The 57,430-nt window shown below is 61.5% G+C and carries 49 protein-coding genes (2 of these 49 only partly in view); 31 read left to right on the top strand and 18 right to left on the bottom strand.

Features of this window, described 5'->3' with window-relative positions; genetic code table 11:
- Positions 1-369, bottom strand: partial view of an exodeoxyribonuclease VII large subunit gene (gene xseA, locus NPS47_RS07960; RefSeq protein WP_274294435.1) — the 5' portion only. Its footprint begins 1,011 nt before the window's first position; 369 of the gene's 1,380 nt are visible here — the first part of the coding sequence; it begins with the start codon at positions 367-369; its stop codon lies beyond the left edge, outside the window.
- 87 nt (positions 370-456) lie between these two features.
- Positions 457-1,365 (bottom strand): LysR family transcriptional regulator, encoded by a 909-nt coding sequence (locus NPS47_RS07955; protein ID WP_274294434.1) that lies wholly within the window; start codon positions 1,363-1,365, stop codon positions 457-459.
- A 101-nt stretch (positions 1,366-1,466) separates the two neighbouring features.
- Here NPS47_RS07955 and NPS47_RS07950 point away from each other — a divergent pair, with 101 nt between their 5' ends.
- The 5 genes from NPS47_RS07950 (at position 1,467) to NPS47_RS07930 (ending at position 6,593) form a co-directional block, all read left to right on the top strand.
- Positions 1,467-2,249, top strand: a complete 783-nt coding sequence (locus tag NPS47_RS07950; protein WP_274294433.1) for a sulfite exporter TauE/SafE family protein — start codon at positions 1,467-1,469, stop codon at positions 2,247-2,249.
- An 18-nt stretch (positions 2,250-2,267) separates the two neighbouring features.
- The gene (locus tag NPS47_RS07945) at positions 2,268-2,825 is read left to right on the top strand and encodes a sugar ABC transporter ATPase (RefSeq protein ID WP_274294432.1); all 558 of its coding nucleotides are present in this window, start codon (positions 2,268-2,270) and stop codon (positions 2,823-2,825) included.
- 86 nt (positions 2,826-2,911) lie between these two features.
- A complete protein-coding gene (gene guaB, locus NPS47_RS07940) occupies positions 2,912-4,381 on the top strand; it encodes an IMP dehydrogenase (protein WP_274294431.1) in 1,470 nt (489 codons plus the stop codon).
- A gap of 79 nt (positions 4,382-4,460) precedes the next feature.
- Positions 4,461-6,038, top strand: coding sequence for a glutamine-hydrolyzing GMP synthase (gene guaA, locus NPS47_RS07935; RefSeq protein WP_274294430.1), 1,578 nt, complete (start codon positions 4,461-4,463; stop codon positions 6,036-6,038).
- 192 nt (positions 6,039-6,230) lie between these two features.
- Positions 6,231-6,593, top strand: a complete 363-nt coding sequence (locus tag NPS47_RS07930; RefSeq protein WP_274294429.1) for a YcgJ family protein — start codon at positions 6,231-6,233, stop codon at positions 6,591-6,593.
- 57 nt (positions 6,594-6,650) lie between these two features.
- Here NPS47_RS07930 and NPS47_RS07925 read toward each other — a convergent pair whose 3' ends face one another.
- From NPS47_RS07925 to NPS47_RS07915, 3 genes are all read right to left on the bottom strand, one after another.
- Entirely contained in the window at positions 6,651-7,136 is a 486-nt protein-coding gene (locus tag NPS47_RS07925) for an ester cyclase (RefSeq protein ID WP_274294428.1), read from the bottom strand.
- 69 nt (positions 7,137-7,205) lie between these two features.
- Positions 7,206-7,931, bottom strand: coding sequence for a cache domain-containing protein (locus tag NPS47_RS07920; RefSeq protein WP_274294427.1), 726 nt, complete (start codon positions 7,929-7,931; stop codon positions 7,206-7,208).
- Complete coding sequence (locus NPS47_RS07915; RefSeq protein WP_274294426.1) at positions 7,928-8,683, bottom strand: FadR/GntR family transcriptional regulator; 756 nt, start codon at positions 8,681-8,683, stop codon at positions 7,928-7,930. The genes NPS47_RS07920 and NPS47_RS07915 overlap by 4 nt, the downstream gene beginning before the upstream one ends.
- A gap of 243 nt (positions 8,684-8,926) precedes the next feature.
- Between NPS47_RS07915 and NPS47_RS07910 the strand changes: the two genes are divergently transcribed.
- From NPS47_RS07910 to tadA, 4 genes are all read left to right on the top strand, one after another.
- Positions 8,927-10,420, top strand: coding sequence for an aldehyde dehydrogenase (locus tag NPS47_RS07910; RefSeq protein ID WP_274294425.1), 1,494 nt, complete (start codon positions 8,927-8,929; stop codon positions 10,418-10,420).
- 55 nt (positions 10,421-10,475) lie between these two features.
- On the top strand, positions 10,476-11,981 hold the full coding sequence (locus NPS47_RS07905) for an APC family permease (RefSeq protein WP_274294424.1): 1,506 nt from the start codon (positions 10,476-10,478) through the stop codon (positions 11,979-11,981).
- A gap of 159 nt (positions 11,982-12,140) precedes the next feature.
- On the top strand, positions 12,141-13,520 hold the full coding sequence (locus NPS47_RS07900; protein ID WP_274294423.1) for a multicopper oxidase family protein: 1,380 nt from the start codon (positions 12,141-12,143) through the stop codon (positions 13,518-13,520).
- Complete coding sequence (tadA, locus tag NPS47_RS07895; protein ID WP_274294422.1) at positions 13,520-14,002, top strand: tRNA adenosine(34) deaminase TadA; 483 nt, start codon at positions 13,520-13,522, stop codon at positions 14,000-14,002. Before NPS47_RS07900 ends, tadA begins: the two co-directional genes overlap by 1 nt.
- Positions 14,003-14,126: 124 nt before the next feature.
- On the opposite strand, the gene mltF is transcribed toward tadA, so the two are convergent.
- On the bottom strand, positions 14,127-15,587 hold the full coding sequence (gene mltF / locus NPS47_RS07890; RefSeq protein ID WP_274294421.1) for a membrane-bound lytic murein transglycosylase MltF: 1,461 nt from the start codon (positions 15,585-15,587) through the stop codon (positions 14,127-14,129).
- A 246-nt stretch (positions 15,588-15,833) separates the two neighbouring features.
- On the opposite strand from mltF, the gene purL reads away from it, so the two are divergent.
- Together purL and NPS47_RS07880 are read left to right on the top strand one after the other, a co-directional pair.
- Positions 15,834-19,733: a phosphoribosylformylglycinamidine synthase gene (gene purL / locus NPS47_RS07885; RefSeq protein ID WP_274294420.1), complete on the top strand. Its 3,900-nt coding sequence runs from the start codon at positions 15,834-15,836 to the stop codon at positions 19,731-19,733.
- Positions 19,734-19,735: 2 nt separating this feature from the next.
- Positions 19,736-20,047, top strand: coding sequence for a YqfO family protein (locus NPS47_RS07880; protein WP_274294419.1), 312 nt, complete (start codon positions 19,736-19,738; stop codon positions 20,045-20,047).
- 99 nt (positions 20,048-20,146) lie between these two features.
- Here the strand turns inward: NPS47_RS07880 and NPS47_RS07875 are convergent, their stop codons facing one another.
- From NPS47_RS07875 to NPS47_RS07860, 4 genes are all read right to left on the bottom strand, one after another.
- Positions 20,147-24,706 (bottom strand): hemagglutinin repeat-containing protein, encoded by a 4,560-nt coding sequence (locus NPS47_RS07875; RefSeq protein WP_337993416.1) that lies wholly within the window; start codon positions 24,704-24,706, stop codon positions 20,147-20,149.
- Positions 24,707-24,733: 27 nt separating this feature from the next.
- Complete coding sequence (locus NPS47_RS07870; protein ID WP_274294418.1) at positions 24,734-26,449, bottom strand: ShlB/FhaC/HecB family hemolysin secretion/activation protein; 1,716 nt, start codon at positions 26,447-26,449, stop codon at positions 24,734-24,736.
- Positions 26,450-26,628: 179 nt separating this feature from the next.
- A complete protein-coding gene (locus NPS47_RS07865; RefSeq protein WP_274294417.1) occupies positions 26,629-27,186 on the bottom strand; it encodes a L,D-transpeptidase family protein in 558 nt (185 codons plus the stop codon).
- A gap of 19 nt (positions 27,187-27,205) precedes the next feature.
- Entirely contained in the window at positions 27,206-27,760 is a 555-nt protein-coding gene (locus NPS47_RS07860; RefSeq protein ID WP_274294416.1) for an NUDIX hydrolase, read from the bottom strand.
- 133 nt (positions 27,761-27,893) lie between these two features.
- Here NPS47_RS07860 and NPS47_RS07855 point away from each other — a divergent pair, with 133 nt between their 5' ends.
- The 5 genes from NPS47_RS07855 (at position 27,894) to purT (ending at position 31,082) form a co-directional block, all read left to right on the top strand.
- Positions 27,894-28,493, top strand: coding sequence for a CoA pyrophosphatase (locus NPS47_RS07855; protein WP_157193865.1), 600 nt, complete (start codon positions 27,894-27,896; stop codon positions 28,491-28,493).
- Between the two features lie 43 nt (positions 28,494-28,536).
- Positions 28,537-29,061: a gamma carbonic anhydrase family protein gene (locus tag NPS47_RS07850; protein WP_274294415.1), complete on the top strand. Its 525-nt coding sequence runs from the start codon at positions 28,537-28,539 to the stop codon at positions 29,059-29,061.
- Positions 29,061-29,273, top strand: coding sequence for a DUF1289 domain-containing protein (locus tag NPS47_RS07845; protein ID WP_274294414.1), 213 nt, complete (start codon positions 29,061-29,063; stop codon positions 29,271-29,273). Before NPS47_RS07850 ends, NPS47_RS07845 begins: the two co-directional genes overlap by 1 nt.
- A 63-nt stretch (positions 29,274-29,336) precedes the next feature.
- Positions 29,337-29,804 (top strand): VUT family protein, encoded by a 468-nt coding sequence (locus tag NPS47_RS07840; RefSeq protein ID WP_274294413.1) that lies wholly within the window; start codon positions 29,337-29,339, stop codon positions 29,802-29,804.
- Between the two features lie 96 nt (positions 29,805-29,900).
- A complete protein-coding gene (gene purT / locus NPS47_RS07835; RefSeq protein ID WP_274294412.1) occupies positions 29,901-31,082 on the top strand; it encodes a formate-dependent phosphoribosylglycinamide formyltransferase in 1,182 nt (393 codons plus the stop codon).
- 105 nt (positions 31,083-31,187) lie between these two features.
- Here purT and NPS47_RS07830 read toward each other — a convergent pair whose 3' ends face one another.
- The 3 genes from NPS47_RS07830 to NPS47_RS07820 form a co-directional block, all read right to left on the bottom strand.
- Positions 31,188-32,492 (bottom strand): MFS transporter, encoded by a 1,305-nt coding sequence (locus NPS47_RS07830; protein ID WP_274294411.1) that lies wholly within the window; start codon positions 32,490-32,492, stop codon positions 31,188-31,190.
- Between the two features lie 277 nt (positions 32,493-32,769).
- Complete coding sequence (locus NPS47_RS07825) at positions 32,770-33,981, bottom strand: transporter associated domain-containing protein (RefSeq protein ID WP_274294410.1); 1,212 nt, start codon at positions 33,979-33,981, stop codon at positions 32,770-32,772.
- Between the two features lie 12 nt (positions 33,982-33,993).
- A complete protein-coding gene (locus tag NPS47_RS07820) occupies positions 33,994-34,806 on the bottom strand; it encodes a cytochrome C assembly family protein (RefSeq protein ID WP_425313481.1) in 813 nt (270 codons plus the stop codon).
- 196 nt (positions 34,807-35,002) lie between these two features.
- Between NPS47_RS07820 and ffh the strand changes: the two genes are divergently transcribed.
- The 6 genes from ffh to NPS47_RS07790 all read left to right on the top strand — a co-directional run bounded on the left by ffh (position 35,003) and on the right by NPS47_RS07790 (position 39,060).
- Positions 35,003-36,379 (top strand): signal recognition particle protein, encoded by a 1,377-nt coding sequence (gene ffh / locus NPS47_RS07815; RefSeq protein WP_274294408.1) that lies wholly within the window; start codon positions 35,003-35,005, stop codon positions 36,377-36,379.
- Between the two features lie 235 nt (positions 36,380-36,614).
- Positions 36,615-36,866, top strand: a complete 252-nt coding sequence (gene rpsP, locus NPS47_RS07810; RefSeq protein ID WP_038614163.1) for a 30S ribosomal protein S16 — start codon at positions 36,615-36,617, stop codon at positions 36,864-36,866.
- Positions 36,867-36,871: 5 nt separating this feature from the next.
- Positions 36,872-37,408, top strand: a complete 537-nt coding sequence (gene rimM / locus NPS47_RS07805) for a ribosome maturation factor RimM (RefSeq protein WP_038614161.1) — start codon at positions 36,872-36,874, stop codon at positions 37,406-37,408.
- A gap of 3 nt (positions 37,409-37,411) precedes the next feature.
- Positions 37,412-38,164: a tRNA (guanosine(37)-N1)-methyltransferase TrmD gene (gene trmD, locus NPS47_RS07800; protein WP_274294407.1), complete on the top strand. Its 753-nt coding sequence runs from the start codon at positions 37,412-37,414 to the stop codon at positions 38,162-38,164.
- 42 nt (positions 38,165-38,206) lie between these two features.
- Positions 38,207-38,557 carry a 50S ribosomal protein L19 gene (rplS, locus tag NPS47_RS07795; protein ID WP_010220244.1) on the top strand — a complete coding sequence of 117 codons (351 nt, stop codon included), beginning with the start codon at positions 38,207-38,209 and terminating at the stop codon, positions 38,555-38,557.
- A gap of 95 nt (positions 38,558-38,652) precedes the next feature.
- Positions 38,653-39,060 (top strand): acyl-CoA thioesterase, encoded by a 408-nt coding sequence (locus tag NPS47_RS07790; RefSeq protein WP_010220243.1) that lies wholly within the window; start codon positions 38,653-38,655, stop codon positions 39,058-39,060.
- 70 nt (positions 39,061-39,130) lie between these two features.
- Here the strand turns inward: NPS47_RS07790 and NPS47_RS07785 are convergent, their stop codons facing one another.
- Positions 39,131-40,933: a cation:proton antiporter gene (locus NPS47_RS07785; protein ID WP_274294406.1), complete on the bottom strand. Its 1,803-nt coding sequence runs from the start codon at positions 40,931-40,933 to the stop codon at positions 39,131-39,133.
- A gap of 76 nt (positions 40,934-41,009) precedes the next feature.
- On the opposite strand from NPS47_RS07785, the gene xerD reads away from it, so the two are divergent.
- The 6 genes from xerD (at position 41,010) to NPS47_RS07755 (ending at position 50,605) form a co-directional block, all read left to right on the top strand.
- Positions 41,010-41,906 carry a site-specific tyrosine recombinase XerD gene (gene xerD, locus NPS47_RS07780; RefSeq protein WP_274294405.1) on the top strand — a complete coding sequence of 299 codons (897 nt, stop codon included), beginning with the start codon at positions 41,010-41,012 and terminating at the stop codon, positions 41,904-41,906.
- A gap of 145 nt (positions 41,907-42,051) precedes the next feature.
- Positions 42,052-42,786 (top strand): bifunctional protein-disulfide isomerase/oxidoreductase DsbC, encoded by a 735-nt coding sequence (dsbC, locus tag NPS47_RS07775; RefSeq protein ID WP_274294404.1) that lies wholly within the window; start codon positions 42,052-42,054, stop codon positions 42,784-42,786.
- Positions 42,787-42,866: 80 nt separating this feature from the next.
- Positions 42,867-44,171: a homoserine dehydrogenase gene (locus NPS47_RS07770; RefSeq protein ID WP_274294403.1), complete on the top strand. Its 1,305-nt coding sequence runs from the start codon at positions 42,867-42,869 to the stop codon at positions 44,169-44,171.
- A 27-nt stretch (positions 44,172-44,198) separates the two neighbouring features.
- A complete protein-coding gene (thrC, locus tag NPS47_RS07765) occupies positions 44,199-45,608 on the top strand; it encodes a threonine synthase (protein WP_157193841.1) in 1,410 nt (469 codons plus the stop codon).
- A gap of 88 nt (positions 45,609-45,696) precedes the next feature.
- Complete coding sequence (locus NPS47_RS07760; protein ID WP_274294402.1) at positions 45,697-49,299, top strand: ATP-binding protein; 3,603 nt, start codon at positions 45,697-45,699, stop codon at positions 49,297-49,299.
- An 85-nt stretch (positions 49,300-49,384) separates the two neighbouring features.
- Complete coding sequence (locus tag NPS47_RS07755; protein ID WP_274294401.1) at positions 49,385-50,605, top strand: EAL domain-containing response regulator; 1,221 nt, start codon at positions 49,385-49,387, stop codon at positions 50,603-50,605.
- 8 nt (positions 50,606-50,613) lie between these two features.
- On the opposite strand, the gene NPS47_RS07750 is transcribed toward NPS47_RS07755, so the two are convergent.
- The 3 genes from NPS47_RS07750 to NPS47_RS07740 are packed head-to-tail and all read right to left on the bottom strand — an operon-like array spanning position 50,614 to position 53,454.
- Positions 50,614-51,276, bottom strand: a complete 663-nt coding sequence (locus tag NPS47_RS07750; RefSeq protein WP_274294400.1) for a response regulator transcription factor — start codon at positions 51,274-51,276, stop codon at positions 50,614-50,616.
- A 43-nt stretch (positions 51,277-51,319) separates the two neighbouring features.
- Positions 51,320-52,207, bottom strand: coding sequence for a TIGR02285 family protein (locus NPS47_RS07745; protein WP_274294399.1), 888 nt, complete (start codon positions 52,205-52,207; stop codon positions 51,320-51,322).
- Positions 52,208-52,254: 47 nt separating this feature from the next.
- Complete coding sequence (locus tag NPS47_RS07740) at positions 52,255-53,454, bottom strand: CaiB/BaiF CoA transferase family protein (protein WP_274294398.1); 1,200 nt, start codon at positions 53,452-53,454, stop codon at positions 52,255-52,257.
- Between the two features lie 130 nt (positions 53,455-53,584).
- Here NPS47_RS07740 and NPS47_RS07735 point away from each other — a divergent pair, with 130 nt between their 5' ends.
- From NPS47_RS07735 to NPS47_RS07725, 3 genes are all read left to right on the top strand, one after another.
- A complete protein-coding gene (locus NPS47_RS07735; protein WP_274294397.1) occupies positions 53,585-54,127 on the top strand; it encodes a YaeQ family protein in 543 nt (180 codons plus the stop codon).
- Between the two features lie 4 nt (positions 54,128-54,131).
- Entirely contained in the window at positions 54,132-55,841 is a 1,710-nt protein-coding gene (recJ, locus tag NPS47_RS07730) for a single-stranded-DNA-specific exonuclease RecJ (protein ID WP_274294396.1), read from the top strand.
- A gap of 117 nt (positions 55,842-55,958) precedes the next feature.
- A complete protein-coding gene (locus tag NPS47_RS07725) occupies positions 55,959-57,065 on the top strand; it encodes an NADH:flavin oxidoreductase/NADH oxidase (RefSeq protein WP_274294395.1) in 1,107 nt (368 codons plus the stop codon).
- Positions 57,066-57,137: 72 nt separating this feature from the next.
- Here the strand turns inward: NPS47_RS07725 and NPS47_RS07720 are convergent, their stop codons facing one another.
- A protein-coding gene (locus tag NPS47_RS07720; protein WP_274294394.1) for an NAD(P)-binding protein crosses the window boundary here: on the bottom strand, positions 57,138-57,430 show its 3' end. It continues 1,570 nt past the right edge of the window; the window shows 293 of its 1,863 coding nt (coding positions 1,571-1,863); the start codon falls outside the window, past its right edge; it ends in the stop codon at positions 57,138-57,140.

Raw genomic sequence — 57,430 nt, 5'->3', positions numbered from 1 at the left:
GAGCGCTTCGAATGCCAGGCGCAGGGCGCCATCGCCGGCAGGTTCGACGGTATCGAGGATCAGTTGATAGTCGCCACGGCCTTCGAACAGCGAGACCTTGCCGCGCACCTTGACCGCCAGGCCATCGCGCAGGGCCTGGCGAACGCGCACGGCGTTCTGCCGGAACAGTGCGCAACGCACCTGGGCGCCGCTGTCCTTGAGGGTGAAATAGACATGACCGGAAGCCGGGCGGGCGAGGTTGGATATCTCGCCTTCGACCCAGACATTGCGGAACACGTCTTCAAGCAGCACCCGGGCGCGGCCGTTGAGCTGGCTGACGGTCAGGACTTCGCGGTCCAGGCCGAGTCTTTCGAAAGGGTCTTTGATCATGGGGCAGCATCATAAAGGATTGTGGTGTCGGGGTGGCAGTGGGGTGGTGCGTGTTCAATCGCGGGGCAAGCCCGCTCCCACAGGTTCTCACTTGGTGGGAGCGGGCTTGCCCCGCGATGAGGCCATATGAACGACAAACTGCTGAACCAAAGGCCCGGCATCGCGACGGTACGCCAGCGCCACTGTGCTACTGCAGCCTTCATCCGCAAGAGCAATGAAGCGCAGCGAGGACGGAGCAATCTCCTGCATGCACTGCGGCAACAGCGCCACACCAAAACCGGCCTGGATCAACTGCAACTGGGTTGTCTTGCGTGACACCACCCGCGCAGCTTGCGGAAAGAAGCCGGCTCCCATGCACAGCTCGGCAGACAGATAGCTCAAGCCACCGCGCTGGCGATGGGGGATGGAAATAAAGGCCTCGTCCCGCAGCTGCGCCAGGCAAACGATGGTTTCACCGGCCAGCGGATGATCTGCGGCGACCGCCAGCAACAACGGCTCCTCGAACAGCGGCTGCACGCAAAGCCCCTCATGCTGGCGCAGCACCGGCAAGCGCAACAGGCCGGCTTCCAGGCGATCTTCTGCGAGCTCTGCAAGCTGTGCCTCGGAGGACTGCTGGGCGATTTCCATGGCAACCCCCGGATGCTCATGCAGATAGCCACTGAGCCGGGTCAGCAGTTGTCCAGTCAAGGGCACGGTGCTCGAGTGATTCAGGCGCAGACTGCCGCTTACGCCGTGGCCGACATCGCGAGCCAGACGTTGGGCTTTTTCCAGATCCACCAGCAAAGCGCGGGCCCTCGGCAAGAAGGCCTGCCCAGCAGCGGTAAGGCGCGGCTGACGCGCAGTGCGCTCGAACAGCAGGGTATCGAGCTGCGACTCCAGCTCCTTGATCTGCCGGCTCAGGGCTGACTGGGCAATGAACAGACGTTCGGCGGCGGCGCTGAAGCTGCCGCTTTCAGCGATTTCGACGAAGTAGCGCAGCTGACGGGTGGAGATCATTAGTGATATGCCGTTTCGAGATGTCTGATGACGTAATTGCATATTAGTCGCATGGCTGGCTGCTGGCTAAAGTTTGCGCACATCCACTGTTGGCGACCACCATGCTCTCGACGCTGTTTGCCCAATTGCCCTTTACCTCCCTCGACTGGCTGCCGATTCTGCTCGGTGTCGGCGCCGCCTATATCGTCTTCGGCATCGCCGGCTTCGGCACGGCGCTGGTGGCCGGGCCGGTGCTGATCAACTTTATGCCGTTGTCGCGGATCATCCCGTTGCTGGTGTTGCTGGATTTCGTCGCCGCCTTTGGCAACTGGCTGCCGGCGCGCAAGGCGGTGGCCCGTGCGGAATTGCTGCGCTTGCTGCCATGCATGGCACTGGGCTGCAGCCTCGGTGTGGTGTTTTTGCTCAATCTCAAGTCCGATCTGTTATTGCTGTTGATGGGCCTGTTTATCAGCGCCTATGCCCTGTATAGCCTGGCGGTGAAGGTGCGGCCGGCGCAGCTTGCGGCCGCCTGGTCGGTACCGATGGGAACCGCGGGCGGGCTGTTTGGCGCCTTGTTCGGCAGCGGCGGCTTTCTCTATGCGATCTATCTCAATGCCCGCCTGCCCTCCAGCGAGCAGGCGCGGGCGACGCAAAGTGCGCTGATCAGCTGCAGTACCGTGGTGCGCCTGAGTCTGTTCCTGCTCGCCGGGGTGTATGCCGACCTGCCGCTGTTGGTGCTGGCGCTGTGCTTGCTGCCGATGATGCTGATCGGCTCGTACCTGGGCCGGCGCCTGACCCTGAACATGTCGCGCGAGCGCTTCGTGCGCCTGGTCACCTGGCTGGTGCTGGCCAGCGGCATTGCCCTGATCGGGCGCTACCTGAGTGAGGTAAACTGGCTGCTTTGAGCATGTTTGGCTGCCGTCATGATTACCCAGAGCATCATTGTCCCGAAGATATCCACCGTTCCTGTGCATGAGCCGCGCGCGCGGGCGATCCTGCGCTGGCTGGTGCGCGAGAAGATCATCGAGGAGCAATTGAGCACCTGCGGCAGTACCGGCAACCGTATGGCTTATGCCATCGCCGAAGGCGCGCGCAAAGTCGTCGAGCGCCCTGAGCTGCTGCCGTTCGGGCAGCCGGTCAACGGCCTGGAGGTGATCACCAAGCGCTGCATCTACACACCGCTTGAGGATTTTCTCGAGGAGGCGGGCTGTGCCGAATGCCGCCGCGAGGTCGGCGTGGCGCTGTTTGAAAGCCTGGAGGAGTGGATGCCGGGGCAGACCGACAATTTCATCTGCCCGCTGTGCGGCCATGAAGACGACATCAACGGCTTTCTGTTCCTGCAAGCCTGTGCGTTTTCCAACCTGGGTTTCATCTTCAATAACTGGGGCGCGGCAGGATTCAAACAGGCATTTCTCGACGACTTTGCCGACTGGCTGGATCAGCCGGTGGCCGTGGTGCAGGTAAAGCGCGGCGGTAACTGACCGAAGGACCGATCTTTGCATTGAGTGAAGGGCTCTGGATGAGTATAATGGCGCGCTTCCATTTTTCCCGCCCGGGAGCCCCCGCGATGCTGCGTATCAGCCAAGAAGCCCTGACCTTCGACGACATTCTCCTAGTGCCTGGTTATTCAGAGGTGCTACCCAATGAAGTCAGTCTCAAGACCCGTTTGACCCGTGGCATCGAGCTGAATATTCCGTTGGTTTCCGCCGCCATGGATACCGTGACCGAAGCCCGTCTGGCCATTGCCATGGCCCAGGAAGGCGGCATCGGCATCATCCACAAGAACATGACCATCGAGCAGCAAGCTGCCGAAGTGCGCAAGGTCAAGAAGTTCGAGGCCGGCGTGGTCAAGGACCCGATCACCATCGAGGCCGATGCCACGGTACGTGATCTGCTCGAACTGACCCGCCTGAACAACATCTCCGGCGTTCCGGTGCTGCACAATGGCGACCTGGTCGGCATCGTCACCTCCCGCGACATCCGTTTCGAAAACCGTCTGGACGCCACTGTCCGTGAAGTGATGACGCCTAAAGAGCGTCTGGTCACGGTCATGGAAGGCGCCGACAAGGACGAAGCGCGCGAGCTGCTGCACAAGCACCGCATCGAGCGCGTGCTGATCGTCGACGACAAGTTCGCCCTCAAAGGCATGATGACCGTCAACGACATCGAAAAAGCCAAGGCCTACCCGCTGGCCAGCAAGGACGACCAGGGTCGTCTGCGTGTGGGTGCTGCGGTCGGTACCGGTAAAGACACCGGTGATCGCGTTTCCGCACTGGTTGCCGCCGGCGTTGACGTGGTGGTGGTCGACACCGCTCACGGTCACTCCAAAGGCGTGATCGATCGCGTTCGCTGGGTCAAGGAGAACTTCCCGCAGGTGCAGGTCATCGGTGGCAACATCGCGACCGGCGCTGCGGCCAAGGCCCTGGCCGAAGCCGGTGCGGACGCAGTCAAGGTCGGTATCGGCCCTGGCTCGATCTGCACCACCCGTATCGTCGCCGGTGTCGGTGTGCCGCAAATCAGTGCCATCGCCAATGTTGCCGCTGCGCTTGAAGGCACCGGTATCCCGCTGATCGCCGACGGTGGTATCCGCTTCTCCGGTGACCTGTCCAAGGCCATCGTTGCCGGTGCTTCGGCAGTGATGATGGGCTCGATGTTCGCCGGTACCGAAGAGGCACCAGGCGAAATCGAACTGTTCCAGGGCCGTTCCTACAAGGCTTACCGCGGCATGGGCTCGCTGGGCGCCATGTCCCAGGCCCAGGGCTCCTCGGACCGCTACTTCCAGGACTCCTCGGCTGGTGCCGAGAAGCTGGTACCGGAAGGTATCGAAGGTCGTGTGCCGTACAAGGGCACCCTGACCGCGATCATCCACCAGCTGATGGGTGGCCTGCGTTCCTCGATGGGTTACACCGGCAGCGCCAACATCGAAGAAATGCGCACCAAGCCCGAGTTCGTGCGCATCACCGGTGCCGGCATGGCCGAGTCCCACGTGCATGACGTACAGATCACCAAAGAAGCGCCAAACTACCGCGTAGGTTGATGCTTCTGGCAACACTTGCAAGCGGGGCTGTTATCGACAGCCCCGCGTCGTTTCCGATTACCACTGACGAGATTGAGTCATGGCCCTCGACATTCACGCTCACCGCATCCTGATCCTCGACTTCGGTTCCCAGTACACCCAGCTGATCGCCCGCCGCGTCCGCGAAATCGGCGTGTACTGCGAACTGCACCCGTTCGACATGGACGATGAAGCGATTCGCGAATTCGCGCCACGCGGCATCATCCTGGCCGGCGGCCCCGAGTCCGTGCATGAAGCCAACAGCCCGCGCGCACCACAGGCCGTCTGGGACCTGGGCGTGCCGGTATTCGGCATCTGCTACGGCATGCAGACCATGGCCGAACAATTGGGCGGCAAGGTTGAAGGTTCCGAGCTGCGCGAGTTCGGCTACGCCCGTGTCGATGTAGTCGGCAAGAGCCGCCTGCTCGACGGCATCGAAGATCACGTCGATGCTGACGGCGTACTCGGCCTGGACGTGTGGATGAGCCACGGTGACAAGGTCACCCGCATCCCGGAAGAATTCCACATCCTGGCCAGCACCCCGAGCTGCCCGATCGCCGGCATGGCCGACGACACCCGTGGCTACTACGGCGTGCAGTTCCACCCGGAAGTGACCCACACCAAGCAGGGCGGTCGCATCCTCTCGCGCTTCATCCTCGACATCTGCGGCTGCGAAGCCCTGTGGACGCCGTCGCACATCGCTGAAGACGCCATCGCCCAGATCCGCGCCCAGGTTGGCAGCGACAACGTCCTGCTCGGCCTGTCAGGCGGCGTTGACTCCTCGGTTGTAGCCGCGCTGCTGCACAAAGCCATCGGCGACCAGCTGACCTGCGTGTTCGTCGACAACGGCCTGCTGCGCCTGCACGAAGGTGAGCAAGTGATGGCCATGTTCGCCGAGAATATGGGCGTCAAGGTGATCCGCGCCAACGCCGAAGAGCAGTTCCTCGGCAACCTGGCCGGTGAGTCGGACCCTGAGAAAAAGCGCAAGATCATCGGCCGCACCTTCATCGACGTGTTCGATGCCGAGTCGAGCAAGCTGCACAACATCAAGTACCTGGCCCAGGGCACCATCTACCCTGACGTGATCGAGTCGGCTGGCGCCAAGAGCGGCAAGGCCCACGTGATCAAGTCGCACCACAACGTTGGTGGCCTGCCGGAAGAGATGAACCTCAAGCTGGTCGAGCCGCTGCGCGAGCTGTTCAAGGACGAGGTTCGTCGCCTCGGTCTGGAGCTGGGCCTGCCGTACGACATGGTCTACCGTCACCCGTTCCCGGGCCCGGGCCTGGGTGTGCGCATCCTCGGTGAAGTGAAGAAGGAATACGCCGACCTGCTGCGTCGCGCCGACCATATCTTCATCGAAGAACTGCGCAAGGCCGACTGGTACCACAAGGTCAGCCAGGCGTTCGTGGTGTTCCAGCCGGTGAAATCGGTGGGTGTGGTCGGTGACGGCCGTCGTTACGCCTGGGTCGTGGCCCTGCGTGCGGTAGAAACCATCGACTTCATGACTGCACGTTGGGCGCACCTGCCTTACGAGCTGCTGGAGACTGTCAGCGGCCGGATCATCAACGAGATCGAAGGCATTTCCCGCGTGACTTACGACGTGTCGAGCAAGCCGCCGGCAACCATCGAGTGGGAATGATTGGCGTCCGGTACTGACCGGCACCGATTAGCAAGAAACACCCTGAAGCCCGCGTAATCGCGGGCTTTTTTTCATCTCCAGTCTGGCGCGACCCCGTGCGTGGGGAACATGCGTCGCAATCGAGGGTCATTGACAGGGTCTTGACGCGCTCGATAAACCTGACAGCCCACTCATTTAAACGGGGTTATCCGATTGAACTCGAAATTTGTTCCGTTCGCTCTGGCCATGCTGCTGGCCGCGTCCGTATTGCCTGCACAGGCGCAGCAAAAGCCTGCCCTCAAATCGCCTGAGCCGGGCGTGCTGTGCGACCGTTACCTGTGTGTCGACGGCAGCAATGGCGTATCCCGCGAACTGACCGAGAAGTACCTTGGCAAGAAAGCGGCGACCAGGCTGTTTTCACAGGGCGACTTCGACGCGACCCAGTTCACCTTTGCCAACGGCATTTTCTGCGACGTCAAAGAGCGCTTGTGCCGCGAGGATCGTTATTACGGTGTGGACGGCAAGCGCAGCGGCAAAGTGTCTGAGAAATACACCAAGCTGCTTTTTGCTCACTAGGCCGCAAGCAACACCTTAAAGCCCACGTAAGGGTGGGCTTCAAGGTTCAGACGGGAACTACCAACCCAGCTGCTTGTTGAACGACAGCGCATCGTAGTAATCGTGCTGCGACGCGATCTTGCCGTCCTTCAATTTGATGAAACTCACACCCTTGAACGACAACGGCTTGTTGGTCGCTGGCGTCTCGGGCGCCCAGGCACCGGTGTTGTGCCCGTCGAACTGCCACTCGAAGGCGATGTTGTCGCCTTCGACGATCGGTTGGCCAACCATCTGCCATTTCAGGTCAGGCACGGCATCGATAAACAGTTTGATGACCTCGACCCGGGCGGCTTCCCGACCGACTTTGGGCACGCCTACGGATGCATCGAGAAACTCTCCGTTCTCGGCAAAATACTGTGCCGCGGCATCGGGGTCGTGTTTGTTCCAGGCACTCATGTAGGCATTGATGACTTCCACGGTCTTGTCTTTGTCCGCCGCCACCGAGAACTGGGCAAACAACAGAACGACCAGGATGCTGACAAGGCGAAGCGAGATCCGCTGCATGGTATTTCCTCTTCGATTATTGCTGTTGTTGGAAAGACGGAAATCAGTTTTGCCCTGGCACGCAACGGCCTAGCGCGGCGTCGGCAGTTCCACCAGCGACCAGTCGATCGATAGCGGTTTGAGCGGGTGCACGCTGGCAGTGGCCGGGCGGCTGGCCATGTTGCCGACAAACCAGTTGGTGGAATTGGCCGCGACGATGCGGCCTTCGCCGTTGATGATGAACGCTTCGTTTTGCATGCGCAGCAGGCAGCGCGTGAGCAATTGATCGAATTCATGCATGGCTATGTCCGCCGCAGCTACGCCGACAAATCGCCCGCCGGCGAGAATCGGCAAAGAGAACGCCAGTATGTAGAGCTCGGTACCGTAGAGGTCCACAAAGGGCCCTTCAACCGATGCCTGCAGCGTAAGCTTGGGACGGGTGAACCAGGGCATGCCCTGATAGTTGTAGAAGCTTTCGCTTTGGCGATTGAAGTTAAGCATCATCGGCGCGATTTTGCCGCTGGCGGGGCGGTAGAACCACTCGAGGAAAAACTCTTGATCGGCAAGTTCGCCCGGCTCCAGCACCACACCGGTGCCATGAATGTAGGTGTCGTTGCTTGAAAGCCGCTCTTCGAGGGTCGTCTGCAGGAATGCCAGGTCTTTGGACGTGGGTTTTCTGCCTTCGGCTGCCAGCGCGTCCCATACCGTCACCACCTGTTCGGCCAGGCTGTCGAGTTGTTCGAAGACCTTGCTGAACGCCTGTTCCAGGCGCTCGGTGCACTGGCGCAGTTGCTCGTGCTGTTCTGTCGTGATCATGACAACCTGCTCTCTTGCTGCCCAAGCAACCGGAAACGCAAATCCATCAGGCGCTTGATGCCTTCTTTGACATGGGCTTCGGTCAACGCGCTGGCCAGGTTGGATTCGCCGGCAATCACTGCCTGGAGTATGGCCCGGTGCTCGGCGATGGCGGTGTTTTTCTGGGCGTCGTCGGTGCAGATCCAGTGCAGCTCGCCAATTTCCGCTTGCAGGCGCATTTCTGCGTGGGTCAGGCGCACCGATTGGGCAGCGACGGCCACCTCGATGTGAAAGCGCGCATCGGCCCGGCGCAGTTCGCTGCGCGCCGTGGCGTCCTGCAGTGCGCTGACGAAATGCTCCAGTCGCTGGTGCTGGACGCTGGAGGCGCGGCTGGCCGCCAGGCCCGCGGCGGTGGCTGAGATCGCGATCTGTTCGTCGCACAGGTCGCGAAGTGCCAGCGAGCTCATGGCGCTCAACCTGGCCTTGAGAAAATCGTCGGAAACCTCCACCGGGGCGCAGACGAAGCTGCCGCCATTTCGACCGCGGCGGGTGGCGACAACGCCGCGCTGACGCAGGATCGCCAGGGCATCGCGCAAGGTCACGGTGGCCACGCCGAAACGGCTCGCCAGCTCGCTTTCGCTGGGCAATTGTTCGCCTTCGCCAATCAGGCCCAGGTCAATGACCTCGATCAGCCGGCGAGCCACTTCCTCGGGTTTGCCTTCCTGGCTCACCTGTAGCAAGGACAGGCGGTTCACTTTATTCGGTTCAGTCATCCGGGTCGCCACAAAAAATATGGAACTAGATTTCTTTTAGCCATCTGCCGCTTGGTGTGCAACAGAAAAGCCAAATTCAACTGTGGAAAAGCCGAAACAGGTCGTTTCTAGATAAAAACGACAGGCAATTTGGCAGTTCTCCGAACATAAGATACGGTTTCATATGTTTAATAAAAAGCCTGGTTCCCACCGCCACGGGAACGCTGACAGGCACTGGCATCGGCACAGAGGAATGGCACCGTCATGACGAATCCAACGCTTGGCACCTGGGAAGCTCGCGCACAGGCCCTGAAAATCGAAGGGCGCGCGTTTATCGGTGGGGACTATACCCACGCCATTGACAGGGAAACCTTCGATTGTCTGAGTCCGGTCGATGGCCACCTGCTGGCCAAGGTTGCCAGCTGCTCGGCCGCAGACGCCGACCACGCTGTTGAAGTGGCCCGCGCCACCTTCGATTCCGGCGTCTGGTCGCGCATGGCGCCGGCGGACAGAAAGCAGGTGATGATTCGTTTCGGCGCCTTGCTCGAAGCCCATGCCGACGAACTGGCACTGCTGGAAACCCTGGACATGGGCAAGCCGATCAGCGATTCGCTGGCCGTCGACGTGCCGGGTGCGGCACAAGCGCTGAGCTGGAGCGGCGAGGCCATCGACAAGATCTACGACGAAGTCGCGGCTACCGCGCATGACCAGCTCGGCCTGGTGACCCGCGAGCCGGTCGGCGTTGTCGCCGCTATCGTGCCGTGGAACTTCCCGCTGATGATGGCCTGCTGGAAACTCGGCCCGGCGCTGTCGACCGGTAACTCGGTGATCCTCAAACCCTCGGAAAAATCACCACTGACCGCCATCCGCATCGCCCAACTGGCGATCGACGCCGGTATCCCGGCCGGCGTGCTCAACGTGCTGCCAGGCTATGGCCATACCGTCGGCAAGGCCCTGGCCCTGCACATGGACGTTGATACCCTGGTGTTCACCGGTTCGAGCAAAATCGCCAAACAGCTGCTGATCTACGCCGGTGAGTCGAACATGAAGCGCGTCTGGCTGGAAGCCGGCGGCAAGAGCCCGAACATTGTCTTCGCCGACGCCCCGGACCTGAACGCCGCTGCCGAAGCAGCCGCTGGTGCCATTGCCTTCAACCAGGGTGAGGTCTGCACCGCAGGCTCGCGTCTGCTGGTGGAACGTTCGATCAAGGATAAATTCCTGCCGTTGGTGGTCGAGGCCCTCAAGGCCTGGAAGCCGGGCAACCCGCTGGATCCGGACACCAACGTCGGAGCCCTGGTCGATAGCCAGCAGATGAACACCGTGCTGTCCTACATCGAGTCCGGCCGCAACGACGGCGCCACCCTGCTGGTGGGCGGCAAGCGTACCCTGGAGGAAACCGGTGGCACCTATGTCGAGCCGACGATTTTCGACGGCGTCAGCAATGCCATGAAGATCGCCCAGGAAGAGATTTTCGGCCCGGTGCTGTCGGTGATCAGCTTCGACAGCGTCGAAGAAGCCATCAACATCGCCAACGACACCCCGTACGGCCTGGCTGCAGCCGTATGGACCACCGACATCTCCAAGGCGCACCTGACCGCCAAGGCATTGCGCGCCGGTAGCGTGTGGATCAACCAGTACGACGGCGGCGACATGACTGCGCCGTTCGGTGGCTTCAAGCAATCGGGCAACGGCCGCGACAAGTCGCTGCATGCGTTCGACAAGTACACCGAACTGAAAGCGACCTGGATCAAGTTGTAAGTCTGCAAAGCAAAAACAATAACTGCCGACAGGACAATGTCCTCAGGATCACAACATGAACAGTTCCGAATTCACTGCGGTGGACCGCGATGCCGCCCAGCTCAAGGCGCTTGGCTATACGTCGAACTTCGAAAGAAGCATGAGCCTGTGGGAAAACTTTGCGCTGGGCTTCACCTACCTTTCACCCGTCGTCGGCGTGTATACGCTGTTCGGCCTGTGCCTGGCGGCAGGCGGGCCGCCGATGATCTGGTCGTACTTGCTGGTCGGTTTCGGGCAGATGCTGGTGTGCCTGATCTTCTGTGAAGTGGTTTCGCAGTTTCCGATTTCCGGTGGCGTCTATCCGTGGGCGCGCCGTCTGGTGGGCAAGCGCTGGGCGTGGATGGTCGGCTGGATCTACTCGGTGTCGCTGTGCGTAACCATTGCCGCGGTTGCGCTGGGTGCCGGTCCTTATATCGCGGCCATGCTCGGCTTCGAACCGAGCCCGGTGACCAACACCTTCGTTGCGCTGGCCCTGACGGTGCTGGCAACCCTGTTGAACCTGAGCGGGACCAAGCTGCTGGCCAAGGTCGCGATGTTCGGTTTCATCTGCGAGTTGCTGGGGGCGATCGTGATCGGTGGCTATCTGCTGATCTTCGAGCGTCACCAGCCGTTTTCGGTGCTGTTCAACACCTTTGACATCAGCATCGACGGCAGTTACTGGCCGGCGTTCCTGACCGCCTCGCTGGCGGGCATGTTCCTCTACTATGGCTTTGAAGCGTGCGGTGATGTGGCGGAAGAGACGCCAAACCCGAGCAGGCGCATTCCCAAAGCCATGCGCATGACCATTTACATCGGTGGTGGCGCTGCAATATTCGCCGCATTGGCATTGATCCTGGCGGTTCCGGACATTGCCAAGGTGCTGTCCGGCGAAGACAAGGATCCGATGTCGACGATCATGGCCAATGCGTTCGGGCCGACCGGATGGAAGATCGTCACCGCGGTCATCACGGTTTCCTTCGTCTCCTGTGTGCTGAGCCTGCAGGCGGCGGCCAGCCGTTTGCTGTACTCCTTTGCCCGCGATGAAATGGTCATGGGCAGCGGTGTACTCAAACGTCTTTCGCCCAATACCCGGGTGCCCACGGCAGCCTTGATCACCTGCGGGGTAATCCCGGCGGCTATCGTCTGTGCCGGGTTCTACCTGGAAAACGCCATTGCGATCATCGTCAGCTTCGCCGCCATCGGCATTTATCTGGCGTTCCAGATGATCGTCGGCGGGGCGCTGTTCGCCCGGCTTCGCGGCTGGAAACCGGCCGGTCAGTTCACCCTGGGCGGCTGGGGCTGGATCGTGAACATCCTGGCGCTGGTCTACGGTGTGCTGGCGATCATCAACATGTCCTGGCCGCGTACCCCGGATGCGCCCTGGTACAGCAACTACGGCATCCTGCTGACGTCGGCAGTGGTGATCGGCATCGGCCTGGTCTACATGGTCCTGTTCAAGCCCTATGACAAAGGCACGGCGCCGTTTGCCGATGCCTGGAAGCTGCACAACGAGCAGAACGTGAACGCGCCCAGCCAGGCGTGATGGAAGAAGGGCGCTCAGGCGCCCTTTTTTGTCGGCGTTTGCCTGCGGCAACACTTCACTTAATCTTTCGCAATTGCAGGTGTATCGTATTCGCCCTTCATCGTTGGCGACCGGCAAGGTGCCAGCATGTTGTTCCTGGCATTACGAGGTACCTGCTGCATGTCCTTTACCCGGCGACAAATACTCGGTGGCCTGACCGGCCTGGTGGCAATCGGCCTGGGCGCCGGCGGTGCATCCCGCTATTGGCTGGGGCGCAGCGATCCGAACGCCGGGCATGACTACGAGCTGATTGCCGCGCCGCTGGATGTCGAGCTGGTCTCGGGCCACAAGACCGAGGCCTGGGCCTTCGGCCCTTCGGCGCCGGGCACCGAACTACGGGTACGCCAGGGTGAGTGGCTGCGCGTGCGCTTCATCAATCACCTGCCGGTACCTACCACGATTCACTGGCATGGCATCCGCCTGCCGCTGGAGATGGACGGGGTGCCTTACGTCTCGCAGTTGCCGGTATTGCCGGGCGAGTATTTCGATTACAAGTTCCGCGTGCCTGATGCGGGCAGTTTCTGGTATCACCCGCATGTGAACAGTTCCGAAGAGCTCGGCAAAGGCCTGGTCGGGCCGCTGATCGTCGAGGAGCGCGAGCCTACCGGCTTCAAGCATGAACGCACCCTGAGCCTGAAAAACTGGCATGTGGACGAGCAGGGCGCCTACCTGCCGTTCAGCATCCCGCGTGAGGCTGCCCGTGGCGGTACTGCCGGGCGTTTGATCACCATCAATGGACAGGCCAATGCGGTCATCGACATGCCCGAAGGGCAGGTCGTGCGGGTGCGCCTGCTCAATCTGGACAACACCCTGACCTACCGGATCAACCTCAAGGGCAACTTTGAGGCCAAGGTCTACGCCCTCGACGGCAACCCGATCACCCCGCGGCCGCTGGGCAAGGATTACTGGCTTGGCCCGGGCATGCGTATCTGCCTGGCGATCAAGATGCCGCCGGCCGGTGAAGAGCTGTCGTTGCGCGATGGCTCGGTGCGTCTGGGCACCTTGCGTTCGGTGGCCAGCAGTGAAGCGCCCGGCGACTGGCCGCCCGCGTTGCCGGCCAACCCGATTGCCGAGCCGGACCTGGCCAATGCCGAGAAGCTCAACTTCAATTTCGAATGGGTGGGGTCGGTCTCGATCAACACCGAGAACGGCAAGCCGCCGAGCCTGTGGCAGATCAACGGCAAGGCCTGGGACATCACCGACAAGACCTGTGCCGACCGGCCGATTGCCACGTTAAAGAAGGGCAAGAGCTATATTTTCGAGCTCAAGAACATGACCCAGTACCAGCACCCGATTCATCTGCATGGCATGAGTTTCAAGGTGCTCAGCTCGAACCGCCACAAGTTCCCGGAGCAGTACTTCACCGATACCTACCTGCTGGGCAGGAACGAAAGCGCCCAGGTGGCGTTGGTGGCTGATAACCCGGGAACCTGGATGTTCCATTGCCATGTGGTCGATCACATGGAAACCGGTCTGATGGCCGCGATCGAGGTTGCCTGATGCGTCAGCCGCAAATCATTGATCGCAGCCGTGATCAGGAATTCATGCGTCAGGCCCTGGCGCTGGCAGCTCAGGGTGCGGCCATGGGTGAGGTGCCGGTGGGTGCAGTGTTGGTACAGCATGGTCAGGTCATCGGCCGCGGCTTCAACTGCCCGATCAGCGGCAGCGATCCCAGTGCCCATGCCGAAATGGTTGCCATCCGCGCCGCCGCCCAGGCCGCGAGCAACTACCGGCTGCCGGGCAGCACCCTGTATGTGACCCTGGAGCCGTGCAGCATGTGCGCCGGGCTGATCGTCCACTCGCGCATTGCCCGGGTGGTGTACGGCGCGCTGGAGCCCAAGGCGGGCGTCGTGCAGAGTCAGGGGCAGTTTTTCACCCAGGGCTTTCTCAACCATCGGGTGTTGTTTGAGGGCGGGGTGCTGGCAGAGGAGTGCGGGACGATTTTGTCCGAGTTCTTCAAGGCGCGTCGGGCCAAGGCCTGATGTAAGGGCAACTGCCTGTCATCTGATTAATTGTGGGAGCCGGCCTTGCCGGCGATAGGATCGTTGCGGTGTCAGGTGATGCGCGGCGCCTGCATCGCTGGCAAGGCCAGCTCCCACAGTGGCGTCACAGCGGCGGCGAGGGCTCCGGCGGTTTGGTTTTGTCGACACCCGGCACATGCAAGCTGCCTTCGGCGACCTGGCTGCCCTCAAGCTGCGGCTGGGTCACCCAGGTGAGGATGTCGTAGTAACGGCGGATGTTGGCGACAAAGTGCACCGGCTCGCCGCCGCGGGCATAGCCGTAACGGGTTTTGCTGTACCACTGTTTCTGCGACAGGCGTGGCAGCATTTTCTTCACGTCCAGCCATTTGTTCGGGTTCAGACCCTCACGCTTGGCCAGTTTGCGCGCATCGTCCAGGTGACCGCCGCCGACGTTATAGGCCGCCAGGGCGAACCAGGTGCGGTCCGGCTCCTTGATCGAATCGTCCAGTTGTTCCTTCACGTGCATGAAGTATTTGGCCCCGCCACGAATGCTCTGTACCGGGTCCAGACGGTTGGACACACCCATGGCCTGGGCGGTGCGCTGGGTCAGCATCATCAGGCCACGCACGCCGGTCTTGGAGGTGACCTCCGCCTGCCACATGGACTCCTGGTAGCCGATCGCGGCCAGCAGGCGCCAGTCGACCTGTTCTTTCTTGGCCGACGCCTTGAAGTGTTTCTCATAGCGCGGCAGGCGTTGCTGCAGGTGTTGGGCGAAGGTGTAGGCACCGACGTAGCCAAGCACATCGACATGCCCGTAATAACGGTCTTTCAGGCGTTGCAAGGTGCCGTTCTTCTGCACCTTGTCGAGAAATTCGTTGATCTCGTTGAGCAGGCTGTTGTCATCCCCGGCCGCCACCGCCCAGCGCTGGTCACGCGAATCGCCGAGGTCGAAAGCGACCCGCACGTTGGGAAAATAAACCTGGTTCATCGCCAGCTCGTTGGAATCGACCAGGGTCAGATCGATCTGACCTTCATCGACCATACGCAGCAGGTCAACCACCTCGACGGCGTCAGATTCTTCGTATTCGAGCGCCGGATACTGCTTTTTCAGCTCCGCCAGCTGCTCGGCATGGCTGCTGCCCTTGAGCACGATGATTTTCTTGCCGACCAGGTCTTTGGCATCGGTCGGCCGCGAGCGACCGTTGCGGTAGATGATCTGTGGGGTGACTTCCAGGTACGGATGAGAGAAACGTACCTGTGCCTTGCGCCGCTCGCTGCTGACCAGACCGGCCGCTGCCACTACCGGCCCCGATGGCTTGCCGAGCTGGTCGTACAGCTCGTCGAGGTTGTCGGCGGTTTCGATTTTCAGCTCGACCCCGAGGTCGTCGGCAAAACGCTTGACCAGCTCGTATTCGAAGCCGGTTTCACCGTTGCGGTCCTCGAAGTAGGTGGCAGGGCTGTTGCGGGTGATCACGCGCAGCACACCATCCTCCTTGACGCGCTCCAGGGTGCTGGGTTTTTCAACACAGGCACCGAGCATCAGGAAGAGTCCGGTTGCGATGAGCCATCTGGCGCAGCGCTGGCGCAAAGCAGTTTGGGCGAGCATAGGTTGCAGTATACGCAAAGGACTGGTCCCGCCATATCTCGACAACGGTTTGCTTGTCTGCTAGCGCGCTTTGCGCTAGGCCATGAAGGACTGGCGCCGACCGGTGATTTTTTTGACCCCCGAGTCCGGTTTGTTTCGCCGACACGCGGCCGCGTCAGAATGCTGTGTTGCGGGTGCCGGAAGCGACGGATTTAGGCTAGAATGCACGGCCTCTAAGCACACCCCCTTCCTGAGGCTGTCCCGACGATGTTGATCCTGCGCGGCGCTCCTGCCCTTTCTGCCTTTCGCCACGGTAAATTACTCGAGCAATTGAGCCAGAAAGTCCCCGCTGTTAGTGGTTTGTACGCTGAATTCGCTCATTTCGCCGAGGTTGACGGCGAGCTGACTGCCGACCAACAGCAAGTGCTCGCGCGCTTGCTCAAGTACGGCCCGAGCGTACCGGTACAGGAGCCAACTGGTCGCCTGTTCCTGGTGCTGCCGCGTTTCGGCACCATCTCGCCCTGGTCGAGCAAGGCCAGCGACATCGCCCACAACTGCGGCCTGGAGAACGTCCAGCGCCTGGAACGCGGTATCGCCTACTACGTCGCCGGTGAGCTGAGCGAGGCCGACGCGGCGCTGGTCGCCCAGGTCCTGCACGACCGCATGACCCAGATCGTGCTGAGCAAGCTGATCGATGCTGCCGGCCTGTTCAGTCACGCCCAGCCCAAGCCGATGACCTCCGTGGACATCCTCGGCGGCGGTCGCACGGCGCTGGAGCAGGCCAACATCGACCTGGGTCTGGCTCTGGCCGAAGACGAGATCGATTACCTGGTCACCAGCTTCCAGGGCCTGAAACGCAACCCGAACGACATCGAGCTGATGATGTTCGCCCAGGCCAACTCCGAGCACTGCCGTCACAAGATCTTCAACGCCAGTTGGGATATCGACGGCGAAAGCCAGGAAAAAAGCCTGTTCGGCATGATCAAGAACACCTACCAGATGCACAGCGAAGGCGTGCTGTCCGCTTACAAGGACAACGCTTCGGTGATCGTCGGTAACGTCGCCGGGCGCTTTTTCCCGAATCCTGAGACCCGCCAGTACGGCGCGGTGCAGGAGCCGGTGCACATCCTGATGAAGGTCGAGACCCACAACCACCCGACCGCCATCTCGCCGTTCTCCGGCGCCTCCACCGGCTCCGGTGGTGAAATCCGTGACGAAGGCGCCACCGGTCGCGGTGCCAAGCCAAAAGCCGGCCTGACCGGTTTCACCGTTTCCAACCTGCAGATCCCGGGCTTTGAACAGCCATGGGAGAAGGCCTACGGCAAGCCTGAGCGCATTGTCACCGCGCTGGACATCATGATTGAAGGCCCGCTGGGTGGCGCGGCGTTCAACAACGAATTCGGCCGTCCGGCGCTGACCGGCTACTTCCGTACCTTCGAGCAGTCGATCAGCACCCCGCACGGCAATGAAGTGCGCGGTTACCACAAGCCGATCATGCTTGCCGGCGGTATGGGCAACATTCGCGAAGATCACGTCCAGAAAGGCGAGATCACCGTCGGCGCCAAGCTGATCGTCCTCGGTGGCCCGGCCATGCTGATCGGCCTGGGCGGTGGTGCGGCTTCCTCGGTTGCCACCGGTGCCAGCTCCGCCGACCTGGACTTTGCTTCGGTGCAGCGCGAAAACCCGGAAATGGAGCGCCGCTGCCAGGAGGTCATCGACCGCTGCTGGCAGCTGGGCGACAACAACCCGATCGCCTTCATCCACGACGTCGGCGCCGGCGGCATTTCCAACGCCTTCCCGGAACTGGTCAACGATGGTGGTCGCGGTGGCCGTTTCGAGCTGCGTAACGTGCCTAACGACGAGCCGGGCATGGCCCCGCACGAAATCTGGAGCAACGAATCCCAGGAACGTTACGTGCTGGCGGTCGATGCTGCCGACTTCGAACGCTTCCAGGCCATCTGCGAGCGCGAGCGTTGCCCGTTCGCGGTGGTCGGTGAGGCCACTGCAGAGCCGCACCTGACCGTCACCGACAGCCACTTCGGCAACAGCCCGGTGGACATGCCGCTGGAAGTGCTGCTGGGCAAACCGCCGCGCATGCACCGTTCGGTTACCCGTGAAGCCGAGCAGGGCGATGATTTCGACCCGTCCGGCCTTGACCTGAACGATTCGGTCGAGCGCGTGCTGCGTCACCCGGCCGTGGCCAGCAAGAGCTTCCTGATCACCATTGGCGACCGCACCATCACCGGCCTGGTTGCCCGCGACCAGATGGTTGGCCCGTGGCAGGTTCCGGTGGCCGACGTTGCCGTTACCGCCACCAGCTTCGACGTCTACACCGGTGAAGCGATGGCCATGGGTGAGCGCACGCCGCTGGCCCTGCTCGACGCTCCGGCCTCGGGCCGCATGGCGATCGGCGAAACGCTGACCAACATGGCTGCTTCGCGCATTGAAAAACTGTCCGACATCAAACTGTCGGCCAACTGGATGTCCGCCGCCGGTCACCCGGGCGAAGACGCCCGCCTGTACGACACCGTCAAGGCAGTCGGCATGGTGCTGTGCCCTGAGCTGGGCCTGACCATTCCGGTAGGCAAGGACTCGATGTCGATGAAGACCAAGTGGAGCGAAGAGGGCGCGGAGAAGTCCGTCACCTCGCCGCTGTCGCTGATTGTCACCGGTTTTGCGCCGGTCACCGACATCCGCAAGACCCTGACCCCTGAACTGCGCATGGACAAGGGCGAAACCGACCTGATCCTGATCGACCTCGGTCGCGGTCAGAACCGCATGGGCGCCTCGATCCTCGCCCAGACCCACGGCAAGCTCGGCAGCCAGGCCCCGGACGTCGACGACGCCGAAGACCTCAAAGCCTTCTTCGCGGTGATCCAGGGCCTGAACAAAGACGGCCATCTGCTGGCTTACCACGACCGCTCCGACGGCGGCCTGATGACCACCGTGCTGGAAATGGCCTTCGCCGGTCATTGCGGTCTGAGTCTGGAGCTGGACACCCTGACCAGCAAACGTGAAAAAATTGCCGCCATCCTCTTCAACGAAGAGCTGGGTGCGGTGATTCAGGTGCATCAGGACGCTACTCCGGACGTGCTGGCCCAGTTCAGCGCTGCCGGCCTCGGTGAAGACTGCGTTGCCGTGATCGGCCAACCGGTCAACAACAGCGAAGTGCTGATCCACCACATGGGCGAAGCGCTGTTCAAGGGCGAACGTGGTCAGCTGCAGCGCCAGTGGGCGGAAACCAGCTACCAGATCCAGCGACTGCGCGACAACGCCGACTGCGCCGATCAGGAGTTCAACAGCCTGCTCGAAGAAGACAACCCGGGCCTGAGCGTCAAGCTCAGCTTCGACGTCAACCAGGACATCGCCGCGCCGTACATCAAGAAGGGCATCCGTCCTCAGGTGGCGGTACTGCGTGAGCAGGGCGTCAACGGCCAGGTCGAGATGGCGGCTGCCTTCGACCGCGCCGGTTTCAACGCCATCGACGTGCACATGAGCGATATCCTCGCCGGACGCATCGACCTGAACGAGTTCAAAGGTCTGGTCGCCTGCGGCGGCTTCTCCTACGGCGACGTGCTCGGTGCCGGTGAAGGCTGGGCCAAGTCGGCGCTGTTCAATAACCGTGCACGCGAAGCGTTCCAGCAGTACTTCGAGCGCAGCGACAGCTTTACCCTGGGTGTGTGCAACGGTTGCCAGATGATGTCCAACCTGCACGAGCTGATTCCGGGTACCGAGTTCTGGCCGCACTTCGTGCGTAACCGTTCCGAGCAGTTCGAAGCCCGTGTGGCCATGGTCCAGGTCCAGGAGTCGAATTCGATCTTCCTGCAGGGCATGGCCGGTTCGCGCATGCCGATCGCCATCGCTCACGGTGAAGGTCATGCTGAGTTCGAAAGCGAAGAAGCCTTGCTCCAAGCCGATCTGTCCGGTTGCGTGGCCCTGCGTTTTGTCGACAATCACGGCAAGGTCACCGAAGCCTACCCGGCCAACCCGAACGGTTCGCCGCGCGGAATCACCGGCCTGACCAGTCGCGACGGTCGCGTCACCATCATGATGCCGCACCCTGAGCGGGTCTTCCGTGCCGTGCAGAACTCCTGGCGTCCGGACGACTGGAACGAAGACGCGGCGTGGATGCGCATGTTCCGCAATGCGCGGGCCTGGGTGAACTAAGGGTGTACAAACTCGCCTTCTTCGTTCCGCCCAGCCATGTGGAAGTGGTTAAGGCCGCTGTGTTCGCCGCTGGCGGCGGGCGCATCGGCGACTATGACTGCTGCGCCTGGCAGGTGTTGGGCCGGGGCCAGTTCCGCCCTCTGGACGGCAGCCAGCCGTTCATCGGGCAGAGCGGGGTGGTCGAACAGGTCGAAGAGTGGCGGGTAGAGCTGGTGGTGGCCGACGCGCTGATCCAGGCGGTGGTCGCTGCGCTCAAGCACAGCCATCCTTACGAAACACCGGCTTATGAGGTCTGGCAACTCGCCGACTTCTGAGGCCTTTGCGGCTTTAATCGCGGGGCAAGTCGAATCGTCGCACCGCCGCTCCCACAGGTTGATCCAGCCGGTGGGAGCAGGCTGATGCGTTTGGGCGACTTAACTGCCAGGCTTGGCGGATATGCTCGATGCCAAGGTGCTGCTGTGATTATGCCCACTGGTACGAATCAGGCCGAGATCGACCGAATTCTCGCCATTGCCGGTGCCTGCCGTCCGGTAAGCATCGATTAGCCCCGTGGCCAGATCCACCGGCGCATTCGAAGCATTGACACTCACCTCTCGGCGATAGTCGCGACCGTTCAAGGTTTCCTGGGTGACTGCACCGTTACCCAGTTCGACCTTGCCGTTGACGGCTTGCAGACGTGCACCGGAGAGTGCTGTCGTACCCCCGACCGCCAGGGCAATACCATCACGACCATTGAGCAGGCTTTGGCTGGCGACGCTCTTGCGTTGGCTGTGCTCGATGTTGAGTTTGAGCGCCGGTGACAGTTTCGGGTCGGCGCTCTGTACGACTGGCCCGACGTGTTTCTCAACCTTGTTGGCGAATGGCCCTGACAGCGCACGGGCGGCGTTGAGCAAACCCTGAGGGTTCTTTTCCTGGCTCAGAGCCGCGTCGATGTCCACCTTCAGGGCATTCTCGCGGTCCTGGCGACTGGTAACCCTCAGATCGCCGCCAATCTGGCCGTCAATACGTTCGGCGTCCATGCGTACCCCTTCCAGACGGGTGTCTGTCAGGCTGGCGAGGGTGATCTGGCCGGCACGCCACTGACTGTTTGCATGGGTGAGGTTGTCGCGTTTATCGAGGTTCAGCTGTGCCCGGGCATAGAGTCCGCGCTGGTTTTGCTCGGCGCTCGCGCCGGGGGCTGCACTGATGCCTGCGCCGGCGGTAACGGCCAAGTTGTTACGTTTATCGGTGCTACGCGCCGCTTCGATCAGTAGGCCGCCGTTGGTGGCGCTGATACCGACCTGCGCTGCCGAGGCGTTGACCCCTTGCAGCTGCACGGCATTGGCTTGGCTATCGGCACTGCCAATGGTCAGCTTATCGCTGGCAAACCACTCGCTTGTGCTGGCGGTGCTGCTATTCTCGTCGATGCGCCCGCTGCCAAAGTGGCCGCCTGCGCCGCCGCCTTTGCCATCGGCGCTGCCTTTGGCCTGTAACTCCAGGCCGCCCTCGAGTTTGCTGCCTTGCGCCTGATGGGTGTCAGTGGCTGCTGTGACCTCAAGCTTGGCGCCACTTTGCAAACTGATATTGCCAACCTTGGCGGCGCTGCTGCCTATCCGGTTACCGACCAGCTCGAGGGCACCGCCAGCTTGCAGTTGCACATCGCCCTTGGCGTCGAGCGTGGCGACTCGGGCCTGGGTGTCGACGTTCTGCTGTGCATTGTGGTCCAGGTAACCGCGCAGCTCCAGGGCATTGCCAAGCGGTGTGTTGCCGCCTTTTGCCCAGGCGTTGCCGTCCAGTTGTTTCAGGCTGCTCTGCTGTCTGTCGTTGGCCTGGGTCAGGCTCAGGTTGCCGTCGGCCAGCAGTTTCAACGAACCGTCGCCAGCATCGAAGCGGGTGCCTTCGTAGGCGCCGTCGCTGCCCAGCTGGATCTGGATACCCGATTGCCCATAGAGGCTACCGGGACGGGCCGTCTGCTTGAGTTCGTCCTGTTGCAACGAGCCACCTTTGCCCGAGAGGCGCAGGTTGATGTCGCTGCCAGTGCTGGTATCGGCACGGACGCCAACCTCGACATCCAGGCGCCGGACACTGTTGCTGCTGCTGTCCTGTGCGGCAGTGAATCGATGGGACTGGGCCTGGATCGACAAGGGGCCCTGTTCGGCCTGATAGTGAGTGCCGGCGTCGTCAATCGTCTTGGCTTTGATGTCGATACTGGCCGCTTTCAGCTCGGCGACCTGTGCAGTGCTGGACTGTTGGCTGGACTCGCGGTTCATGTGCGTGACATTGAGCTCGGCGCCCAGGCTGGGCGGCGCCAGTGCATCTTCAGTGGCGGCCTGCTGGAAGCGACTGGCCTCTTTGCCAATGATCAGGTTCTCGATCGGGCGGGTGAGGTCTTGGTAGGCGAGGCTGGCTCCGAGGCTGGCCTGCCAGTTTTTTTCTTTCACCCTGGACGACTGGGTATAGTCTACCGAGCGGTTTTCCAGCGTGTCGGCATTGAGTGTCAAGGTCTGGCCGGCTGTCAGCTTGGCGGCTTCGTTGATTAAGGCGTCGGTGTTGATCTGCACGTTGCCACTGGCCGCAAGGTTGCTTCGTTGCGCCTGGCTTGAAAGCTCCTCGAGGACCTTTTCCTGGTGATGACCTTCGAACGCGCTGCCCAGGTTGTCGATACCACCACTGAGCGTGAGGCCTCCACCATCGTGCGTGGTGCTGGTTTGTTTCGACTGCTGGTTATGCTGGGCGATCAGGTTGACGTTGCGGGCGTTGATCTGCAGATCGCCAGCCGTCGCATTGACACTTGAACCGTTGATGTTGAGGTCCTTGTGGCTCTTGATCTGCACCTGCCCGGCGCTGAGGGTGCTGGCTATCTGGCTTTTATCGGTATGGTTGGTATCAACCTGCTTGACCTCATAGCCCACCGAGGCATTGTACTGATGTGAGTCGGGTTTGCCGTCGCCGGCCTTCTGGGTCTGGCTTGCGTTGGCGCTGAAACCCCGGTTTTGCGTTTGGGTGGTGGTGCTCTGTGACTGTTCCGCGTTGCTGACGGTTATGTCGTTGTTGGCCTGCAGTTGCAGGTTTTGCCCGGCGCTGAGGTTGGCGCCAAGCACTTGCAGTTCATCGGCACTGGCCAGGCGCAGGTTGCTTTGCGATGCCAGGTCGCTGACCAGCACATCCTTGTGTTGCTCCTGGCGGTCGGTTTTTTTCGCGATCAGACCGAACAGCTTGCTGTCGTTCTCGTGCTGATTGAGGGAGGACTGGCTCTGCGCCGCTTCGACCGTCAGTAGAGCTTTCTTGCTGAGCAACAGCGCGTCGCCCTGGCTGTTGACCCTGGAACCTTTGATTTTTACCTGGTCAGCCACCACGGTCAGTGCGCCCTCGGCCTGGATCGAACTGCCGCTGGCGGTTTGCCCGTCAGCATCGGCTTTTTCGTTCTGGCCAAAGAAGGTGCCGGATACCAGGTCGCCTCGATAGTCCTTGGTCTGTCGGGTGTTGTTCAGGGACACCTCGGCGACCTCCACGGCACCGGCTTTGAGGGTGATATCGCCAGAGCTGTTGAGGGTGCTGCCCAGCATTTGCGTGCGTCCGGTCGATGTCAGGGAAATCTGTTTGCCGCTCAGTGCGCTGGGCTTGGCACGCTCCTGGTATCGACTGCTGTCCTGGTCACCGCGCCAAAGGTGCTTGCGATGACGGATCTGTTCGTCGACCTGGTGACTGTCGATCCCGGCATGGATGTTCAGCGCATCGCCTGCTTTCAGGTTGAGATCACCCTCGGCCGTGAGCGTGGCGGCAGCCAGATTGATATCCTTGCCGGCTTCCAGGCTGATGTCCTGGCTGGCCTGCAACTGACTGCCGAGTTGCTCGCGGTCGGTGCGGGTCGTCTGGCGGTCGTAGGTTTCGGTGGTGACGAACCACCATTGTTCTTCGCGGTGTTCATGCTCGCGGTTCAGCGCTTCGCGCATCTGGCTATCGAGGGTCAGGTTTTTCCCGGCCCTGGCCTGAATCTGCGGGGCGTTGATCTCGACGGCCGTCAGCCTGAGGTCGTGCGCGGCATTCAAGTGCACCGTACCTTGTCCGCTGGTCAACTGGCTGCGCTGTTGCGTCGTGCCAGCGATTTCAAGCGCGCCCTGCGAGTCGATGGCAATCCCTTCGCGGGCCTGCAGCTGGCTTGCACCCATACGTACCCCGGCACCTTCGTTGGTGCTGAGAATCCTGATGCGTCCGGCCTGCATCGCGCCGAACAGGTTGGCGTCGACACTGGCGGTGGGCGCTGCAAGGTGGTCGATCACGTGTCGGTCGGCGTTATCGAGAAGATTGCGTCCAACCGTCAGGCTCAGGTCGTCACGGGCAGTGAGCGGGCCCTGGCTGTCGATTCGCGGGGCAATTAGCTCGAGGGCGCCGTCGAGGTTGCTCAGGCCGTTCTGCAGAACCTGCAAGGTGCCGTTGGCATTGCGGGTGTCGAGGTGGTCGAGGCGCTGGCCATCCAGCTCGGGGGTACCCACCAGAAAGCCGGCACGGGTGGTGTTGATGAAGCTGCCGCCGTTGAGGGTGATGCCGTTCGGGTTGGCCAGTATGTAGTCGGCAGGGCGGCCAAAAATCTCCTGGGCGCCCTCGATGCGTGAGGCATTGCGGCTGACGACTTCATTGAGGATGGTCGAGGCGGCCTGGCCCTGAAACTGTGGATTGGCTGCCAGGGCCCCGGCCAGTTGAGATTGTCCGGCTTGCAGCGCGTTATTGAGGACAACCCCGGGCGTGTTGACGTTGTAGTCGAGGAATTGGTTGTGCGACAGACCGCCGGCGTTGGGGGCGACGATATCGATGACCGGCACGCCGTGCTGCTCGCTGATCAACGGTGTGCCGCCAACGCCGGCAATGGGCTGCAGGCCATTTTCAGCGGCACTGATGTAGGGCGTAAGCAAGCACAGGGCAATCATCCAGCGCAGATGATTGGGGCCGAGCCGGGCAAAGGCGGGAGAGGGGGATCGGGTTTTAGTGGACATCATGATTTTCTCTCTTTTTTGTTGGGGGCATCAGATGTTCAGTACCCATTCCAGCAGCCAGTAACCGCTTTCCAGGTCTTGGCGATGTGCTGCGCTGGCGTGCAGGGCGCGTTGGTAATCAAGGTTGAGGCGACTGTTGGGCAGGCTCAGTTCCAGGCCGGCATGGGCGCCGGCCAGTCGCTGCGGGGCACGGCCATGGTCGAATTTGCTCCAGCCCAGATCCACTCCCAGCTGCGGTCGCAGGACCAGGCCCAGGGGTAAATCCAGGGCCAGGGGTTGGCTCAGGCTGTTGCGCCAGATCGCGCCGCTGGATCCGGCGACCAGGTGTTGGCGAAAACCGCGCACCGCCGCGTTGTCACTCAGCTGTTGCTGTTCGACGGCAGGCAAGACGTCGGGGCTGTATTGCAGGTTCAGCTCGCTCTGCCAGCGCCATGGCCAGTTTGGGTCGCGGCCCTGGCGGATGTGCAGCAGGTTGGCGCGGTACTTGTGAAACTGCGGCTGTGGCGCATTGCGGCGCAACGCTTGGCGGTCGGCACCGAACCAGTCCAGACCCTGGCCCACACCCAGGTAGGCGCTCCACAGACCGCTGTCGAGCCAGAGCAGATTGAGGCCGGCTTCAACGCTGCTGAGTGTCGGGCTTTGCAGTTGCAGGCGTTGATTGGCCAGGTGATTGTCCAGGCGCTTGTGCTCCAGGCGCAGGCTGCTGCTGAGCAAACCCTGTTGATTGCGCCACAGATTGCGCTCAAGGCCCAGGCTGTAAAAGTCGCTCTGGCCGCTGGTTTTCAGACGTCGACCGGGAAGCCTGGCCTGGTAGTGCAATTGATTGACCGCCAGGGCGTAGCTCCAGGGGCCATAAGGGATGCTGTAATACAGGCCATAGCCACGGCTATAGCTGGGGCCTTGCTGGAGGCTGGAATTGGCGGACAGCAGCACGAAGTCATTGAGCTGCAGGGGGCTGTCCAGGCTGAGGTTGAGGCCCAGGCGCTCGCGCCCGGTCTGTGTGCTGCCGCGATTGTCGAGGGTGCTGCCCAGGTGCCAGCGGGCATTGATCTTTCTGGGCGCAATGATGATGCGGCTGGCGCCCTGGGTACTGCCGGGGACGATATCGGCGCCGAGGTCGAACGCCTTGAGGCGGTTCAACTGGTCCATGCCCTGTTCCAGTTCGGTCAGGCGCAGGGGTTGACCCAGCAGCGAAGGAAAGGCGCTGTTCAGGGAGAGCGGCAGGTCGGGGTCCGATAGCTCGATTGACTCGACAAAGCCTTCGATGATCACGATGTCCAGTGTGCCCCCCGGCACCGGGCGCTCGGCGAGATAGGGGCGGCTGGCCAGATAACCGGCTTGCACGTAGCGCTGGGTGATGGTTTTCAGCACCCGATTGATCTGTGCCGGACTCATGCAAGGCTTGATCAGCGGTTGCAGGGCTATGCGCAATTCGGCGGACGACAGTTGTCGATTACCCGCTAGGCGGACGCCTTGTAACGGCCAGCACTGGCCAGCGTCGATGGGCTCGGGTGGTGCTTGGGCCGCAGGTACCGGCTCATCGGCGCGTTGCAGCGTGCGCAGACGCTGGCGTTGCTCCAGCTGTTCGCGCTGCAGGCGCTGATCCTGAAGCTGCTGCAGCGCTGGATGACTGTCAGATGCAGCTGATTGTGCGGACCACAGAAAAAGGCCCACTATGGCCAGGACAAACCCGCTCGATTGCCGCGGATACAGGCGTGCAACCGTATTGCTGAAGAAATGGGACATAGCGTAGCGTCCAGGGGGCTGGGTGTCGGGAACCCAGTCGGTTATCCGGTTGAACGGATTCTATGGACGCTACTATTCGTATGGATGCGAGACAGGGCTGTTAGCCCTGTAGGAAGGAGGCTTGAGCTGAGTAGGGAATTTCCGGCGCAGCGCGCCGGACGCCAGTAGGCAATGAGCGATCAGGGGCGAATTTCGATCAGCGTGCCGTCGGGCACCATGTCCCAGACCTCGCGCATGTCGCGGTTGGTCATGGCGATACAGCCTTCGGTCCAGTCCAGGGTATGGAAGAACTCTTCAGGGTATTCTTCGTCCAGCGGCGTTCCATGGATCATGATCATGCCGCCGGGCGGTACGCCTTCACGCCGGGCCCGTGCCGAATCGCTGATGTTCGGATAGGACACGTGCATGGCCAGGTTGTAGCGGTCACTTTCCTTGCGCCAGTCGATCCAGTAGAGGCCTTCCGGGGTGCGTTTGTCACCCTCGCGCAGCTTGGGGCCCTTGGGCTGCTTGCCCAGCGAAATACGGTAGGTTTTCAGCGGCGCGCCGGCGCTGATCAGTTGCAGGCGCCGTTCCGACTTGAGTACCAGAATCTTGTCGATGAGCACCGAATGCTCGGGTTTGAGCTGGAGCGGCGAGGGCGCGACCTTCTCGATCGGTTTGGTCACGATCGTTTCGGTAAACGCTGCCTGGGACACCGATGTCACACTGAGGCAGAAAAGGGCAAACAACCAGCGCATGAAACGATATCCCTGAAAACTAGGTGTTGGGCGACGGGACGAGCATAGGTGGCAGACATTCGTTGCCAATCGGGTACGACTGCTCGATGCGGTCACGATAGTAGCATTTTAGGGTACGACTGACGGTGCGGAAAGCCAGCTCGTCCCACGGGATTTCAATTTCATCGAAAAGTCGCACTTCCAGGCTCTCGACGCCGACTGCAAAGTCCAGGTCGGCAAGCTCGGCGCGAAAGAACACGTGCACCTGGTTGATATGCGGCAGGTCGAACAGCTGGTACAGGCTCATCTGCCCGACGCGGGCACAGGCTTCCTCGACGGTTTCGCGGCGGGCGGCCTGCTCCAGGGTTTCGCCGTTCTCCATGAACCCGGCGGGCAGGGTCCAGTAGCCGCGGCGCGGCTCGATGGCGCGGCGGCACAACAGCACCTGACTGCCCCAGATCGGCAGCACGCCGGCGACGATATTGGGGTTCTGGTAATGGATGGTCTGGCAGTGATCGCAGACATAGCGCAGGCGGGTATCGCCCTCGGGAATACGCTGAATTACCGGATTGCCGCACGCACTGCAGAATTTCATGCTTTTATTCCTATAGGTTGTGCTTATCTTGGCGCGACTTTCACCGCGGCTGCAAGCCGGTTCATCTCGGGGCTTGGGCGGCTCGCGGCTTTGGTGCATCATGCAGGTCATGCTTTGGAATCGAGAGAGAGCAATGCTGGACGAGCTACTTCGCCGCGTGAGCAGTCATACGCCAGGCACCCTGGAAACCGATCGTCGTTTTCCCGAGGCCGCCGTGTTATTGCCGATTACCCGCAGTGAAGAGCCTGAACTGGTGTTGACCTTGCGCGCCAAGGGTTTGTCGACCCATGGTGGTGAAGTGGCGTTCCCCGGCGGACGCCGCGACCCGGATGACCCTGATCTGGTGTTTACCGCTCTGCGCGAGGCCGAAGAAGAGATCGGTCTGCCGCCAGGCCTGGTGGAAATCATTGGTCCCTTGAGCCCGCTGATCTCGTTGCATGGCCTGAAGGTCACGCCTTTCGTCGGCCTGATTCCCGATTATGTCGAGTACCAGGCCAATGATGCTGAAATCGCCGCGGTGTTCACCGTGCCGCTGGAGTTCTTCCGCCAGGACCCGCGCGACCACACCCACCGGATCGATTACCAGGGGCGCAGCTGGTACGTGCCCAGCTACCGATTTGGCGAGTACAAGATCTGGGGGCTGTCGGCGATCATGATCGTCGAACTGGTCAACTTGCTTTACGATGCCGACATCAATCTGCACAAACCGCCTGAGCGCTTCATTCCAATTTGAGCGGGCTCACCCGCCACCACTGCCGCACCGTGAGGAACCACGCATGAAATACCGTCTGGGCGACCTGCGCGTCGAAACCCATCCACGCAGCTGGGCGGCGCCCACTGCCACGCTGATCGGTAAAGTACGCCTGCAGGCGGGCGCCAACGTCTGGTTTGGCGCAGTGTTGCGCGGCGACAACGAACTGATCGACATCGGCGAGAACAGCAACGTTCAGGACGGTACCGTGATGCATACCGACATGGGCTCGCCGCTGACCCTGGGCAAAGGGGTGACCATCGGTCACAACGCCATGCTGCATGGCTGCAGCGTCGGTGATTACAGCCTGGTCGGCATCAATGCGGTGATCCTCAACGGTGCGCGCATCGGCAAATACTGCATCATCGGCGCCAATGCGCTGATTCCCGAAGGCAAGGAAATTCCCGACGGCTCGCTGGTGATGGGCTCGCCCGGCAAGGTCGTGCGCGAACTGACCGAGGCGCAGAAGAAAATGCTCGAAGCCAGCGCCGCGCATTACGTGCATAACGCCGAGCGCTACGCCCGCGATCTGGCCCCGCAGGAGGATTGATGAGTAGCAGTGAGCGTCCGGTCGCCTCGCCCTGTGTGCACATTTGCGCCCTGGATGAGGCCGACATCTGCACCGGTTGTCAGCGCAGCGCAGCGGAAATCACCCGCTGGGGACGGATGGACAACAGCGAACGCCGCCAGGTGCTGAAGCTGTGCCACGAGCGGGCAGTGGCGGCGGGGCTGATCTTCAGCGTCGCCAGCAGCGCGTGCTGATCCGGCACTTGGCCGCAAGCGGCCGCTCAAGTACCCTGTAGGGCTTGCCCAGCGGTCTATCCCATGCCTTTTCTGATTGCCTACATCAGCAGTGTCGTGCTGATCAACTACGCCTTTTCCAGTGCCCCGCACCTGGACGTGATCTGGTCTGCCTGGGGCGGGCTGGTGTTTATCCTCCGTGACATGGTGCAGACCCGCTACGGCCACGGCGCCCTGGTCGCCATGCTGGTGGCGCTGGTGCTGTCCTATGTCACCTCCGAACCGGCCATTGCCCTGGCCAGTGCCAGCGCGTTCGCGGTTTCCGAGCTGATCGACTGGCTGGTCTTCAGCATTACCAAACGGCCGCTGCACGACCGCCTATGGTTGAGTTCGGCGCTGAGTATCCCGACCGACACGTTCATTTTCTTCGGCATGATCGGGGCCTTGACCCCGGTGGTGGCCGGTACTGCCCTGGCCTCGAAATTCGCTGGTGTCACCGCGGTGTGGCTGATCATGGCCTGGCGTCTGCGCAAGCCTGCCATCACCAGCTGAGGCCCTGCGCCTGGGTTTATGTAGAATGGCGCTCCTTTTCATCGGGTTGGCCTGATCATCGGGCAGCCCTGGAATCCTTCCCTCTGAGGACCTGAAATGACCCGTATCGGAACCCCGTTGTCGCCAACAGCGACCCGCGTACTGCTCTGTGGCTGCGGCGAGCTGGGCAAGGAAGTGGTGATCGAGCTGCAACGCCTGGGCGTTGAAGTGATTGCCGTGGACCGTTACGCCAATGCCCCGGCCATGCAGGTGGCCCATCGCAGTCATGTGATCAACATGCTCGATGGCGCCGCGCTGCGGGCGGTGATCGAGGCCGAGAAACCGCACTACATCGTGCCGGAAATCGAAGCCATCGCCACCGCGACCCTGGTCGAGCTGGAAAACGAAGGTTTCAACGTTGTGCCGACCGCGCGTGCCACGCAGTTGACCATGAACCGCGAAGGCATTCGTCGCCTGGCTGCCGAAGAACTGGACCTGCCGACTTCGCCTTATCACTTCGCCGATACCTTCGAAGACTACCGCAAAGCCGTTGAAGACCTGGGTTTCCCGTGCGTGGTCAAGCCGGTGATGAGTTCCTCGGGCAAGGGCCAGAGCCTGCTGCGCAGCGCCGATGATGTGCAGAAAGCCTGGGACTATGCCCAGGAGGGTGGTCGTGCCGGCAAGGGCCGGGTGATCATTGAAGGTTTCATCGACTTTGATTACGAAATCACCCTGCTGACCGTTCGTCACGTCGGCGGCACCACGTTCTGTGCACCGGTAGGCCACCGTCAGGAGAAGGGCGATTACCAGGAGTCCTGGCAGCCGCAGTCAATGAGTCCGGTGGCGTTGGCCGAGTCCGAACGGGTCGCCAAGGCGGTTACCGAGGCGTTGGGCGGGCGTGGGCTGTTCGGTGTCGAGCTGTTCATCAAGGGCGATCAGGTGTGGTTCAGCGAAGTTTCGCCACGCCCGCACGATACCGGTCTGGTGACCCTGATTTCTCAGGATCTGTCGCAGTTCGCCCTGCATGCGCGGGCAATTCTTGGTCTGCCGATCCCGCTGATTCGTCAGTTCGGTCCGTCCGCCTCGGCGGTGATCCTGGTTGAGGGGCAGTCGCAGCAGACGGCGTTCGCCAACCTGGGCGCAGCGTTGAGCGAGCCGGATACCGCCATTCGCCTGTTCGGCAAGCCTGAAGTCAACGGCCAGCGTCGTATGGGCGTGTGCCTGGCACGTGATGAGTCGATTGAGGATGCGCGGGCCAAGGCGACCCGTGCTTCTCAGGCGGTCAAGGTAGAGCTCTAAACCTTGAGGGCCTCATCGCCGGCAATGCCGGCTCCCACAATAGCCCTGCTGAACCCTGTGGGAGCCGGCATTGCCGGCGATAGGGCTGCCCTGCAGCCCTCGCTTTTAAAGCTCTGAATGGCGGGTCTCTTTCAGGCACAGCACGGCAATCAGGCTCAACACAGCCGCCGCCGACACATACCCGCCAACCCAGCTCAATCCGCCCATCGCCACCAGCTTCTGGGCGAAGAACGGCGCCGCCGAAGCCCCGACGATACCGCCCAGGTTATACGCCGCCGAAGCGCCGGTATAACGCACATGGGTCGGAAACAGCTCAGGCAATAGCGCACCCATTGGCGCGAAGGTCACACCCATCAAAAACAGCTCGATGGCCAGGAACAGCGCCACCCCCGCAGTGGAGCCCGAGGTCAGCAGCGGCTGCATGGTAAAGCCGGAGAGAATCGCCAGGACTGCGCCGACAATCAGCACCGGTTTACGCCCGTAGCGATCGCTGAGCCAGGCCGAGAGCGGCGTGGCCAGGGCCATGAACAACACCGCAAAGCACAGCAGGCCGAGGAAGGTTTCGCGGCTGTAGCCCAGGGTCGACACGCCATAGCTGAGCGAGAACACGGTGGAGATATAGAACAGCGCATAGCACACCACCATGGCCGCTGCACCCAGCAATACCGGCATCCAGTATTGCGCGAAGAGTTCGACCACCGGCATTTTCACCCGCTCGTGACGCGCCACAGCCTTGGCGAAGATCGGGGTTTCTTCAAGCTTCAGGCGCACATACAGGCCGACGATGACCAGTGCCGCGCTGAGCAGGAAGGGAATTCGCCAGCCCCAGCTGCGGAACTGCTCGTCAGTCAGGAGCATGGCCAGGGTCAGGAACAGGCCGTTGGCGGCGAGAAAACCGATCGAAGGGCCGAGCTGCGGGAACATGCCGAACCAGGCCCGTTTGCCTTTCGGCGCGTTCTCGGTGGCCAGCAGCGCCGCACCGCCCCATTCGCCGCCAAGGCCAAGGCCCTGGCCGAAGCGCAGCACACACAGCAGGATCGGTGCCCAGGCGCCAATGCTGTCATAGCCCGGCAGCACGCCAATCAGCGTGGTACATACGCCCATTAACAGCAGCGAGGCGACCAGGGTCGATTTGCGCCCGATACGGTCACCGAAGTGGCCGAACAGCGCAGAGCCCAGGGGGCGGGCGAGGAAGGCGATACCGAAGGTGAGGAACGCCGAGAGCATCTGCGCGGTGCCGGAGGTCTGCGGGAAGAACACCGGGCCGATCACCAGCGCGGCAGCGGTGGCGTAAACATAGAAGTCGTAGAACTCGATGGCGGTGCCGATGAAGCTGGCGGTGGCCACCCGTGCCGGTGAGTTGCCGGGGCTGGCCTGGGCCGTTTCGGAGTAGGTGCTGCTGGTCGTCATGCGATTATCCCTGACAGTCGAGTGCTCCATGGGCGCCGTCGCCGGCCTGCACGGGCAGGCATCAGCACACAAGCGCCGCAAGCGGGCGCCGAAGCGTATTGTTGTTGGTCGCGTGACTGAGCATACGCCCGTTGGGGGTAGGGGCGGCGCAGGCAATGTTCGGGGTGTGAAGCAATGCCGGAAAAGCGCGCTATTCAGTTGTGCGGGCTGGCCGGGAGACGCTGGGAGCGGGTAGCAAGCGAGACGGCCAGGCTGGGTAAGCGTGACCGCAGTATAGCTAGCGAGTCACGGTCCAGACCAGTATGCGGCTGGCACAATTGTCTTCTGTTTCGAGGATTTCCAGGCGATATCGGCCGATTTTCAGGCACACCGCGCTGGCCGGGATGCTTTCCAGGGCTTCGGTGACCAGGCCGTTGAGGGTCTTCGGCCCGTCGCTGGGCAGGTGCCAGCCGAGGCTGCGGTTGAGCTCGCGAATCGATACGGTGCCTTCGATGACGAAACGCCCGTCGGCCTGGGGGTGAATGTGCGGGTTGTCCTGGTGATGCTCGTCTTCGAATTCGCCGACGATCTCTTCGAGAATGTCTTCGAGGGTGACGATACCCAACACCTCGCCATATTCATCGACCACCACGCCGAGGCGCCGCTGCTGCTTGTGAAAGTTCAGCAGTTGCAATTGCAGTGGCGTGCTTTCCGGGACGAAGTAGGGCTCGTAGCAGGCCGCCTGCAGGGCCTCGCGGGTCAGCTCGGCTTTGGGTAGCAGGTGGCTGATCAGCTTGGTGTTGAGGATGGCTTCGACCTGGTTGATATCGCTGTGGTACACCGGCAGGCGGGTATGACGGCTGATGATCAGTTGCTCGATGATTGCCTCGATCGGGTCGTCGAGGTTGATACCGTCAACGTCGTTGCGCGGCACCAGGATGTCATTGACGGTGATCTTGTCCAGTGCCAGCAGGCTTTCGGGCAGATTCAGACGATGGTCGGCGTGCAGGTGTTCTTCAGCGTCGGCATCGTCAGCCTGTTCGTGCAGGCTCACTGCATGCGGCTGGATGCGAAACGGGCGCAGTAGCAGTCGCGCGCAGCCATCGAGCAGCCAGGCCAGGGGCTGCAGCAGCTTGAGCGGGACTTTGAGCAGGCTGTTGCCCAAGGCGATGAAGGTGTGTGGATTACGCCGGGCCAGTTGCCGAGGCAGGTACTCGCTCAGCACCAACAGCAATGCTGCGGCGCCAAGTCCGGCCAGCCAGAAACCCTGTTCGCCGCTGTAGCGCTGGCCCAGCAGGCACGCCAGGGCCAGCACCAGTAACTTGCCCAGGGTTGAGCACAGCACCAGCGATTGTGGCGCAACAGCCAGTTCCGGGTGTTCGTCGGTCAGGTCGTTGCGCCGGGCACTGTTGAGTTGCTGCTGGCCGGCGTCCACCGCAGTGAACAGCGCCGACCAGAGCAGGGCCAGTACCAGGATGCCAAGCAAGGGGCCTAACGGCAGCGCGTCCATTAACTGTGCCCGTCAGATATGCAGGATGAATTCGCGTACCAGCTTGCTGCCGAAGTAGGCCAGCATCAGCAGGCAGAATCCGGCCAGGGTCCAGCGGATCGCCTTGTGACCGCGCCAGCCCAGGCGGGTGCGGCCCCACAGCAGCACGCTGAAGACAATCCAGGCCACGCAGGCCAGCAGCGTTTTGTGCACCAGGTGCTGGGCGAACAGGTTGTCGAGGAACAGCCAGCCGGAAATCAGCGACAGCGACAGCAGCCCCCAGCCGGCCCAGAGAAAGCCGAACAGCAGGCTTTCCATGGTTTGCAGGGGTGGGAAGTTCTTGATCAGCCCGGAAGGATGCTTGTGCTTGAGCTGGTGGTCCTGAAGCAGCAGCAACAGCGCCTGGAATACGGCGATGGTGAACATGCCGTAGGCCAGGATCGACAGCAGAATATGCGCAAGGATCCCCGGTTCTTCGTTGATCAGCGGCACCGTACCCGGTGGCGCGAACTGTGCCGTCAGTGCTGTCAGCATGCCCAGCGGGAACAGCAGTACCAGCAGGTTTTCCACCGGAATGCGCAGGCAGGCCAGCAGCGTCAGGGTAATCACCGCCGTGGCGATCAGACTGGCGGCACTGAAGAAGTCCAGGCTCAGGCCCAGGGGCGTGAGCAACTGCCAGAACAGTGCGGTGCCCTGGGCGATAACCGCCAGCGCGCCCAGCAGGCCGAGCAGGCGTTTGTCGGCCTTGGCGCCTTGCGCCAGGCGGGAGCCTTGATAGAGAGTCGCGGCGGCGTACAGGCAGGCGGCGATCAGATTGGGTAGCAAACTGGGTGACAAGGGGAGCATAAGTCCTGTTAGGCAAGCCCGAAAAGAATTGAGTTTGGCATAGAACGCGCCTGCCAAGGAAGACTGCCAGCCGACGGCGAGGTGTGCGCTGGCCCGAGTCTTCGTTATAATCGCCGATCTGCCCCTGCCCAAGGCCCGTCGATTACGCCAGAGGCAGCTGATAAACCTCGGTTCTACAGAGCCTGAAAGGATCACCATGTTTGAAAACCTGACCGACCGTCTGTCACAGACGCTGCGCCATGTCACTGGCAAGGCCAAGCTGACCGAAGACAACATCAAAGACACCCTGCGTGAAGTGCGCATGGCGTTGCTCGAGGCTGACGTCGCCCTGCCGGTGGTCAAGGATTTCGTCAACAAGATCAAGGAGCGTGCGGTCGGCACCGAGGTGTCGCGCAGCCTGACTCCGGGCCAGGCGTTCGTGAAGATCGTTCAGGCCGAACTCGAAGACATGATGGGCGCGGCCAACGAAGAGCTGACGCTCAACACCGCGCCGCCCGCTGTAGTCTTGATGGCCGGTTTGCAGGGTGCTGGTAAGACCACCACCGCCGGCAAGCTGGCGCGCTTTCTCAAAGAGCGCAAGAAGAAGTCGGTGATGGTGGTGTCGGCTGACGTCTACCGTCCGGCGGCGATCAAACAGCTGGAAACCCTGGCAGGCGATATCGGCGTTACCTTCTTCCCGTCCGATATCAGCCAGAAGCCAGTGGCTATCGCCGAAGCGGCGATCCGTGAAGCCAAGCTGAAGTTCATCGACGTGGTCATCGTCGACACCGCCGGTCGTCTGCACATCGACGCCGAGATGATGACCGAGATCAAGGACCTGCACGCCGCGGTCAAGCCGATCGAGACCCTGTTCGTGGTCGATGCGATGACCGGTCAGGACGCCGCCAATACCGCCAAAGCCTTCGGTGAAGCCCTGCCGCTGACCGGCGTGATCCTCACCAAGGTCGATGGCGACGCCCGTGGCGGTGCCGCACTGTCGGTGCGGGCCATTACCGGCAAGCCGATCAAGTTCATCGGTATGGGCGAGAAAACGGAAGCGCTCGAGCCGTTCCACCCCGACCGCATTGCTTCGCGCATCCTCGGCATGGGCGACGTGCTCAGCCTGATCGAGCAGGCCGAACAGACCCTCGACAAGGAAAAGGCCGACAAACTGGCCAAGAAGCTGAAGAAGGGCAAGGGCTTCGATCTCGAAGACTTCCGTGACCAGCTGCAACAGATGAAGAACATGGGTGGCCTCGGTGGCCTCATGGACAAGCTGCCAAGCATCGGCGGGGTTAACCTGGCGCAGATGGGCAATGCCCAGGGCGCAGCCGAAAAGCAGTTCAAGCAGATGGAAGCGATCATCAATTCCATGACCCCGGCCGAGCGCCGCGACCCTGAGCTGATCAGCGGTTCGCGCAAGCGCCGGATCGCCATGGGCTCCGGTACCCAGGTGCAGGATATCGGTCGCCTGATCAAGCAGCACAAGCAGATGCAGAAAATGATGAAGAAGTTTTCTGCCAAAGGCGGCATGGCGAAAATGATGCGCGGCCTGGGCGGTATGATGCCCGGCGGTGGCATGCCCAAGCTGTAACCCTATTCAGGTCGTCGGCGCGAATGCGCGCCGATGATCGGAACCCCGCCCTCGGCGGGACACTGTTGCCTTATATAAGGCAGCGTTATTCGCAAATCAGCAGGCAGGCCTGTTTACCCCGGTAAAAAGGCATTTGCAAAAGTCCGTGTATTCCTTGAGAATATGCGGCCTTTCGGGCACCCGTGTGCCCGCTGTGCATTATGATTTGCAGCACCGACTACAGGAACGATGTTCAATGCTAACCATCCGTCTTGCCCGTGGTGGCTCTAAAAAGCGCCCATTCTACACCCTGACCGTGACCGACTCGCGTAACCCGGTTACCGGTTCGCACATCGAGCAGGTTGGTTTCTTCAACCCTATCGCTCGTGGTCAGGAAGTTCGTCTGTCCGTTAAAGAAGACCGCGTTGCTCACTGGCTGAGCGTTGGCGCACAGCCGTCCGAGCGCGTTGCTCAACTGCTGAAACAAGCTGCCAAGGCTGCTGCCTGAGCACGATGAGCGCGACGCCAGAAAAAGCTGATGACTTGATCGTTGTCGGCAAGATTTTTTCGGTTCACGGCGTTCGCGGCGAGGTGAAGGTCTTTTCCTTTACCGATCCGATTGAAAACCTGTTGGATTACCGTAACTGGACGCTTCGGCACGAAGGGAAGGTAAAACAGGTCGAGCTGGTCAGTGGCCGTTCCACTCAAAAGGATCTGGTCGCCAAGCTCAAAGGCCTCGACGATCGTGATGAAGCCCGTCTTCTGAGCGGTTATGAGATTTGCATCTCGCGAAGCCTTTTGCCCAACCTGCCTAGTGACGAGTACTACTGGTACCAGTTGGTAGGTCTGAAAGTCATCAACCAGGACGAACAGCTGTTCGGCAAGGTTGATCACCTGTTGGAGACCGGCGCGAACGATGTAATGGTGGTCAAGCCCTGCGCGGGCAGCCTGGATGATCGTGAACGCCTGTTGCCCTACACAGAGCAATGCGTGTTGAAGATCGACCTGGTTGCAGGCGAAATGAGGGTGGAATGGGACGCGGACTTCTAAGCAATGGCCAGCCTGCGCGTAGATGTCATTACGTTGTTCCCCGAGATGTTCTCGGCCATCAGTGAGTACGGCATTACCAGCCGCGCGGTGAAACAGGGGTTGTTGCAACTGACCTGCTGGAATCCGCGGGACTACACCACAGATCGTCACCATACGGTGGATGATCGGCCGTTTGGCGGTGGTCCGGGCATGGTGATGAAGATCAAGCCTCTGGAAGACGCCCTGGTACATGCCAGGCAGGCAACCGGAGAGGCGGCGAAGGTGATTTACCTGAGCCCGCAAGGCCGCAAGCTGACTCAGTCGGCGGTCAAAGACCTGGCGAAGCACGAGTCGTTGATTCTGATAGCCGGTCGTTATGAAGGCATTGACGAGCGTTTTATTGATGCTCATGTCGATGAAGAGTGGTCGATTGGCGACTATGTCCTGTCTGGTGGCGAGCTACCGGCGATGGTCCTGATTGATGCGGTTACGCGACTGCTGCCCGGAGCTTTAGGGCATGCGGACTCGGCGGAGGAAGATTCCTTCACCGATGGTCTGCTTGATTGCCCGCACTACACCCGACCGGAGGTGTATGCGGATCAGCGTGTTCCCGACGTGTTGCTTAGTGGCAACCATGCACACATCCGGCGATGGCGTTTACAGCAGTCCCTTGGGCGGACCTATGAACGACGCGCCGATCTTCTGGAAAGTCGCTCACTTTCTGGAGAAGAGAAGAAGCTGCTCGAGGAGTATCTCCGAGAGCGGGACGATAGTTAACGTATCGATGGTAGATCCGACGATTTACCTTAGGAGCACAGCATGACCAACAAAATCATTCAGCAGATCGAAGCTGAGCAGATGTCCAAAGAGATCCCGACCTTTGCCCCGGGCGACACCATCGTCGTTCAGGTGAAAGTGAAGGAAGGCGATCGTTCGCGTCTGCAGGCTTTCGAAGGCGTTGTAATCGCCAAGCGTAACCGTGGTCTGAACAGCGCTTTCACTGTTCGCAAAATCTCCAACGGTGTTGGTGTAGAGCGTACTTTCCAGACCTACAGCCCGCAAATCGACAGCCTGGCCGTGAAACGTCGTGGTGACGTGCGTAAAGCCAAGCTGTACTACCTGCGCGACCTGTCCGGTAAAGCCGCTCGCATCAAGGAAAAACTGTCCTGATGACAGTTTGACCGGCGGCTGCGGCCGCCATGCGAAAAAAGCAGCCTTCGGGCTGCTTTTTTGTTGTCTGCAATTTTGTCCCTGATGTGAAGTTTATGAGCCCCAGAGAGCAGGAAATCGAACGCCGCACCGAACTGTCGGTGACCCGTGTCACCAAAGCGGTGTTCCCGTCCACTACCAACCACCACAACACCCTGTTCGGCGGAACCGCCCTGGCCTGGATGGACGAAGTGTCGTTCATCGCCGCTACGCGGTTTTGCCGTTTGCCGCTGGTGACTGTGTCTACCGACCGGATCGACTTCAAGCATCCGATTGCCGCCGGTTCCATCGTTGAGCTGGTTGGCCGGGTGGCCACGGTCGGTAATACCAGCCTCAAGGTCGAGGTTGAGGTGTTTGTCGAAAGCATGAGCTGCGACAGCCGTGAGAAGGCCATTCATGGTCTGTTCAGTTTTGTCGCTATCGATGAAGACAAGCGGCCGGTGCCGGTGTTGCCTGGGTTCTGAATGACGTATCGCGGGGCAAGCCCGCTCCTACCGGTGAGGTGATGCCGGTAGGAGCGGGCTTGCCCCGCGATCAGCTCTGCTCCGGCTGAATCAGCGCCACCACCGTCCATCCCGCACCTGGTTTCAAGACGCTGTCCGGCCCGAACACATGCACCCAACCGCTGCCGTCCCGGGCAAACAGCAAGGTCGCCCGCTCGCCATGCAGGGCTTGATATTCCTCCCAGCCAAAGGTCTCGGTCAGGTGGGTGCTGTACAGCTCGGCGCCCTGATGCAGCTGGTTGGCCAGTTGCACGTAAGTCAGGGCCTGAGTGCCCAGGACATGCCCCCGATGTTCGTCACTGGCGCGATGCTTGTCACTGCGCCGCGCCTCCAGGCCGCTGGCCAGCACGAACAGTCGCGCGTGGCCAAAGTCGTGACGAAAGCGTGCGCAAGCCAGCGTGTTCAGCTCCCCTGAAGGTGAAAGCCCGAGCAAGTGGCCCAGGCCAACCAGGTCCAGGTGGGCGTCGGCATGCTGGGAGGCCGGGTTGCCAAAGTAGGTCGGCAGCCCTTCCATACGCGCGGTACGGATGTTTTCCCAGCTCGAATCGGTCAGCAGTACCCGGCAGTCGAGTTGCTGCAATGCCTTGGCGATGGCCCGGGCCGGTGGATTGGCACCGACGATCAGAAAGCCGCTGGGGGCCGGCTCGGCAACCTTGAGCAGACGGGCCAGCGGTCGCGCCGTAGCGCTTTGCAGTACCACGGTGCCGATGATTACCGCAAAGGTCAGCGGCACCAGCAGCAGGGCGCCTTGGTGACCAGCCTCATGCAGGCGAATGGCGAAGATCGCCGACACCGCTGCCGCGACAATCCCGCGCGGCGCAATCCAGCTCAGCAAGGCCCGTTCCCGCCAGTTCAACGACGAGCCCCAGGTCGACAGGGCGACGTTCAGCGGCCGGGCGATCAGCTGGATCACCAGCAACAGTGCCAGCACCGCAGGGCCAAGGCCGATCAGGGCATGCAGGTCCAGGCGGGCGGCGAGGAGGATGAACAGCCCGGAAATCAGCAGCACGCTGAGGTTCTCCTTGAAGTGCAGGATCTGCCGGACATCCACGCCTTTCATGTTGGCCAGCCACATGCCCATGATGGTCACCGCCAGCAAACCGGACTCGTGCATGACCTGGTTGGCGGCAATGAAAATGCCCAGCACCGCAGCCAGCGACGCCAGGTTGTGCAGGTACTCGGGCAACCATTGCTCGCGCATGACCTGCCCCAGTATCCAGCCGCCAGCGGCGCCGAAGGCACTGCCGCAGAGGATCACCCCGGCAAAGGTCAGCAGGCTCTGGCTCAGGCCATTGCCCGCCGCGCTGGCAATGATGAAGCTGTACACCACTACCGCCAGCAGGGCGCCAATCGGGTCGATGACAATGCCTTCCCAGCGCAGGATGTTGGCGATCGCCGATTTTGGCCGCACCACACGTAGCATCGGCACGATTACCGTAGGCCCGGTGACCAGGGTCAGGGTGCCGAACAAGGTTGCCAGCATCCAGTCGAAGCCGAGCAGCCAATGGGTCGCCAGGGTGATGATCAGCCAGGTCGACAGCGCGCCGACGGTGACCATACGCTGGACCACCGTACCGATCTCGCGCCATTGCGACAGGTGCAGGGTCAGGCTGCCCTCGAACAGAATCAGCGCCACCGCCAGCGACACCAGCGGCATCAGCAGTGGGCCGAACATCGCTTGCGGGTCAAGCCAGCCGAGCATCGGTCCGGCGAGAATGCCGCTGAGCAGGAGAAAGAGGATGGCCGGCAGTTTCAGGCGCCAGGCCAGCCACTGGCAGGCAAGTGCGGCGGCTCCAATGCCGCCGAAGGTCAGCAATATCTCTTGCTCGCTCATTCCAATTCCCTATGCCGTCCGTGTTGTGGAAGACTAGCGGCAATTTTTCGTTTTTGTCTTTTGCCTTCGAGTTGTCATGCCCGCACTAGAGCATCCCCTGATTGACCAGTTCCTCGATGCCCTGTGGCTGGAAAAAGGCCTGGCCGACAATACCCGCGAGTCCTACCGCAGTGATCTGGCGCTATTCAACGGCTGGCTTCAGGAGCACGGCGTGGCGTTGCCCGATGCCGGGCGCGAGCTGATTCTCGATCACCTGGCCTGGCGCCTGGATCAGGGCTACAAGCCGCGATCGACTGCGCGCTTTCTCTCTGGGGTGCGTGGCTTTTATCGCTACTTGTTGCGCGAAAAGCTGATCGGCGTCGACCCGACCTTGCAGGTCGATATGCCTCAGCTGGGACGGCCGCTGCCCAAATCCCTGTCGGAAGAAGATGTTGAGGCGCTGCTGCAGGCGCCGGACCTGGGCGAGCCGATCGGTCAGCGCGACCGGGCCATGCTCGAGGTTCTTTATGCCTGCGGTTTGCGTGTGACCGAGCTGGTCAGCCTGACCCTGGATCAGGTCAACCTGCGCCAGGGGGTGTTGCGCGTCATGGGTAAAGGCAGCAAGGAGCGCCTGGTGCCCATGGGCGAAGAGGCGGTGGTATGGATCGAGCGCTACCTGCGCGACGGACGCAACGAGTTGCTTGGCGGACGTCCCAGTGACGTGCTGTTTCCCAGCCTGCGCGGCGAGCAGATGACCCGGCAGACTTTCTGGCACCGGATCAAGCATCAGGCCCAGGTCGCCGGTATCAGCAAAAGCCTGTCGCCACACACCCTGCGCCATGCCTTCGCGACGCACTTGCTCAATCACGGTGCCGACCTGCGGGTGGTGCAGATGCTGTTGGGGCACAGCGACCTGTCGACCACGCAGATCTACACCCATGTCGCCCGGGCCCGTTTGCAGGAGTTGCACGCAAAGCATCACCCACGCGGCTGAGCACCCAGCGCTGGTATCGCCTGGGGGCGGTCTGGGCGGGCATGATGTGGTAGGCTTGGGCGGTTTGCATCGAGGGCCGTACGGCCGCCGCCCTTTCAGGACGTGCGTTGCTTGCCTGGCCCTTTGCCCGCCTTCAGGAGTTCCCATGCGCGTGACCCAGATTATCGCCACCGCCGCCCTGGCGCTGGTCAGCACTTTTGCCGCTGCCGCCGACAACGCCGAGCAGGCGATCCGCAAGACCCTGCAGTCGCTGGAAATCGGTGTGCCGGTCGAGAGCGTTGCCACAAGTCCGTTGAACGGTCTGTATGAAGTCAAGCTCGCGGGCGGTCGCGTTCTGTACGCCAGCGCCGATGGTCAATTCGTTGTGCAGGGTTATCTGTACCAGATCCAGGACGGCAAGCCGGTCAACCTGACGGAAAAAACCGAGCGTCAGGCCATCGCCAAGAGCATCAATGCTATTCCAGCCGCGGAGATGGTGGTTTATCCTGCCAAGGGCGAAACCAAATCGCACATCACTGTGTTTACCGACACGACCTGCCCGTACTGCCACAAGCTGCACGCCGAAGTTCCTGAGTTAAACCGCCGCGGTATCGAAGTGCGCTACGTTGCCTTCCCGCGCCAGGGCCTCGGCTCCCCGGGCGACGAACAACTGCAAGCTGTCTGGTGCTCCAGCGACCGCAAGGCCGCGCTGGACAAGATGATCGACGGCAAAGAAATCAAGGCTGCCAAGTGTGCCAACCCGGTCAGCAAGCAATTCCAGCTGGGCCAGTCGATTGGTGTCAACGGTACCCCGGCCATCGTCCTCGAGGACGGTCAGCTGATCCCGGGTTATCAACCGGCACCGCAGGTTGCCAAGCTGGCGTTGGCCGGCGGTAAATAATTAACAAGCGAGCCGTCACCATGGGGAGACGGCTGTTATCACGGACGGCTTCATGTCGTTCGTTCAATGGGGAGTTCACAGTGAAACCGGTCAAAGTAGGCATCTGTGGGTTGGGGACCGTCGGTGGCGGTACCTTCAATGTACTTCAGCGTAACGCCGAGGAAATCGCCCGCCGCGCCGGGCGTGGTATCGAAGTGGCACAGATTGCCATGCGTTCGCCAAACCCGAATTGCCAGATTACCGGTACCCCCATTACCGCTGATGTATTCGAGGTCGCAACGAACCCGGAAATCGACATTGTCATCGAACTGATCGGCGGCTACACCGTGGCCCGTGAGCTGGTGCTCAAGGCCATCGATAATGGTAAGCACGTGGTCACCGCCAACAAGGCGCTGATCGCTGTGCACGGCAACGAGATTTTCGCCAAGGCGCGCGAGAAGGGCGTGATTGTCGCCTTCGAAGCGGCCGTGGCAGGCGGTATTCCGGTGATCAAGGCGATCCGCGAAGGGTTGTCGGCCAACCGCATCAACTGGGTCGCCGGGATCATCAACGGTACCGGTAACTTCATCCTTACCGAAATGCGCGAGAAAGGCCGGGCGTTCCCGGACGTGCTGGCCGAAGCCCAGGCGCTGGGCTATGCCGAAGCCGATCCGACCTTCGACGTCGAAGGCATCGATGCGGCGCACAAGCTGACCATCCTGGCCTCCATCGCCTTTGGTATTCCGCTGCAGTTCGACAAGGCCTACACCGAAGGCATCACCCAGCTGACCACCGCCGATGTGAACTACGCCGAAGCCCTCGGCTACCGCATCAAGCACCTTGGCGTGGCACGCAGCACCGCCAACGGCATCGAGCTGCGCGTGCACCCGACGCTGATCCCGTCCGACCGCCTGATTGCCAACGTCAACGGCGTGATGAACGCGGTCATGGTCAACGGTGATGCTGCAGGTTCCACCTTGTTCTACGGCGCTGGCGCCGGCATGGAGCCTACCGCGTCGTCAGTGGTCGCCGACCTGGTCGACGTGGTCCGGGCGATGACTTCCGATCCGGAAAACCGCGTACCGCACCTGGCCTTCCAGCCCGATTCGCTGTCGGCGCATCCGATCCTGCCGATCGAAGCCTGCGAATCGGCCTACTACCTGCGTATCCAGGCCAAGGATCACCCGGGCGTGCTGGCCCAGGTGGCAAGCATCCTCTCGGAGCGCGGCATCAATATCGAATCGATCATGCAGAAGGAAGTCGAGGAACAGGACGGCCTGGTGCCAATGATCCTGCTCACCCACCGTGTGCTCGAACAACGCATGAACGACGCCATCACCGCCCTGGAAGCCTTGCAGGATGTGGTCGGCAGCGTGGTGCGTATCCGCGTCGAACAACTGAACTGAGCAGTCTTTGCGTTAGAGGATTAGGTCATGCGTTACATCAGTACCCGCGGCCAGGCACCGGCCCTGAATTTTGAAGACGTTCTGCTGGCCGGCCTGGCCAGCGATGGCGGCCTGTACGTGCCGGAAAACCTGCCGCGTTTCACCCAGGAAGAGATTGCTTCCTGGGCCGGCCTGCCGTACCACGAACTGGCCTTCCGGGTGATGCGCCCGTTCGTCACCGGCAGCATTGCCGATGCCGACTTCAAGAAGATTCTCGAAGAAACCTACGGCGAGTTCGCCCACGCCGCAGTCGCGCCGCTGCGTCAGCTGAACAGCAACGAATGGGTGCTGGAGCTGTTCCACGGCCCGACCCTGGCGTTCAAGGACTTCGCCCTGCAACTGCTCGGCCGTCTGCTGGACCATGTGCTGGCCAAGCGTGGCGAGCGCGTGGTAATCATCGGCGCCACCAGCGGTGACACCGGTTCTGCGGCGATCGAAGGCTGCCGTCGTTGCGACAACGTCGACATCTTCATCCTGCACCCGCACCAGCGCGTTTCGGAAGTGCAGCGCCGGCAGATGACGACCATCTTCGGCGAGAACATCCACAACATCGCCATCGAAGGCAACTTCGACGACTGCCAGGAAATGGTCAAGGCCAGCTTCGCAGACCAGGGTTTCCTCAAGGGTACGCGCCTGGTGGCGGTCAACTCGATCAACTGGGCGCGGATCATGGCCCAGATCGTCTACTACTTCCACGCTGCCCTGCAGCTGGGTGGCCCGGCGCGTTCGGTGGCGTTCTCGGTTCCGACCGGCAACTTCGGCGACATCTTCGCCGGTTACCTGGCGCGCAACATGGGCCTGCCGATCAGCCAGCTGATCGTCGCCACCAACCGCAACGACATCCTGCACCGCTTCATGAGCGGCAACCAGTACGTCAAGGAAACCCTGCACGCGACCCTGTCGCCGTCGATGGACATCATGGTCTCGTCCAACTTCGAGCGCCTGTTGTTCGACCTGCACGGTCGCAACGGCGCGGCCATCGCCGGCTTGATGGACAACTTCAAGCAGGGCGGTGGTTTCAGCGTCGAGCAGGATCGCTGGACCGAAGCGCGCAAGCTCTTCGATTCGCTGGCGGTGGATGATGCGCAAACCTGCGAGACTATCGCTGAAGTCTTCGCCCAGACCGGTGAAGTGCTGGATCCGCACACCGCGATTGGCGTCAAGGCCGCTCGCGAGTGCCGCCGCAGCCTGGACACGCCGATGGTGGTGTTGGGTACCGCGCACCCGGTCAAGTTCCCGGAAGCGGTGGAGAAGGCGGGTGTCGGCAAGGCCCTTGAGCTGCCAGCGCACCTGAGCGATCTGTTCGAACGCGAAGAACGATGCACAGTTCTGGCCAATGATCTGAAGGCGGTACAGGCCTTCGTCAGTCAGCACGGCAACCGCGGCAAGCCGCTCTGACCGATCATCCGGTAGACAAAAAAAGCCCGTCTTTGACGGGCTTTTCGTTTCTCGGCTGGCCACTGCCAGGCGCACCGATGGAGTACCCATGAGCAAACGACACCACCGATCAGCGGGGTTCATGCTGGTCTGCCTGTTGTGGCTTTTTGCGGGTAGCTGGACGCAGGCCGCGCAGTTGCCCTTCACCCTGGTACCACCGTTCATCGACCTTGAGCCGATGCCGCTGAGTCAGACGCAGCAACAATGGCTCGGCCCTTCACGGGTATTACGGGTAGGCATTTCCTTTGCCGATTATGAGCCGGTCGATATCACCATCGACCGTAACCGTTACCTGGGCATCAGCGCCGACTACCTGAGCCTGGTTGCTCGCCGCCTGGGTGTCCGGACCCAGATTCGGGCGTTCGCCAAACGCGAGGAAGCCATCGAGGCGCTGCATCAGGGCGAGATCGATGTGCTCACCAGCGCCAATGGATTCGAGCGCAGTGTGCCAGGCCTGGTGTTTACCGAGGACTACATCCCAGACCGTTCCATGGTGGTGGTGCGTGGCGGCGCATCGGTCCCGCACGAATCACTGGCCGGGAAGAGCATTGTACTGCTCGACGGCTATGCCGATACCCAGGTAGTGCAACGGGCCTACCCCGAGAGCCAGGTGATCCTGGCACCCAACCTCAGTAGTGCGCTGGAAGCCCTCAATCAGGGCGAGGTCGATGCGTTCATCGGCAACGAAATCATCATCCGCGCCTACAACACCCTGCGTCCTTATCTGGGATTGCAGGTTGTCGGTCCCAGCGCTCTGCCGCCAATAGGCTTCGCCTTTGCCATGCGCGGCCAGGACCGGCCACTGCAGGAAATGTTCGACCGGGCCCTGGTCAGTCTCGACGATTCAGTACGTCGTGAAATTCTGCGCCGCTGGACTTCCGGGCTCGGTTCGGATGTGGATCATCACCGGGTTGCCCTGACCGCGCAGGAGCGCCAGTGGATTGCCCGCCATCCGACGGTGACTGTCGTCGGCAGCCAATACCCGCCGTACCTGTTTCTCAACCGCCAGGGTGACTGGGTCGGCCTCAACAGCGATGTGCTGGCAACGATTGCCCAGTTGACCGGGTTGCAGTTTGTTTACACCCCCTCTACATCGATCGCCCAGAGTCTGGCGCTGCTCAAAAGCGGCCAGGCTGACATGAGTACTACCCTGAGCGACTCACCGGAGCGTCGGGAGTTCCTCTCCTTCACCCATTCCTTTGGCGGGCAGAGCTGGGTGTTCATTGTTCGCCAGGCCCAGCTGGGCCTGGCCTCTCTGGATGAGTTGCGGGGGAAGACGCTGGCATTACCTGCCCAGCATGTGCTGGAGGCCAGTATTCGCCAGTCCCATCCTGATATCCGCCTGTTGTTGGTGGACTCGCTGGAGGGAGCGCGAGAAATGGTGCGCAGCGGCGAGGCGTTGGCGACCATCGACAGTGAGGTCGGCGCCTATGGCGTGCTGAACAATGATCCAACTCTCAAGGTTGGACGGAGTGTCGAAGGCATGTGGGCGGCCGATCTGTTCTCTGTGCGACGCACTGCACCGGAGCTTGAGAGCATTCTGAACAAGGCCCTGGAGGCCTTTCCGGTCGCCGAGTTTCGTGCTTTACGGATGAGATGGCTGGGCGCGCAGTCACCGCCGGCACCGGCCTGGCAACGCATCGCCCCCTGGGTTTACTGGGCCGTGGCCGGTGCGGTGTTGTTCGGCCTGGTTTCGCTGGTCTGGAGTAGTCGCTTGCGTGCGCAGATCCGCAAGCGCGAGAAGGCCGAAGAGGCCCTTAACGATCAATTGGCCTTCAAGCGCGCATTGCTCGACGGTATCCCCAATCCGATCTATGTACGTGACCTGGAAGGGCGCCTGATCACCTGCAACAAAAGCTACGAGCAGGCGTTTTCGTTGTGTCTGGAGGATGTCAAAGGGCAGCGCTTGACGGATATCGCCATGATTCCGCCTGAGCTGGCAACGCAACTGCACGCTGATTATGTGAGCCTCTTGCAAGACCCGAAGCCGTTGTTCGTCGACCGTCGCATCGAGTTCGAAGGGCAGTGCACGGATGCGTACCAGTGGACTGTGCCGTTCTACCGCGCTGACGGGCAATTGCAAGGGCTGCTCGGTGGCTGGATCGACATCACCGAACGCAAACGCCTGGAAGCTGATCTGGTGGAAGCGCGTGAGCAGGCGGAGCAGGCCAACCAGGCCAAAAGCACTTTTCTGGCGACGATGAGCCACGAGATTCGCACGCCTATCGCGGTGATTATCGGCTTGTTGGAGCTGGAGCGGGAAACCGTGCTGGCGCAAGGCAAGGCGCCGTCGGCCGGACTGGAGACCGCGCACCGCTCGGCCAATGAGTTGATTGCCTTGATCGGTGACAGCCTGGATCTGGCCAGGATCGAGGCCGGTAGCCTGCAGCTGGCGCCCGAGGCCACAGCACTGATGCCTTTTGTCGAAGGCATTGTCAGCCAGTTCCGTAACCAGGCCCTGGCCCAGGGATTGGACTTGCGATTGCAGGTCGCAGAGGACGCGCAAGGGCTTTACTGGTTTGATCCATTACGACTGCGCCAGGTGCTGGTCAACTTGCTGGGCAACGCGCTCAAGTTCACTCATTTGGGACAGGTCAGCGTTGAGGTCAGCCGAACCGGGCAGGAATCGCCATCGGGTGTCGGTTTGCTGCTATGCGTGCGCGATACGGGCATTGGAATCAGCGAACAACAACAGGCGGAGCTGTTCACGCCGTTCACTCAGGCCTGCGCGCGCTCGGCTTCCGAGTATGGCGGATCTGGCCTGGGCCTGAGTATCTGTCGGCAACTGATAGAGCTGATGGGCGGCACCATCGACCTGCAAAGTGTGCCGGGCCACGGCACCGAGATACGCGTGGCACTCACCTTGGAACCGGTCACCCAGGTGCCGGATCAAGCAGTGACCGTGGCCGCGCTTCGCCAGGTCGGCCCGGCCCGGCGCATTCTGGTGGTTGATGACTTGTCCGCCAGTCGCATGGTGCTTAGCCAGCAACTGACGTTTCTCGGGCATCAGGTGGTGGCAGTGGACAGTGCCCAGGCTGCATTGGACGCCTGGCAGGCCGAGCGCTTTGATTTGCTGATCACCGACTGCAACATGCCGGTGATGAGTGGCTACGCCCTGGCCCGCAGTATCCGTCGCCTGGAGCGCCTGCACCTGCGCGCGGAAATTGCCATCGTTGGTTGTACGGCCAATGCCATGAAAGAAGAGCGGGATCGTTGCCTGGCGGCGGGGATGGACGCGTTGCTGGTCAAACCGGTTTCCCTTGACCGTCTAGTTGCAGTCATCGAGGCGCACGCACCGCTGTTCAGCTTCAGGATGCAGGCACTGCAGCAGATGACCCAGGCCAACCCCCAGGTAATGCGGCGCATGCTGGAGGAACTGTACAAGAACCTCGGCGAGGAGCAGGTCTTGCTCAGGGACGCGGTAGCGAAGCAGGCGCTGGAGGCTGTCCGCGCGTCCTTGCACCGCCTTGAAGGCGTTGCCTGTCTGATCGATGCCTTGCCATTGGCACAGGCGTGTGCGGCATTGGCGCGGGTATGTCGTGAACCGCTACCCAATGCGCTTGAGGCCGTCTGGGCCGCTCTGGAGCAGGTGATGGTGCATCTCCAGGTGGACATCGACAGGGAGTTGGAGACATTTCCGCAGGATCTTTAGGACTTGTCCGATAGGTTGCAGGGACGTATTTGCCTAGAGTAGCGCCCGTGCTGTCGCACATGACTGCAACTGCGGGGTAATGCTCATGCACTCACTCAAGGTTCTGATTCTCGAGGACCATCCCTTTCAACTGATGGCATTGCATCAAATGCTCAACGCCAATGGCGTGTTTGATGTACTGACCGCCGATTCTGTTGAGGCGGCCTGTCAGACCCTGTCGCGACGCGGCCGGGTCGATATTGCCATTTGTGACTTACAGATGGACGGTGCGGACGGACTGGCATTGATTCGTCACCTGGCCGAGCATCAATTGGCGGCAGCCTTGGTGATCCTCAGCGGGGCCGAGCCCTGTGTGATCGACAGCGTGGGTGCGCTGGCCCGGAACCTGGGGCTGAACGTGCTGGGCTGTATCGAGAAACCAGCCACCAGCCTGGTCCTGCATCAGTTGCTGCGCCGTTACCTGGAACAAGACCCTGCTGAACTGCCGGCTGCCGGGCCGCCGCAGTATCCTCAATTGCTCAGTCTGACAGCGGCAGAGCTGGCCGCCAGCCAGGACCAGTGGGTGGCGCACTATCAACCCAAGGTCTGTTTTGACGGCAAGCTGGTGGGGGTTGAAGCGCTGGTGCGCTGGCAGCATCCCGATCTGGGAATTCTGTCGCCGGCGCAGTTTTTTCCGCTCATCGAAGGCGCCGACCTGTTTGATGTGCTGAGTTGGCGCGTGCTTGACCAGGCCCTGGCATTCAGTGCGCAGTTCCAGTCGCGCACAGGAAAAGTGTTGCCAGTAGCGGTGAACATCGCCCCGTATCTACTCCAGCGCGATGACTTCCACGATCAGGTCAAAGCGGCACTGGAGCGCCATGCTGTTGCGGCCAGCGCCTTGACCCTGGAAATTGTCGAGACCGCTGGCAATACCCTGAACAACCAGCAACTCCAAGGCCTGCTGCATTTGCGCATTCTCGGATGCCAGTTGTCCATCGACGATTTCGGCATGGGGGTTTCCAACGTGCAGCGCTTGCTGGAACTGCCGTTCAGCGAGTTGAAACTACCCAGCGAGTTTGTCCGCGGCATGGCCCATGATGGCCGCAAAGCTGCCGTGGTGGCGGGAGCCATGATGATGGCACAACGCATGAGCCTGAACGTGGTGGTCGAAGGGGTGGAGACAGCTGACGATCTGCTGGCAATCAAGGATCTCGGGCATCCGGTCATGCAGGGCTATTTCATCGCCCGGCCAATGCCGGGGGCCGAACTGATCGACTGGATCGGCGCGCGCAACAGTGCAGGCTGCACGCAACGGGCTTATGCCTGACCCATCACTCAGGTCAGGCCGTGTTCCTGCAGGTAGAGATAGAGCGCGGCATCATTGGCCACTCCCAGTTTGCGCATGGCACTGGTTTTCTGGGTGCTGACCGTCTTTTTGCTGCGGTTGAGCAACGTTGCGATCTGGCTCACCGTGTGGCCGACGGCGAGCAGGCGGGTAACCTCAAGTTCCTTGGGGGAGAGGGGGTCCTGTACACCAATCTGGTCTTCGCGTACCGCGCCGTCCTGTAGCAACAGGTGCTCAACCGAGGCTGCCAGGTAGGGTTTGCCTTGTGACAGGCGACTGATTGCCTGGGGTAGCTCATCAGCCAGGCTGCCTTTGCTCAGCAAGCCGTTTATACCGAGGGCGAGCATTGCCCGGAACAGTCCGGCGTTGTTGAGCATGGTCACGACCAGGATCGGCAGTTGCGGGAAGTGCCGGCGAATCTGCTCCAGCAGTTTCAGGCCATCGTTCTGCTGCCCGACCGGCATCATGAAATCAGTCACCAGCACATCACATTCCAGTCCTTGCAGATGAGTCAGCAGTTCATTCGGGCTACCGGCTTGTGCAACTACCGCCACGCCCGGTATCTGCTCGAGGACGGCCTGCAAGCCGATACGAAAGATCGGATGATCGTCAGCCAGGACGATGCGCAATGGCGGCAAGGGGGAAGTACTCAAAACAGGCTCCGGTTGTCCAGCGTCAGGGGTTCTAATCGCCTGTTCAAGGTCGGTCAAGAAAAAACTGTCGGCTGTCCTGCAGATAGAGTTCACGCAAGTGCGGATCCAGCCACTGCGAATACAGGTGTGGCAGGGTATCGCGGCGCAAGGATTTGAGCAGTTGATCGATATGGCCGATGGCCTCGCGTCCCAGTGGTGTGTCGGCACAGCCGACGTGGATGAACTGGTAGCGTGCCACGCCCTGGATTGGGTAGAACCGGTAGTCGTCCGTTGTCCATCCTTGCTGCTGGATCAGGTAGCGGGCCTCCGGCCAGTAGCCGAGCAGCAGCTGCAAACGCTGGCGTTTTTGCATCTGCAGCAGGTTGCTGACAGCATCATTGCCATAGTGACGGCTGAGCGTCTCGTCCGACAGGGTCTTGAGCAAGGCATCGACCGGCGGGCTGTAGCTGCGTTCGGCAACGACGCCCAGTTTCAGCGATGTGCTGGTGAGCAATGTACGCAGGTCGATTTCCTGGTTTCTCAGGTAAGGCGTCAGTAACGCCTGGTCTTGTTGGCGAACCACCAGACCGCTGCTGAGTATGCCCAGGCTCGGTTGTGAGAAGTGCACATAGCGGGCACGTTCGGGCGTCCACAGCAGGGTGGGATCGCACGTCAGGCGGCCCTCTTGCAACATCTGATTGCCACGTGCGCGGTTGACCCGCATGACGCTGTGGTCGTATTCAGGCATTTTCTCGATCAGCATGGGCAGCAACTGATCGACGACACCCTGGCCTTTGCCGGTTCCTTCGAAGACGGTCAACGGTGGCAGGTCGCGCAGCACCCAAAGCAATCGCTCCTTGGCCGAGACAACTCCGGGCATGCTCGCACCCAACAGGGTGCACAGCATCAAGGCCAGCAGCGTGCGGCAGCGCGGGCGCCTGCGTTTGGTCATGTACGAGTCTCCACCGTCGGGCCGGTAACAGGGTCAGAGGCGATGCTTCACACCGCGCCCTGCGTGCGCAGGCGGGCAATGGCCGCTGCGTCGTAGCCCAGCTCACCCAGCAGTTGTTCGGTATGCGCGCCCAGTTCAGGGCCGACCCATTCGCTGGAACCGGGCGTTTCCGATAACTTCGGCACGATCCCGGGCATCTTGAACGGCTTGCCGTCGGGGAGTTTGGCCTGGAGGAACATTTCGCGGGCCAGAAACTGTGGATCGCTGAACATGTCTTCAGCGCTGAAGATACGGCTGGCCGGGACCTGGGCATCGTTGAGCACCTGCATCAGCGCATCCAGCGGCACGCTACGGGCCCAGCGGTCGATGACCGCATACAGCTCGTCGCGGCGCAGATCGCGGCCATCGTTACTGGCAAGCGCTGGATCATCGGCCAGGTCCTGGCGACCGATGGCCTGCATGAAGCGCTTGAAGATCGCATCGCCGTTGGCACCGATCTGCACATGCTTGCCGTCGGCGCTGGTGTGAATCGACGAAGGGGTGATGCCGGGCATGATGTTGCCGGTACGCTCACGGATAAAACCGAATACGTCGAACTCGGGCACCATGCTTTCCATCATCGCGAAAATCGCCTCGTACAAGGCAACATCCACTACTTGGCCCGCACCGCCATTGACCTCGCGATGACGCAAAGCCATCAAGGCGCCGATCACCCCCCAGAGCGCGGCAATCGAGTCGCCGATGGAAATGCCGGTGCGTACCGGTGGGCGGTCCTCGAAACCGGTGATGTAGCGCAGGCCGCCCATCGATTCCCCGACCGCGCCAAAGCCCGGCTGATCTTTCATCGGCCCGGTCTGGCCGAATCCGGACAGGCGCACCATGACCAGCTTCGGGTTCAGGCTGTGCAAGGTGTCCCAGCCCAGGCCGAGTTTTTCCAGCACACCTGGACGGAAGTTCTCGATCAGAATGTCGGCATCGGCCAGCAGCTTTTTCAGGATCTCGATGCCTTCGGCATGCTTGAGGTTGAGGGTCAGCGACTGTTTGTTGCGGGCCTGGACGAACCACCACAGCGAAGTGCCCTCGTACAGCTTGCGCCATTTGCGCAGCGGGTCGCCGCCATCGGGCGATTCGACCTTGATCACCTGGGCACCGAATTCGGCGCAGATGCGCGAGGCAAACGGGCCGGCGATCAAGGTGCCGAGTTCGATGACTTTGAGGCCGGCGAGGGGTTTGCTGGGCGTAGGCATGAGGCGTCCGTGGCAGCTGGTCTGAGCCCCCGTTTTTATCATAGCTGAGCGCGCCCAGATACTGCCGCGGCGCAAGGAACATACGGATCGGTTAGACTGGGCGACTTTCCTTGCCGCAAGAAGCCCGTCCATGGCCCAGCCTTCCACCACCTACAAGTTTGAACTGAACCTCACCGACCTCGACCGCGGCGTGTACGAAAGCGTCAAGCAGACTATTGCTCGTCACCCGTCGGAAACCGAGGAGCGCATGGCCGTACGGCTGCTGGCCTACGCCCTGTGGTACAACGAGCAACTGAGCTTCGGTCGGGGTCTGTCGGATGTGGACGAAGCCGCGCTGTGGGAAAAAAGCCTGGACGACCGTATCCTGCACTGGATTGAAGTGGGGCAACCGGATGCCGAACGCCTGACCTGGTGTTCACGCCGCACCGAGCGCACCAGCCTGCTGGCCTATGGCAGCCTGCGCGTATGGGAGAACAAGGTTATTCCGGCGGTCAAGAACCTCAAGAACCTGAACATCGCTGCTGTACCGCAAGAGGTGCTGGAAACCCTGGCCACCGACATGCCGCGTGCAATCAAGTGGGACGTGATGATCAGCGAAGGCACGATCTTCGTCACTGATGACCGTGGTCAGCATGAAGTCCAGCTGCAGTGGCTGCTGGGCGAGCGCGGCTGACTGTATGCGTATCGAACCACGTCCCCTGCCGGACACCTTGCCGTTCCTTGGCGACCTGCCGCCACTGCTGACCCGGCTGTACGCCGCTCGCGGCGTGCACAGCGCCGCGGAACTGGACAAAAGCCTGGCACGCCTGTTGCCTTACCAGCAGCTCAAAGGTATCGACGCGGCGGTAGACCTGCTGGTCGAGGCCCTGGCTCAGCGCCAGCGCATCCTGATCGTCGGCGACTTCGATGCCGATGGTGCGACTGCCAGCACGGTAGGGGTGTTGGGGCTACGTTTGCTGGGTGCCGCCCATGTCGATTACCTGGTGCCCAATCGCTTCGAATATGGTTACGGCCTGACCCCGGAGATCGTCCAGGTCGCCCTGGAGCGTCAGCCGCAACTGCTGATTACCGTGGACAACGGTATCTCCAGCGTCGAAGGCGTAGCGGCGGCCAAGGCGGCCGGTTTGAAAGTGCTGGTCACCGATCACCACTTGCCAGGCCATGAACTGCCGGCAGCCGATGCCATCGTCAACCCCAACCAGCCTGGCTGCGAGTTCCCGAGCAAGGCGCTGGCCGGGGTCGGGGTGATCTTCTATGTGCTGATGGCCTTGCGCGCACGCTTGCGCAGCCTCGGACACTACGACAACGCACCCCAACCGAATATCGGCGAACTGCTCGATCTGGTCGCCCTGGGCAGCGTTGCTGACGTGGTGCCACTAGATGCCAATAACCGCATCCTGGTGCATCAAGGCCTCGAGCGGATCAGGGCAGGGCGGGCGCGGCCCGGGCTCAAGGCCATCCTTGAGGTGGCGCGGCGTGATCATGTGCGTATCACCTCCACGGACCTCGGCTTCATCCTCGGCCCACGCCTGAACGCCGCCGGTCGTCTGGACGACATGAGCCTGGGCATCGAGTGCCTGCTCAGTGACGACCCGAACCTGGCGCGGGAAATGGCTGGGCAACTGGATGAGCTGAACCAGGATCGCAAGTCGATCGAACAGGGCATGCAGCGTGAAGCACTGGCCCAGCTCAAGGACCTGCCTCTGGAATCGATGCCGTTCGGTCTGTGCCTGTTCGAGCCGGACTGGCACCAGGGCGTGATCGGTATCCTCGCCTCGCGGCTCAAGGAGCGTTACCACCGGCCGACCATCGCCTTTGCCGATGCCGGCGAAGGCATGCTCAAGGGCTCGGCCCGTTCGGTGCCAGGCTTTCATATCCGCGATGCCCTGGACGCGGTGGCAGCACAGCATCCGCAGCTGATCAGCAAGTTCGGTGGCCATGCCATGGCGGCCGGGCTGTCCTTGCCGGCCGATAACTTCCCGGCGTTTGCCCAGGCCTTCGATGAAGAAGTGCGCAGGCAGTTGTGCGAAGACGACTTGACCGGTCGCCTGCTGTCCGATGGCAGTCTGGCGGTCGAAGAGTTTCACCTGGAACTGGCGCGCGCCTTGCGTCACGCCGGGCCGTGGGGCCAGCACTTCCCCGAACCGCTGTTCCATGGAGTGTTTCAGTTGGTCGAGCAACGGGTAGTGGGCGAGCGGCACCTGAAAGTGGTGCTCAAGAGCGAGTGCGGTTCGGTCAAGCTCGATGGCATCGCCTTTGGTGTCGATCGCGAAATCTGGCCCAACCCGACGGTGCGTTGGGTCGAACTGGCGTACAAGCTCGACGTCAACGAGTTCCGTGGCCAGGAAAGCGTGCAGTTGATGATCGCGCATATCGAGCCGCGCTGAACTCAAGGGGCAAAGTGGTCTAGGCTCAGAATGATTGGTTGAAGAACCTGCGGGGAAGATTCTGTGGTCGGCCGGTCAACCAACTGGAGCCTTACCACTTGATTTGAGAGGTGCCCCATGAGCTTGCTGCTTGCACCCTATACCCTGCGCCACCTGACGCTGCCCAACCGCATCGCCGTTTCACCCATGTGCCAGTATTCCAGTGTCGATGGCCTGGCCAATGACTGGCACCTGGTCCATCTGGGCAGCCGCGCGGTGGGCGGTGCCGGGCTGATCTTCACCGAGGCCACGGCGGTTACTGCCGACGGACGGATCACCGCCCAGGACCTCGGTCTGTGGGATGACGCGCAGATCCCGCCGCTGCAGCGTATTACCCGCTTTATTACCGCTCAGGGCGCGGTTCCCGGCATTCAACTGGCGCATGCCGGACGCAAGGCCAGCACCTATCGGCCCTGGTTGGGCAAGCAGGGCAGCGTCAAGCCGGCAGACGGTGGCTGGGTACCGATCGGTCCGTCAAAAATCGCCTTCGATCCGCAGCACACCGTGCCTGTCGAGATGAGCAAAGCGCAGATCGACGAGGTGATTCAGGCCTTCGTCGACGCCGCGCAGCGTGCATTGACGGCGGGTTTCAAAGTGGTTGAAGTGCATGCGGCGCATGGCTATCTGCTGCATCAGTTTCTGTCACCGTTGAGCAACCAGCGTCGGGACGACTACGGCAGCAATTTTGAAAACCGCATTCGCCTGACCTTGCAGGTGACTGAAGCGGTGCGGGAAGTCTGGCCAGAGGAGTTGCCGGTGTTCGTGCGGCTATCGGCCACCGATTGGGTCGAAGATGGCTGGAACCCGGATGAAACCGTGGAGTTGGCCAAGCGCTTGCGCAAGCTGGGGGTGGACCTGATCGATGTGTCTTCCGGCGGTACTTCGGTGAACGCCGAGATTCCTACCGGGCCGGGGTACCAGACGCAGTTTGCCGCCAAGGTGCGCGAAGAGTCGGGGATTGCCACGGGGACGGTCGGGATGATCACTGACCCGATGCAGGCTGAAACCATCTTGCGCACGGCGCAGGCCGATATCATTTTCCTGGCGCGGGAGCTGCTGCGCGATCCGTACTGGCCGTTGCACGCCGATGATGATCTGGGCGGCAACAAGGCGACCTGGCCGGCCCAATACCAGCGGGCGACCAGTCGTGAACAACCGATTCACGAGTCTGATCTGCGTGATTGAATCGCGGGGCAAGCCCGCTCCCACCGGGATTTCAGCGGACCGGTGGGAGCGGGCTTGCCCCGCGATGCGTAGCTAAGCCAGTTCCCCTACAGCCCGCCAGGCCTCATCAATTGCCGCATGGGCATATGCACTCCAGGCCGCATCCGAGTTAGCAATACTGACCTTGCCCACAGGCTTGCGTGCCAGTTCCATCCACTGTTCGGTCTGCTCAGGATCGTCGTACAGGGTATTGGTAAAACAGGCATAACCATGCGGCCAGCGGTTGACGGTGATCGCCAGAATGTCGCGCTCGTGATCGAAGCCACCAGGACCCAGCATGCGCTGCAATTGTTCGCGCAACTGGCTTTCCAGCATTTCAAATGGCG

Origin of the sequence: Pseudomonas putida (genome assembly GCF_028682475.1) — a bacterium.
Taxonomy (GTDB): Bacteria; Pseudomonadota; Gammaproteobacteria; order Pseudomonadales; family Pseudomonadaceae; genus Aquipseudomonas; species Aquipseudomonas putida_AG.
This window is presented reverse-complemented; position numbering and strand designations above follow the sequence as displayed.

What these genes read in the sequence shown, in the direction of transcription:
- NPS47_RS07955 (WP_274294434.1), bottom strand. Translation starts at nt 1,365, where the DNA reads ATGATCTCCACCCGTCAGCTGCGCTACTTCGTCGAAATCGCTGAAAGC.
- NPS47_RS07950 (WP_274294433.1), top strand. Translation starts at nt 1,467, where the DNA reads ATGCTCTCGACGCTGTTTGCCCAATTGCCCTTTACCTCCCTCGACTGG.
- NPS47_RS07945 (WP_274294432.1), top strand. Translation starts at nt 2,268, where the DNA reads ATGATTACCCAGAGCATCATTGTCCCGAAGATATCCACCGTTCCTGTG.
- guaB (WP_274294431.1), top strand. Translation starts at nt 2,912, where the DNA reads ATGCTGCGTATCAGCCAAGAAGCCCTGACCTTCGACGACATTCTCCTA.
- guaA (WP_274294430.1), top strand. Translation starts at nt 4,461, where the DNA reads ATGGCCCTCGACATTCACGCTCACCGCATCCTGATCCTCGACTTCGGT.
- NPS47_RS07925 (WP_274294428.1), bottom strand. Translation starts at nt 7,136, where the DNA reads ATGCAGCGGATCTCGCTTCGCCTTGTCAGCATCCTGGTCGTTCTGTTG.
- NPS47_RS07920 (WP_274294427.1), bottom strand. Translation starts at nt 7,931, where the DNA reads ATGATCACGACAGAACAGCACGAGCAACTGCGCCAGTGCACCGAGCGC.
- NPS47_RS07915 (WP_274294426.1), bottom strand. Translation starts at nt 8,683, where the DNA reads ATGACTGAACCGAATAAAGTGAACCGCCTGTCCTTGCTACAGGTGAGC.
- NPS47_RS07910 (WP_274294425.1), top strand. Translation starts at nt 8,927, where the DNA reads ATGACGAATCCAACGCTTGGCACCTGGGAAGCTCGCGCACAGGCCCTG.
- NPS47_RS07905 (WP_274294424.1), top strand. Translation starts at nt 10,476, where the DNA reads ATGAACAGTTCCGAATTCACTGCGGTGGACCGCGATGCCGCCCAGCTC.
- NPS47_RS07900 (WP_274294423.1), top strand. Translation starts at nt 12,141, where the DNA reads ATGTCCTTTACCCGGCGACAAATACTCGGTGGCCTGACCGGCCTGGTG.
- tadA (WP_274294422.1), top strand. Translation starts at nt 13,520, where the DNA reads ATGCGTCAGCCGCAAATCATTGATCGCAGCCGTGATCAGGAATTCATG.
- mltF (WP_274294421.1), bottom strand. Translation starts at nt 15,587, where the DNA reads ATGCTCGCCCAAACTGCTTTGCGCCAGCGCTGCGCCAGATGGCTCATC.
- purL (WP_274294420.1), top strand. Translation starts at nt 15,834, where the DNA reads ATGTTGATCCTGCGCGGCGCTCCTGCCCTTTCTGCCTTTCGCCACGGT.
- NPS47_RS07875 (WP_337993416.1), bottom strand. Translation starts at nt 24,706, where the DNA reads ATGATGTCCACTAAAACCCGATCCCCCTCTCCCGCCTTTGCCCGGCTC.
- NPS47_RS07870 (WP_274294418.1), bottom strand. Translation starts at nt 26,449, where the DNA reads ATGTCCCATTTCTTCAGCAATACGGTTGCACGCCTGTATCCGCGGCAA.
- NPS47_RS07865 (WP_274294417.1), bottom strand. Translation starts at nt 27,186, where the DNA reads ATGCGCTGGTTGTTTGCCCTTTTCTGCCTCAGTGTGACATCGGTGTCC.
- NPS47_RS07860 (WP_274294416.1), bottom strand. Translation starts at nt 27,760, where the DNA reads ATGAAATTCTGCAGTGCGTGCGGCAATCCGGTAATTCAGCGTATTCCC.
- NPS47_RS07855 (WP_157193865.1), top strand. Translation starts at nt 27,894, where the DNA reads ATGCTGGACGAGCTACTTCGCCGCGTGAGCAGTCATACGCCAGGCACC.
- NPS47_RS07850 (WP_274294415.1), top strand. Translation starts at nt 28,537, where the DNA reads ATGAAATACCGTCTGGGCGACCTGCGCGTCGAAACCCATCCACGCAGC.
- NPS47_RS07845 (WP_274294414.1), top strand. Translation starts at nt 29,061, where the DNA reads ATGAGTAGCAGTGAGCGTCCGGTCGCCTCGCCCTGTGTGCACATTTGC.
- NPS47_RS07840 (WP_274294413.1), top strand. Translation starts at nt 29,337, where the DNA reads ATGCCTTTTCTGATTGCCTACATCAGCAGTGTCGTGCTGATCAACTAC.
- purT (WP_274294412.1), top strand. Translation starts at nt 29,901, where the DNA reads ATGACCCGTATCGGAACCCCGTTGTCGCCAACAGCGACCCGCGTACTG.
- NPS47_RS07830 (WP_274294411.1), bottom strand. Translation starts at nt 32,492, where the DNA reads ATGACGACCAGCAGCACCTACTCCGAAACGGCCCAGGCCAGCCCCGGC.
- NPS47_RS07825 (WP_274294410.1), bottom strand. Translation starts at nt 33,981, where the DNA reads ATGGACGCGCTGCCGTTAGGCCCCTTGCTTGGCATCCTGGTACTGGCC.
- NPS47_RS07820 (WP_425313481.1), bottom strand. Translation starts at nt 34,806, where the DNA reads ATGCTCCCCTTGTCACCCAGTTTGCTACCCAATCTGATCGCCGCCTGC.
- ffh (WP_274294408.1), top strand. Translation starts at nt 35,003, where the DNA reads ATGTTTGAAAACCTGACCGACCGTCTGTCACAGACGCTGCGCCATGTC.
- rpsP (WP_038614163.1), top strand. Translation starts at nt 36,615, where the DNA reads ATGCTAACCATCCGTCTTGCCCGTGGTGGCTCTAAAAAGCGCCCATTC.
- rimM (WP_038614161.1), top strand. Translation starts at nt 36,872, where the DNA reads ATGAGCGCGACGCCAGAAAAAGCTGATGACTTGATCGTTGTCGGCAAG.
- trmD (WP_274294407.1), top strand. Translation starts at nt 37,412, where the DNA reads ATGGCCAGCCTGCGCGTAGATGTCATTACGTTGTTCCCCGAGATGTTC.
- rplS (WP_010220244.1), top strand. Translation starts at nt 38,207, where the DNA reads ATGACCAACAAAATCATTCAGCAGATCGAAGCTGAGCAGATGTCCAAA.
- NPS47_RS07790 (WP_010220243.1), top strand. Translation starts at nt 38,653, where the DNA reads ATGAGCCCCAGAGAGCAGGAAATCGAACGCCGCACCGAACTGTCGGTG.
- NPS47_RS07785 (WP_274294406.1), bottom strand. Translation starts at nt 40,933, where the DNA reads ATGAGCGAGCAAGAGATATTGCTGACCTTCGGCGGCATTGGAGCCGCC.
- xerD (WP_274294405.1), top strand. Translation starts at nt 41,010, where the DNA reads ATGCCCGCACTAGAGCATCCCCTGATTGACCAGTTCCTCGATGCCCTG.
- dsbC (WP_274294404.1), top strand. Translation starts at nt 42,052, where the DNA reads ATGCGCGTGACCCAGATTATCGCCACCGCCGCCCTGGCGCTGGTCAGC.
- thrC (WP_157193841.1), top strand. Translation starts at nt 44,199, where the DNA reads ATGCGTTACATCAGTACCCGCGGCCAGGCACCGGCCCTGAATTTTGAA.
- NPS47_RS07760 (WP_274294402.1), top strand. Translation starts at nt 45,697, where the DNA reads ATGAGCAAACGACACCACCGATCAGCGGGGTTCATGCTGGTCTGCCTG.
- NPS47_RS07755 (WP_274294401.1), top strand. Translation starts at nt 49,385, where the DNA reads ATGCACTCACTCAAGGTTCTGATTCTCGAGGACCATCCCTTTCAACTG.
- NPS47_RS07745 (WP_274294399.1), bottom strand. Translation starts at nt 52,207, where the DNA reads ATGACCAAACGCAGGCGCCCGCGCTGCCGCACGCTGCTGGCCTTGATG.
- NPS47_RS07740 (WP_274294398.1), bottom strand. Translation starts at nt 53,454, where the DNA reads ATGCCTACGCCCAGCAAACCCCTCGCCGGCCTCAAAGTCATCGAACTC.
- NPS47_RS07735 (WP_274294397.1), top strand. Translation starts at nt 53,585, where the DNA reads ATGGCCCAGCCTTCCACCACCTACAAGTTTGAACTGAACCTCACCGAC.
- recJ (WP_274294396.1), top strand. Translation starts at nt 54,132, where the DNA reads ATGCGTATCGAACCACGTCCCCTGCCGGACACCTTGCCGTTCCTTGGC.
- NPS47_RS07725 (WP_274294395.1), top strand. Translation starts at nt 55,959, where the DNA reads ATGAGCTTGCTGCTTGCACCCTATACCCTGCGCCACCTGACGCTGCCC.